50 protein-coding genes (2 of these 50 running past the window's edge) are annotated in these 57,671 nt (G+C 56.4%); 18 read left to right on the forward strand and 32 right to left on the reverse strand.

Going from position 1 to position 57,671, the window contains the following annotated elements; translation table 11 throughout:
- A protein-coding gene (gene mprF, locus D9K61_RS21270; protein WP_120635642.1) for a bifunctional lysylphosphatidylglycerol flippase/synthetase MprF crosses the window boundary here: on the forward strand, nucleotides 1-1,508 show its 3' portion. The gene continues 1,102 nt to the left of window position 1, outside the view; the window shows 1,508 of its 2,610 coding nt (coding positions 1,103-2,610); its start codon lies off the left edge, out of view; it ends in the stop codon at nucleotides 1,506-1,508.
- Nucleotides 1,509-1,511: 3 nt separating this feature from the next.
- Here the strand turns inward: mprF and D9K61_RS21275 are convergent, their stop codons facing one another.
- The 6 genes from D9K61_RS21275 to D9K61_RS21295 form a co-directional block, all read right to left on the reverse strand.
- Entirely contained in the window at nucleotides 1,512-3,074 is a 1,563-nt protein-coding gene (locus D9K61_RS21275) for an efflux transporter outer membrane subunit (protein WP_120635207.1), read from the reverse strand.
- A gap of 11 nt (nucleotides 3,075-3,085) precedes the next feature.
- Complete coding sequence (locus D9K61_RS21280; RefSeq protein WP_120635208.1) at nucleotides 3,086-4,231, reverse strand: HlyD family secretion protein; 1,146 nt, start codon at nucleotides 4,229-4,231, stop codon at nucleotides 3,086-3,088.
- A 21-nt stretch (nucleotides 4,232-4,252) separates the two neighbouring features.
- On the reverse strand, nucleotides 4,253-4,609 hold the full coding sequence (locus D9K61_RS21285; RefSeq protein ID WP_120635209.1) for a DUF3302 domain-containing protein: 357 nt from the start codon (nucleotides 4,607-4,609) through the stop codon (nucleotides 4,253-4,255).
- Between the two features lie 34 nt (nucleotides 4,610-4,643).
- On the reverse strand, nucleotides 4,644-5,213 hold the full coding sequence (locus D9K61_RS21290) for a disulfide bond formation protein B (RefSeq protein WP_120635210.1): 570 nt from the start codon (nucleotides 5,211-5,213) through the stop codon (nucleotides 4,644-4,646).
- A gap of 9 nt (nucleotides 5,214-5,222) precedes the next feature.
- On the reverse strand, nucleotides 5,223-5,378 hold the full coding sequence (locus D9K61_RS27055; RefSeq protein ID WP_162946987.1) for a DUF5993 family protein: 156 nt from the start codon (nucleotides 5,376-5,378) through the stop codon (nucleotides 5,223-5,225).
- A 115-nt stretch (nucleotides 5,379-5,493) separates the two neighbouring features.
- Complete coding sequence (locus tag D9K61_RS21295; RefSeq protein ID WP_120635211.1) at nucleotides 5,494-6,252, reverse strand: DeoR/GlpR family DNA-binding transcription regulator; 759 nt, start codon at nucleotides 6,250-6,252, stop codon at nucleotides 5,494-5,496.
- A gap of 260 nt (nucleotides 6,253-6,512) precedes the next feature.
- On the opposite strand from D9K61_RS21295, the gene glpD reads away from it, so the two are divergent.
- Together glpD and D9K61_RS21305 are read left to right on the forward strand one after the other, a co-directional pair.
- Nucleotides 6,513-8,102: a glycerol-3-phosphate dehydrogenase gene (glpD, locus tag D9K61_RS21300; protein WP_120635643.1), complete on the forward strand. Its 1,590-nt coding sequence runs from the start codon at nucleotides 6,513-6,515 to the stop codon at nucleotides 8,100-8,102.
- A gap of 213 nt (nucleotides 8,103-8,315) precedes the next feature.
- On the forward strand, nucleotides 8,316-8,876 hold the full coding sequence (locus D9K61_RS21305) for a DUF2087 domain-containing protein (protein ID WP_120635212.1): 561 nt from the start codon (nucleotides 8,316-8,318) through the stop codon (nucleotides 8,874-8,876).
- A gap of 97 nt (nucleotides 8,877-8,973) precedes the next feature.
- Here D9K61_RS21305 and D9K61_RS21310 read toward each other — a convergent pair whose 3' ends face one another.
- From D9K61_RS21310 to metG, 3 genes are all read right to left on the reverse strand, one after another.
- A complete protein-coding gene (locus D9K61_RS21310) occupies nucleotides 8,974-12,111 on the reverse strand; it encodes an efflux RND transporter permease subunit (protein ID WP_120635213.1) in 3,138 nt (1,045 codons plus the stop codon).
- A 3-nt stretch (nucleotides 12,112-12,114) separates the two neighbouring features.
- Complete coding sequence (locus D9K61_RS21315) at nucleotides 12,115-13,242, reverse strand: efflux RND transporter periplasmic adaptor subunit (protein ID WP_254055849.1); 1,128 nt, start codon at nucleotides 13,240-13,242, stop codon at nucleotides 12,115-12,117.
- 322 nt (nucleotides 13,243-13,564) lie between these two features.
- Nucleotides 13,565-15,283, reverse strand: coding sequence for a methionine--tRNA ligase (metG, locus tag D9K61_RS21320; protein ID WP_120635215.1), 1,719 nt, complete (start codon nucleotides 15,281-15,283; stop codon nucleotides 13,565-13,567).
- A gap of 256 nt (nucleotides 15,284-15,539) precedes the next feature.
- On the opposite strand from metG, the gene D9K61_RS21325 reads away from it, so the two are divergent.
- From D9K61_RS21325 to D9K61_RS27930, 3 genes are all read left to right on the forward strand, one after another.
- The gene (locus D9K61_RS21325; protein ID WP_120635216.1) at nucleotides 15,540-16,256 is read left to right on the forward strand and encodes an OB-fold-containig protein; all 717 of its coding nucleotides are present in this window, start codon (nucleotides 15,540-15,542) and stop codon (nucleotides 16,254-16,256) included.
- Nucleotides 16,257-16,290: 34 nt separating this feature from the next.
- Nucleotides 16,291-17,961: a flotillin family protein gene (locus D9K61_RS21330; protein ID WP_120635217.1), complete on the forward strand. Its 1,671-nt coding sequence runs from the start codon at nucleotides 16,291-16,293 to the stop codon at nucleotides 17,959-17,961.
- Nucleotides 17,962-18,124: 163 nt separating this feature from the next.
- A complete protein-coding gene (locus D9K61_RS27930; RefSeq protein WP_371688492.1) occupies nucleotides 18,125-18,265 on the forward strand; it encodes a MarR family transcriptional regulator in 141 nt (46 codons plus the stop codon).
- 117 nt (nucleotides 18,266-18,382) lie between these two features.
- On the opposite strand, the gene D9K61_RS21340 is transcribed toward D9K61_RS27930, so the two are convergent.
- The 6 genes from D9K61_RS21340 to D9K61_RS21365 form a co-directional block, all read right to left on the reverse strand.
- Nucleotides 18,383-19,609 carry an MFS transporter gene (locus D9K61_RS21340; RefSeq protein WP_120635219.1) on the reverse strand — a complete coding sequence of 409 codons (1,227 nt, stop codon included), beginning with the start codon at nucleotides 19,607-19,609 and terminating at the stop codon, nucleotides 18,383-18,385.
- Between the two features lie 80 nt (nucleotides 19,610-19,689).
- Nucleotides 19,690-20,286, reverse strand: coding sequence for a YceI family protein (locus D9K61_RS21345; RefSeq protein WP_120635220.1), 597 nt, complete (start codon nucleotides 20,284-20,286; stop codon nucleotides 19,690-19,692).
- Entirely contained in the window at nucleotides 20,283-21,497 is a 1,215-nt protein-coding gene (locus D9K61_RS21350) for a CynX/NimT family MFS transporter (RefSeq protein ID WP_120635221.1), read from the reverse strand. Before D9K61_RS21350 ends, D9K61_RS21345 begins: the two co-directional genes overlap by 4 nt.
- Before the next feature lie 154 nt (nucleotides 21,498-21,651).
- Entirely contained in the window at nucleotides 21,652-22,233 is a 582-nt protein-coding gene (locus tag D9K61_RS21355; protein ID WP_120635222.1) for a TIGR02281 family clan AA aspartic protease, read from the reverse strand.
- A 42-nt stretch (nucleotides 22,234-22,275) separates the two neighbouring features.
- Complete coding sequence (locus D9K61_RS21360; protein WP_120635223.1) at nucleotides 22,276-22,896, reverse strand: MarC family protein; 621 nt, start codon at nucleotides 22,894-22,896, stop codon at nucleotides 22,276-22,278.
- Entirely contained in the window at nucleotides 22,893-24,746 is a 1,854-nt protein-coding gene (locus tag D9K61_RS21365) for an ABC-F family ATP-binding cassette domain-containing protein (protein ID WP_120635224.1), read from the reverse strand. The genes D9K61_RS21360 and D9K61_RS21365 overlap by 4 nt, the downstream gene beginning before the upstream one ends.
- 106 nt (nucleotides 24,747-24,852) lie before the next feature.
- Between D9K61_RS21365 and D9K61_RS21370 the strand changes: the two genes are divergently transcribed.
- Together D9K61_RS21370 and ndk are read left to right on the forward strand one after the other, a co-directional pair.
- A complete protein-coding gene (locus D9K61_RS21370) occupies nucleotides 24,853-26,055 on the forward strand; it encodes a multidrug effflux MFS transporter (protein ID WP_174235122.1) in 1,203 nt (400 codons plus the stop codon).
- Nucleotides 26,056-26,170: 115 nt separating this feature from the next.
- Nucleotides 26,171-26,593, forward strand: a complete 423-nt coding sequence (gene ndk, locus D9K61_RS21375) for a nucleoside-diphosphate kinase (protein ID WP_120635225.1) — start codon at nucleotides 26,171-26,173, stop codon at nucleotides 26,591-26,593.
- Between the two features lie 65 nt (nucleotides 26,594-26,658).
- Here ndk and D9K61_RS21380 read toward each other — a convergent pair whose 3' ends face one another.
- On the reverse strand, nucleotides 26,659-27,006 hold the full coding sequence (locus D9K61_RS21380; RefSeq protein ID WP_120635226.1) for a TfoX/Sxy family protein: 348 nt from the start codon (nucleotides 27,004-27,006) through the stop codon (nucleotides 26,659-26,661).
- A 146-nt stretch (nucleotides 27,007-27,152) separates the two neighbouring features.
- On the opposite strand from D9K61_RS21380, the gene D9K61_RS21385 reads away from it, so the two are divergent.
- From D9K61_RS21385 to D9K61_RS21395, 3 genes are read left to right on the forward strand one after another with little or no spacing between them, the layout of a single operon-like run.
- Nucleotides 27,153-28,673 carry a CHAD domain-containing protein gene (locus D9K61_RS21385; RefSeq protein WP_120635227.1) on the forward strand — a complete coding sequence of 507 codons (1,521 nt, stop codon included), beginning with the start codon at nucleotides 27,153-27,155 and terminating at the stop codon, nucleotides 28,671-28,673.
- A 3-nt stretch (nucleotides 28,674-28,676) separates the two neighbouring features.
- A complete protein-coding gene (locus tag D9K61_RS21390) occupies nucleotides 28,677-29,432 on the forward strand; it encodes a ParA family protein (RefSeq protein WP_120635228.1) in 756 nt (251 codons plus the stop codon).
- A complete protein-coding gene (locus D9K61_RS21395) occupies nucleotides 29,429-29,896 on the forward strand; it encodes a CYTH domain-containing protein (RefSeq protein WP_120635229.1) in 468 nt (155 codons plus the stop codon). Before D9K61_RS21390 ends, D9K61_RS21395 begins: the two co-directional genes overlap by 4 nt.
- Here D9K61_RS21395 and D9K61_RS21400 read toward each other — a convergent pair.
- The 9 genes from D9K61_RS21400 to D9K61_RS27060 all read right to left on the reverse strand — a co-directional run bounded on the left by D9K61_RS21400 (nucleotide 29,893) and on the right by D9K61_RS27060 (nucleotide 41,481).
- Nucleotides 29,893-31,263, reverse strand: coding sequence for an ATP-binding protein (locus D9K61_RS21400; protein WP_120635230.1), 1,371 nt, complete (start codon nucleotides 31,261-31,263; stop codon nucleotides 29,893-29,895). The genes D9K61_RS21395 and D9K61_RS21400 overlap by 4 nt on opposite strands.
- Nucleotides 31,256-31,936 (reverse strand): response regulator transcription factor, encoded by a 681-nt coding sequence (locus D9K61_RS21405; RefSeq protein WP_120635231.1) that lies wholly within the window; start codon nucleotides 31,934-31,936, stop codon nucleotides 31,256-31,258. Before D9K61_RS21405 ends, D9K61_RS21400 begins: the two co-directional genes overlap by 8 nt.
- A gap of 178 nt (nucleotides 31,937-32,114) precedes the next feature.
- Nucleotides 32,115-33,548, reverse strand: coding sequence for a Do family serine endopeptidase (locus tag D9K61_RS21410; RefSeq protein WP_120635645.1), 1,434 nt, complete (start codon nucleotides 33,546-33,548; stop codon nucleotides 32,115-32,117).
- A 748-nt stretch (nucleotides 33,549-34,296) separates the two neighbouring features.
- Nucleotides 34,297-34,896: an NTP transferase domain-containing protein gene (locus tag D9K61_RS21415; RefSeq protein ID WP_120635232.1), complete on the reverse strand. Its 600-nt coding sequence runs from the start codon at nucleotides 34,894-34,896 to the stop codon at nucleotides 34,297-34,299.
- 31 nt (nucleotides 34,897-34,927) lie between these two features.
- Complete coding sequence (locus tag D9K61_RS21420) at nucleotides 34,928-37,345, reverse strand: FAD-dependent oxidoreductase (RefSeq protein WP_120635646.1); 2,418 nt, start codon at nucleotides 37,343-37,345, stop codon at nucleotides 34,928-34,930.
- Nucleotides 37,346-37,491: 146 nt separating this feature from the next.
- Complete coding sequence (locus D9K61_RS21425) at nucleotides 37,492-38,799, reverse strand: HlyC/CorC family transporter (protein ID WP_120635233.1); 1,308 nt, start codon at nucleotides 38,797-38,799, stop codon at nucleotides 37,492-37,494.
- A 63-nt stretch (nucleotides 38,800-38,862) separates the two neighbouring features.
- On the reverse strand, nucleotides 38,863-39,819 hold the full coding sequence (locus D9K61_RS21430) for a site-specific tyrosine recombinase XerD (RefSeq protein ID WP_120635647.1): 957 nt from the start codon (nucleotides 39,817-39,819) through the stop codon (nucleotides 38,863-38,865).
- 2 nt (nucleotides 39,820-39,821) lie between these two features.
- On the reverse strand, nucleotides 39,822-41,342 hold the full coding sequence (locus tag D9K61_RS21435; protein ID WP_120635234.1) for a hypothetical protein: 1,521 nt from the start codon (nucleotides 41,340-41,342) through the stop codon (nucleotides 39,822-39,824).
- Nucleotides 41,332-41,481 (reverse strand): hypothetical protein, encoded by a 150-nt coding sequence (locus D9K61_RS27060; RefSeq protein ID WP_162946988.1) that lies wholly within the window; start codon nucleotides 41,479-41,481, stop codon nucleotides 41,332-41,334. The genes D9K61_RS21435 and D9K61_RS27060 overlap by 11 nt, the downstream gene beginning before the upstream one ends.
- Before the next feature lie 79 nt (nucleotides 41,482-41,560).
- Between D9K61_RS27060 and D9K61_RS21440 the strand changes: the two genes are divergently transcribed.
- Nucleotides 41,561-42,148 carry a shikimate kinase gene (locus D9K61_RS21440; protein WP_120635235.1) on the forward strand — a complete coding sequence of 196 codons (588 nt, stop codon included), beginning with the start codon at nucleotides 41,561-41,563 and terminating at the stop codon, nucleotides 42,146-42,148.
- Nucleotides 42,149-43,261: a 3-dehydroquinate synthase gene (gene aroB, locus D9K61_RS21445; protein WP_120635236.1), complete on the forward strand. Its 1,113-nt coding sequence runs from the start codon at nucleotides 42,149-42,151 to the stop codon at nucleotides 43,259-43,261.
- Nucleotides 43,262-43,273: 12 nt separating this feature from the next.
- On the opposite strand, the gene D9K61_RS21450 is transcribed toward aroB, so the two are convergent.
- Both D9K61_RS21450 and ssb read right to left on the reverse strand, forming a co-directional pair.
- Nucleotides 43,274-44,344 (reverse strand): site-2 protease family protein, encoded by a 1,071-nt coding sequence (locus tag D9K61_RS21450; protein WP_120635237.1) that lies wholly within the window; start codon nucleotides 44,342-44,344, stop codon nucleotides 43,274-43,276.
- Between the two features lie 18 nt (nucleotides 44,345-44,362).
- Nucleotides 44,363-44,860 (reverse strand): single-stranded DNA-binding protein, encoded by a 498-nt coding sequence (gene ssb / locus D9K61_RS21455; RefSeq protein ID WP_120635238.1) that lies wholly within the window; start codon nucleotides 44,858-44,860, stop codon nucleotides 44,363-44,365.
- A gap of 205 nt (nucleotides 44,861-45,065) precedes the next feature.
- Between ssb and D9K61_RS21460 the strand changes: the two genes are divergently transcribed.
- The 3 genes from D9K61_RS21460 (at nucleotide 45,066) to D9K61_RS21470 (ending at nucleotide 47,820) form a co-directional block, all read left to right on the forward strand.
- Nucleotides 45,066-45,644, forward strand: coding sequence for a lytic transglycosylase domain-containing protein (locus D9K61_RS21460; RefSeq protein ID WP_120635239.1), 579 nt, complete (start codon nucleotides 45,066-45,068; stop codon nucleotides 45,642-45,644).
- Nucleotides 45,645-45,741: 97 nt separating this feature from the next.
- Complete coding sequence (locus D9K61_RS21465; protein WP_120635240.1) at nucleotides 45,742-46,704, forward strand: LuxR C-terminal-related transcriptional regulator; 963 nt, start codon at nucleotides 45,742-45,744, stop codon at nucleotides 46,702-46,704.
- 129 nt (nucleotides 46,705-46,833) lie between these two features.
- Nucleotides 46,834-47,820, forward strand: a complete 987-nt coding sequence (locus D9K61_RS21470; RefSeq protein WP_120635241.1) for an MBL fold metallo-hydrolase — start codon at nucleotides 46,834-46,836, stop codon at nucleotides 47,818-47,820.
- Nucleotides 47,821-47,942: 122 nt separating this feature from the next.
- Here the strand turns inward: D9K61_RS21470 and D9K61_RS21475 are convergent, their stop codons facing one another.
- From D9K61_RS21475 to miaA, 5 genes are all read right to left on the reverse strand, one after another.
- Complete coding sequence (locus D9K61_RS21475; protein ID WP_120635242.1) at nucleotides 47,943-50,030, reverse strand: ABC transporter ATP-binding protein; 2,088 nt, start codon at nucleotides 50,028-50,030, stop codon at nucleotides 47,943-47,945.
- Between the two features lie 92 nt (nucleotides 50,031-50,122).
- Complete coding sequence (locus D9K61_RS21480) at nucleotides 50,123-51,586, reverse strand: ABC transporter permease (RefSeq protein ID WP_120635243.1); 1,464 nt, start codon at nucleotides 51,584-51,586, stop codon at nucleotides 50,123-50,125.
- A gap of 12 nt (nucleotides 51,587-51,598) precedes the next feature.
- Entirely contained in the window at nucleotides 51,599-52,645 is a 1,047-nt protein-coding gene (locus D9K61_RS21485; RefSeq protein WP_120635244.1) for an ABC transporter permease, read from the reverse strand.
- A gap of 137 nt (nucleotides 52,646-52,782) precedes the next feature.
- The gene (locus tag D9K61_RS21490; RefSeq protein ID WP_120635245.1) at nucleotides 52,783-54,453 is read right to left on the reverse strand and encodes an ABC transporter substrate-binding protein; all 1,671 of its coding nucleotides are present in this window, start codon (nucleotides 54,451-54,453) and stop codon (nucleotides 52,783-52,785) included.
- Nucleotides 54,454-54,800: 347 nt separating this feature from the next.
- Complete coding sequence (gene miaA, locus D9K61_RS21500) at nucleotides 54,801-55,694, reverse strand: tRNA (adenosine(37)-N6)-dimethylallyltransferase MiaA (RefSeq protein WP_120635247.1); 894 nt, start codon at nucleotides 55,692-55,694, stop codon at nucleotides 54,801-54,803.
- 97 nt (nucleotides 55,695-55,791) lie between these two features.
- On the opposite strand from miaA, the gene pyrH reads away from it, so the two are divergent.
- Both pyrH and D9K61_RS21510 read left to right on the forward strand, forming a co-directional pair.
- The gene (gene pyrH / locus D9K61_RS21505; RefSeq protein WP_120635248.1) at nucleotides 55,792-56,544 is read left to right on the forward strand and encodes a UMP kinase; all 753 of its coding nucleotides are present in this window, start codon (nucleotides 55,792-55,794) and stop codon (nucleotides 56,542-56,544) included.
- 260 nt (nucleotides 56,545-56,804) lie between these two features.
- A protein-coding gene (locus D9K61_RS21510; protein WP_120635249.1) for an aminotransferase class V-fold PLP-dependent enzyme crosses the window boundary here: on the forward strand, nucleotides 56,805-57,671 show its 5' portion. It continues 360 nt past the right edge of the window; 867 of the gene's 1,227 nt are visible here — the first part of the coding sequence; it begins with the start codon at nucleotides 56,805-56,807; the stop codon falls past the right edge of the window.

The following is a 57,671-nucleotide window of genomic DNA, read 5'->3' on the forward strand; positions in this document are numbered from 1 at the left end:
CCGATAGCCAGAATCTGGGTGTCTTGCGCGAATTTCTGCCCCTGTCTTTTGTCGAAGCATCACATCTGGCCGGCAGCGCCGTGGGTGTTTTGCTTATCCTGGTGTCGCGCGGTTTGTTCCGCAAACTCTACCGCGCATGGGTTGTTGCCATGCTGCTGATGGTGGCGGGATTTGCCGCCTCGCTGGCCAAGGGTTTGGACACCCACGAAGCGATCAGCATGGTGGGCACCATTGCGTTGCTTGCCACCTTCAGAGGCGCGTTCTATCGCGTCAGTGGTGCGTCGATCTTCAGGCTGAACATCCCATGGCTGGCCAGCGTCATTGCCTTGTTGGCAGTTGTCTTCTGGGTCGGCCTTTTTGCCTATTCCCATGTTCAGTATCAGAACGCTTTATGGTGGGAGTTTGCGTGGAACGGGGATGCGTCGCGTTTCTTAAGGTCGAGCCTAGTGGTTGCCGTCATCCTTGGCGTCGTCGCAGTGAACTCATTGTTTGGTCGCGAAATCCCAGCGCCAGCGCGCGTCGGTATCCCCAAGGCGGTTGAAAAGCTTGTTATGGAAAGTGAGGATACGGAGTCTCAGATTTCCCTGACGGGTGACAAGCAATTTCTGATTTCACCGGATGAGACTGCCTTTATCGCCTACGCCGATACTGGAAACGCCATAGTCTCTAAAGGCGAACCTGTTGGGGATGAAACGGCCGGACAACAACTGATCTGGCAGTTGCGCGAGATGGCAGATCGCGAAGGGAAGCTCTGTGCGTTTTACAGTGTTTCGACCAAGTACCTGCCCACGTTTCTGGATCTTGGCCTGTCGATCCTGAAAATCGGCGAGGTCGCGCGCGTGCCGTTGGAAGATTTCTCGTTGGATGGAAAGCCTCGCAAGCGGTTTAGGCAAGCCAAGAACCGGGCCGAGCGAGAAGGCTATGTGTTCGAGATTATTGCCAAGGAAGATCTTGCGCCTGTACTGCCGGAACTGCGTCAGATTTCCGATCACTGGCTGGAAAAGAAGGCCGGGGCCGAGAAGGGGTTCGCCTTAGGCGGGTTCGACGATGATTACCTGTCTTACTTCGACCATGCCGTGCTGAGAGACGGTGATACCGGCAAAATCATGGCCTTTGCCAATCTGTTTCAGGGCGGCAATAAATCCGAGCTTTCGCTGGACCTGATGCGGTATGAGCCTGACAGCCCCAGCTTTGTTATGGATGCGCTGTTTGCAGAAATGATGGCATGGGGGTCCGAGCAGGGCTTTCACTGGTTTTCGTTGGGCGCGGCACCGTTCTCGGGGATCGAAAACCGTCAGCTGGCGTCGATTTGGAACAAGATCGGTGGGTTCGTCTATGAACATGGTGAGCAGTTCTATCACTTTGAGGGGCTGCGATCGTTCAAGCAAAAATTCGACCCAGAATGGAGCCCAAATTACCTGGCTAGCCCTGGCGGCCTTGCGGCACCGCGGATTCTGTATGAGGTAAATATTCTGATCTCGGGCGGGTTGCGCGGATTGACGAAATAGCTGTCAGTTCAGGCTGGCGCGTGTTGGGGCCTGTTCCAGCAGGTCCCCCCAATCGGTCCGATATGCCATTTCAGCCAACACCGTTTCGGGCAGGAATTCCTGATTTTGACGGATCTGCCAGCCGCCGCCCAAGCCTTTGTAGACCGCTACCAGATTGCTCGAGACCTGTTGGCGTGCCTGGATCAGGTTGGCCTGCGACCGCAAAAGCGCGGTTTGTGTGTTCAGGATACGTGAATAGCTGGCGATCCCATCCCTGTACTGACTGATGGCGATGTCCGCGGCCTTACGCGACGCGTCCACGCTCTGTTGATAGAACCCGACCTGTTTGCGCGCCTGCACGTAGGCAACCATGGCGCTTTCGACCTCGGAATAAGCCGTCAGAACGGTGTTCTGATAGTTGGCGATCAGCGCCTGATAGGCGGCGTCCTGCGCGCGCACATTGTTCTTGATCCGCCCGTAATTCAACACGTTCCAAACAACGCCCGCGCTTGCCAGCCCGGTGGTGCTGTTTGAGCTGAACAGATCCCGCCCGCCCGAGGCCTGCAAGCCGATAGATCCAGACAGGACAAACTGCGGATACAGGTCCGCCATGGCAATCCCGACCTGTGCTGATTGCGTGGCGGCGGCCAGTTCGGCGGCGCGCACATCTGGACGCCGGCGCAGCAACTCGGCCGGAATACCAACCGAGACATTGGACCGTGCCGATGGAATCCGTCCCGAGTTGCCCAGCAGGCTGGTCATGCGTGACGGGGTGGTGCCCAACAGAACCGCCAACGCGTTCTTGGTTTGCTGCAAATCGCTTTCCAACTCGGGCACCAGCGCTTTGGTGTTGTTCAAAAGCGCCTTGGATTCCTGCACGTCCAGCTCGGTCGTGACACCGTTATCAAACCGAAGCTGGGTCAGGTCTGCGGATTCCTGTTGCAGCTTAATATTATCGCGGGCCACAAACAGCGACTCCTGCAAGGCCCGGATATTGACATACAGGGCCGCTACATCGCCGGTCAGTGTGACCAGCGCGTCATCATAGTTTGCCACCTGCAAGGCCAGGTTCGACCGAGCCGCCTGAACACCGCGCCGCTGCGCGCCCCAGACATCCAGTTCCCACTGCGCATCAAATCCAACCTGCGACGTGGAAAACTCGGTATCCAATGGGATGATCCGGTTGATGTCCGCGACAGGGGCAAGGTTATCACTGATCTGTCGCCGTTCCAGCGATCCGCCGATCGCCTGTGATTGTGGATAGAGCTCGCCGAAGGCGATGCCCAGTTGCGCGCGGGCCTGCAGCACGCGGGCACCGGCCACCTGCAAAGTCAGGTTTTGCGCATATGCTTCGGCGATCAACTTGTTCAGGGTCGGATCGTTGAACGTCTCCCACCATTTGACCACCGGCGCACTGCGCGAAGTTAGCCCGCTTTGGCCGACACTGGGGCTGTTCACCTCGATCCACTGTTTGACGACGGGTGAATTCGGCCGGACGAAATCGGGGCCGACAGGGGTGCACGCGACAAGCACTGCAGTGCAAAGGGCAGTTCCCATCAGTCTGCGAAAGGATGTGGCCCGTGTCATGATGCGTGTCCTTAAATATCCAGCGGTCGAATGAAGTTGGCGAATGAATAGAGGCGGATGTTGATGCGCCGCAGAAACTCAAAGGTTTGGCCTTGGCCAGTGTAAATCGCGACGGCCGCGTGGCCACCCGCCGGAAACGTATGTTTCTCGGGGACATCTACGGTGATCTGTACCGCGATCCGCCCGGGAATCTTCGGCAGCTCAAAACCGGGCAGGCGGCCTGATGGCAGATACTGCCCTTGGCGCGTGGCCCACCAGATCGCCTCGACTTTGCCGGGTAGAATTTCGCCGGGGTAAAGGTCCAGAGCCACCTCAACCTCTTGCCCCGGTTCGACAAATTTCAGGTTTTGCTGCCGAAACGTCGCCAGAATATAGGGGCTGTCTTCGGTCACAAAACTGGCAATGGCCCCAAGTCGGATATCTCCGACCACCAATCCGGGGCGTGCCTGTTGCGAAACGATCATGCCGTTTTCAGGGGCGTAGATTGTCGTGTTTTCAAGGAAGTATTCGGCCTCGGCCAACTGGGCTTGCGCCTGAAGGATACCGGTGTTGACCCCGTCGATCTGCGACTCCAATGCCAGCTGTGCCTTTTGAAGGTTTGCTTCGGCCTGTTTGACGGATGCCTGATCTTCGGTAACCTGCTCGTTCCAGCGATCCAGTTCGTCCTGCCGGGCACCGCCGGCAGGGACAAGATTTTCATAGCGTGCCTTTTGCGTCAGGGCGTAAGCCAGCTGCGCGTTGGCCCGTTCGACCGCTTCGGTCGAGGCGATCACGTCCTGTTCAAGAATCTTGGCATTTTGTTCCGCCGCAACCAATTGGGCATTGGCGTTGTCGACCGCAAGCGAGAAAATCGTGTCGTCAAAGCGATACAGGGGATCGCCCTTGGTGATCTGAGTGTTTGGTTCCACCAACACTTCGGTCAGAATCGTTGGCTGGGTCAGTTTTGGCACGATCTGGATTGTTGAGCGTACCACGTGACTGTCGACAGAGAAGGGCTGAAAAAACCGCAGCGCGACAAGAAAGATCAGCAACAGATGCGCCCCGACCCAGAACGAGACAATCCCCCAGGTGATGCTGAACTTCAGCCATTGCGCCTTGAAGAAAATGAACCAGACGAAAATGATGTAGAAAAGCGTGATGCCAAGAGCGACGAACATAATATTTTGATTCCTTAAGCCTTAGCTTTTCCGCGTCTCGTCAGAAGCGGGCAGATATTCTTCTTTGACCGTGCCGCCCAGACGTTCGATCTCTTTCCGGATGGCGTCGCGTTCGTCTTCGGGCAAGCGGCGAATATCAACGGTCATGCCGTCGTGGAACGCCCACATAAAGGCATGTACCCAGGGAACGACGGCCAAGAACCCCATCCACCCCATGATCTTCACGGCCTCGGCATGGGGATGATTGCGCTTGATCGCGATCCGTCCAGGCAGACCCATTATGAACAGAAACAGCCCCATCACAGCCGCCAAAATCAGGATCAATGCAACGAATGTCAGATAGTCATAATAGCCCAGCGGCTGGCCCAAAAGTCCCATGCGCGTTCCTCGTTTCAGGAAGGTTGTCCCATCCTCAGTTGTTGGTGCCCAATTCGTCAATCAATTTGTAGCTGGTCGGTGGGTCGGCACAAATGCCTGGACCGCATTCAATCAATGTCGAAACAGCATTCAAGGCGGCCAATCCCAGCATGATGAAGAAGGCGGATTTAGCGAGGGTACTGCCTCCGAAGCGGGGCTCGGTTTTGGAATCTTCGACATATTGGCGATCGAACAGCAGCATGATGGCTGTACCCAATAGGATCAGAAAAAAGCAAATCGCGGCCCAAGTGTAATAGTGCAAGCCCAAAACAGGCGACCCGTAGTGACCTGTTCCCGGAACGATATGAAGGAGAATTTGACGCACGGATACGCTGCCGCCGAACAGCGCGGCAATCAGCACAATAGCATAGTGTTGCGGACGTGACCCATACAGCAGGTTGAGGCCAAGTCCAACGCCGACAGCAACAAATCCGACGCGTTGCAACAAGCAAAGAGGGCACGGTAGTTCATCCAGTTTGAACTGATAGAGATAGGCCAGTATCAGCACCAGGCTGACAGCCAACATTCCAAAGGCGTTTAAGGTTCTGGACAATTCCGGTGTCATCACGACCTCCTATAGTTGAATGGTCAGTTGGCTGGTTGCGTGGAATTTCAACCAGTAGACACTCAACGCCAGTGTGATGAAGAACAGCGTATTGGCGGCCATTGTCATCTTGAAATAACTTAACCCCATGACGACTGTAAGTAACGCAAATAAAAGCGCTATCATGGCCTGGTTCTCCCAATCCGTTTGCGATGGCAATGTTTGAGAATACTGTCAGGACCAACCTTGTCTTGCAAGGATAGTGAGAGGTATTGGTGTTCAAAACAGAATGGCGATGGGGCTACGTCACGCGGAGTGATGTGTCCCAATCGGCCAGTTTTCGGGTTAGATCGTCAGGCAGCGGGCAATCTGTGTAAAACGAGTCGATGTCGGTCAGGGACGCGATGCGCGCCGGGGCAGAGCGTTGGAACTTTGAGTGATCGGCAACCAGAAACGTACGCCGTGCCTGTTCGATGATGGTCTGGCTGACAAGCACCTCCTGAAAATCGAAATCCATAAGATCGCCGTCGGCATCCAGTGCGGAACATCCGACAATGGCATAGTCGAACTTGAATTGCCTGATGGTCGAGACGGTCAGGTTGCCGATCAACCCACCATCCGAACGGCGCAGAATTCCACCTGCGACAACGATCTCACACTCTGGGTTCTCGACCAGAATATTTGCGACATTCATATTGTTGGTCACCACCATCAGGTTCTTGTGACTCAGCAATTGGCGCGCAACAGCCTCGGTCGACGTTCCGATGTTCATGAACACCGATACCCCGGCCGGAATGTCCGCAGCACAAAGTTGCGCAATCTGTGTCTTGGCGTCTTCGTTCAGGCTGCGTCGGTCCTCGTACCCGATATTGGAGACGCCTGATCGCAAAACCGCACCGCCATGCACCCGGTCCAGCTTGCCCAGGTCCGACAGTTCAGACAGATCCCTGCGGATGGTCTGGACCGTCACGCCGAACTTCGCGGCCAAATCGTCGACCGCCACACGGCCGTTTTGTTTGGCCATATTCAGAATGTCGGATTGGCGAAAAGAAAGCGACATATGCGGCTCCGGTGATCTTCGATTTGTTCGTTTTTGTTCTTTTTGGGGAGATTTGCAAGGGCTTGAGTTTTTCAAAGCGTGTGGGCGTGCTCAATGCTTGCGCTTCAAACACCTGACTTTCAAAGCAATGACAGCCCGGCGGGACTCTAAAGCGGAGGTTTGTGCTTTAGTATTGTTTTCATCTAAAAACGAATATAAACGAAAGATAAAATAGATGAAGCGAACGCATTCGAGCGTTCAGCATGAAGGATCATCCTGCCATGGACCAGCGAGATAACCAGATCACCGACCTGTTCATTATCGGCGGTGGGATCAACGGGTGCGGAATCGCGCGGGATGCGGCCGGACGAGGTTTGTCGGTGGTGCTGGCGGAAATGAACGATCTGGCGTCGGCCACATCGTCTGCATCGACCAAACTGTTCCACGGCGGGTTGCGGTACCTTGAGTATTTCGAAATCCGTCTTGTACGAGAGGCGCTGATCGAGCGTGAAACCCTGCTGCGCGCGATGCCGCATATCAGTTGGCCAATGCGCTTCGTGCTACCCTATCACGAAGACATGCGGTTTGATGCTGAAACACCAACGTCCAAGCTGCTCAGTACGGTTATGCCGTGGATGCGCGGGCGTCGTCCGGCCTGGTTGATCCGGTTGGGATTGTTTCTTTATGACCATCTGGGTGGCCGCAAGATCCTGCCGGGCACGACGTCATTGAACCTGCACACGGCACCCGAAGGTGCGCCGCTTCAGGACAAGTTTGAAACGGCATATGAGTATTCCGACTGTTGGATCGAGGATTCGCGACTGGTTGTGCTGAACGCGCGCGACGCGGACTCCCGGGGGGCACAGATCATGGTGCGGACCGAGGTTACTTCGGCCGAGCGGGTAGACAACTTATGGCACGTCACGATCCGGGACAGAGACAGCGACGAAACCCGGATGATCCAGGCGAAGATGTTGATCAACGCGGGCGGACCATGGGTGGGTGATATCATTCAGACAAAGATCCATGTGAACTCTCGGGAAGGGGTACGTTTGGTACGGGGTAGCCATATCGTCACGCCCAAGCTTTATGATCACGACAAATGCTATTTCTTTCAGGGCGAGGACGGGCGCATCATTTTTGCCATTCCGTACGAGCGGGATTTCACCCTGATTGGCACAACCGATCAAGATCATTCCGACCCGTCCGTTCCCCCCGAGTGCACCGAGGTCGAACAGGACTATCTGTGTGACTTCGCCACGAAATATTTCAAGAAGCCGGTGACCCGCGACGATATCGTGTGGACCTATTCGGGTGTGCGTCCGCTGTATGACGACGGGGCCAGCAGTGCAACAGCAGCAACCCGGGACTATACGTTGAAAGTCGACGCCAATGGTGGGGCACCCGTTCTGAACGTGTTTGGTGGCAAGATCACCACTTATCGTCGTTTGGCCGAAAGTGCGCTGGAGAAGGTTGCCGAGCATTTCCCGAATTTGCCTGGACCCTGGACCGCAGGTGTCGCGCTGCCGGGCGGTGATTTCCCCGTGACCGGCGTGCAAGACCAGATAGCTCGGCTGATGATTGATTACCCGTTTCTCGGCCAACCGTGGGCCGCGCGCCTTATCCGGGCCTATGGTACCGAGGCGAGGGCGGTACTTGGTGAAGCAAACGAGGCCACGGATCTGGGAGAGGATTTTGGTGCAACCCTGACCACCCGCGAAGTGACTTGGCTGATGGACAAGGAATATGCGCACAAGGCGGATGATGTGGTCTGGCGTCGTAACAAGCTGGGGCTTCGCTTGTCCGCGGGTCAGATCGCGCGGTTGGATGAGTGGATGGTTGAACGGCGAAACGCCCAAAGCGCGGCCTAACGCGTCGCCTTTCAAATACCGGTTTGAATGGTGCTTTGAAACCATCACTGATCGTGCTACCCAACGGGCACGGTCGGCAGACACCGAGGCGTCGCTGCTCTTATCAGAGTGCTAAACCTGCTATTCATTCCCAAACGGCATCGCATAAACTAGGGCGTTGTTTCGTTAAGTCAGTGACCGACGATCGAGCAAAGCGCCCGCTATGGATGCACGATGACCAAAACCCCTTTACCCTTGCACGCAGATGATCTGACGCTGTTTGCAAAATCTTTGTCCAGGCAACTTGGCGTAGCGAGCCCCTCGCACCTGGTACTGCTGAATATGATCGCCCGGGCGGCCGGGTTTCAAAACGTTCAGCACATGCGGTCCGTTACTGCCGCTCAACGGCGGTTGGAGGTACAATCGCATAAACCTCCGGTCGATATGCGTTCGGTCGAGCGCGCACTGTTTCAGTTCGATAACACTGGTCGCTTGCGTCAGTGGCCTTCGAAACGGTCCGTGCAAACCCTCGCCCTTTGGGCTCTGTGGGCTGCTTTGCCTGCTGGTGACACGCTTCACGAGCGCGATGTGAATGAGCGTCTGAACCGCGAACACCTGTTCAGCGATCCGGCGACCTTGCGGCGCTGCATGATTTCTTGTGGCCTGTTGACACGGCAAAACGACGGAACCGATTACAAACGGGTCGAACAAGCCCCGCCTGCCGAAGCAGAAGCGTTGATCCGTGCGGTAACGACCCTGCGACGGGTTCGAAGGGAAAATGAAGTTCTCAATTAGACGCTCCGTTGGAGATCCAAGGTTGACCGATCAGATCCCGTGAATTGAAAAAGCCCCGCAGTATCTGCGGGGCTTTTGTGTTCAACGACCACTATGGTCAGGCTGTTTCTTCAGGCGAGTCCGGACCATTCTTACTGCCCTTCAACCATTCTCTCAGCCCCTGCATCAGGGCGTAGAGGACGGGCACCAAGATGACACCAACCAATGTTGCTGCGAGCATGCCGCCAAATACCGCCACCCCGATGGCTTTCTGACTGGCCGCACCAGCGCCGTTTGCCGCAAGAAGCGGGACAACACCCAGCAGGAAGGACAGCGCTGTCATCATCACGGCCCGGAATCGTTGAAACGCGGCTTCGGCAGCAGCTTCTTTGATGGACAGTCCCTTGGCGCGTTGTTCCATCGCAAATTCGACAATCAGAATGCCGTTCTTTGATGCCAAGCCCACAAGCATGATCATGCCAATTTGCGTGTAAAGGTTGATATCGCTGCCCACAATTGCCACCGCGGCAACCGCGCCGAACAAGGCAACGACGACCGATAGCAGGATCGACACAGGGAGTGACCAGCTTTCATATTGGCCGACAAGGAACAGATATCCGAACAGGATGGCGAGCCCCAGGATCACGATGACAATGCTGCCCGATGCCAATTGCTGTTGCGCTGTTCCGGTCCACTCAAAGGCGTAGCCCGGGGGCAGGGCGGTCACAGACTCCTCGGTCATCACATTGATCGCATCCCCGCTGGACAGGCCCGGCGCTGGAACCGCTGTAACTGTAGCGGATCGGAACAGGTTGTGGCGTTTTAGCAAAACCGGCCCCAATACGTTTTCGACATCAATCAGCGTGCCCAAAGGCACCATTTCCCCTTGGGTGGATCGAACATAGAGGTTCGAGATATCCTCGACATTGTCACGATATGTCCCGTCTGCCTGAATCATCACGCGATAGACCCGACCAAACAGGTTGAAATCGTTCACATAATACGAGCCCAGTTGAGCCTGCATCGTCTGGAAAATCTCGGACACGGACACTTGCAGCGTCTTGGCCTTCTCCCGGTCCAGATCAACGAAAAGCTGAGGAACATTTGCGCGGAACGTCGTATAAGACTGTGCGATTTCAGGTCGTTGATTGGCCGCATACACAAAGGACCCGACTGCAGATGCCAGATCTTGTGGCGTGCCGCCACCGGTTTGCTGAACCTCCATTTCGACGCCGGCCGACATGCCCAATCCCTGAATGGGTGGTGGGTTAAAGGCCAGGATAGAAGCTGCTGACTCGCCGTTGGCAATCGCGAGGATCTTGGCAAGGATGGCATCGGCACTCAGGTCATCTTCTTGTCGTTCGCTCCAGTTGTCGAGATTGACGAAAATCGCTGCCCCGTTGGTAATGGTGCCATTGAGCATCGAAAAGCCATTGACCAGAACGGTACTGGCAACCCCGGGGATTTCGCGAATTTTCTCATCCACGCGTTTGGTAACGGTCTCCGTCCGTTCCAAGGTCGCTGCGTCAGGCAGCTGCACATCCACGAACAGGTAGCCGTTGTCCTCAAGCGGAATGAAGCCCGCTGATGTGTTGGACATGATCGTCCCGGTGCCCATACCCAGCGCCACAATCAGGCCCAGTGCGATCACTGGCATAATCAGGAGCTTGCGCACCAGTGAAACATAGCCATTCCGAACAGTGCCGATGAACCCCTCGAACAAGGCCAGAATCCCTTTGGGTGGGCCGGATCGAGCGCGCAGTACCAAGCCACACAGTGCCGGCGAAAGGGTGAGCGCGTTGATGGATGAGATCACGACAGCAGTCGAGATTGTGACGGCAAACTGTGAATATAGCCGCCCGGTGATGCCAGGCATGAAGGTGACTGGCACAAACACCGCCAGCAGAACCAGCGTGGTTGCAATGACCGGGCCCGTGATCTGGCCCATTGCCTTTCGCGTCGCCTCGGCCGGGGGCAGGCCTTCATCCGCGATGATGCGTTCGACGTTTTCGACAACAACGATGGCATCATCCACCACGATCCCGATGGCGAGCACCAACGCGAACAGAGAAATGGTGTTCAACGACATGCCGAACATTAACAAGAACGCGAATGTCCCGATCAGAGAGACCGGGATTGCGACTGCTGGAATGATTGTAGCTCTCCAACTGCCCAGGAACACAAACACGACCGAGATCACCAGAACGAATGTCAGGATCAGAGTTGAGACCACATCGTTCAACGAGGCTTCGACGAAGTCCGTGGTGTTGAAGGGCACGTCGTATTCCACATCAGAGGGGAAGGAGCGCGACAGTCGCTCCAACTCGGTCTGAACTCGCTCGGACACGGCCAGCGCATTGGCACCAGGGGCCTGATAGATACCGATCACGGTGGCTGGAACTGCTTGAAAATAACCAGAGGCCGAATAGAACTGGGCGCCCAGCTCGGTTCTGGCAATGTCTTTGACGCGAACGATAGCACCGGCCTCGCCGGTGCGGATCACAATATTGGAGAACTCCTCGGCCGAGGTGAGGCGGCCTTTGGATTTGATAGTGTACTGAAACGTCTGCCCTTCAGGCACAGGGGGGGAACCAATGGAGCCAGCAGAAACCTCGATATTCTGCTCGCGAATGGCGTTGATCACGTCGCCGGGCGTGATGGACAAGGCCGCCATCTTGTCGGGATCCATCCAGATCCGCATGGCGTATTCCAGGTTGGTCAGGACGTCGGCCTTACCAACGCCTTGAACACGGGCCAGTGCATCGCGCAGATTGATCGAGGCGTAGTTTGACAGAAAAACGCTGTCATAAGTGCCTTCAGGCGAAGTCAGCGTGACCAGCATCAGCATATTCGTCGAAGATTTCTGTGTGACGACACCCGAAGATGTCACTTCGGCTGGTAAAGAGGACGTTGCCTGCGCCACCCGGTTTTGCACGTTTACCGACGCGATGTCAGGATCTGTGCCGACCTCAAAGGTGACGTTCAGCGAGTAGGACCCGTTATCTGATGAGGTGGACGTCATGTAAATCATGTCGTCCACGCCGTTGACCTGCGCCTCAATCGGGGCAGCTACGGTGTTTTCAACGGTTTCGGCGTTGGCACCGGTATAGGTGGCCGTAACGCTGACTACCGGTGGGGTAATGTCCGGGAATTGGGCGACTGGCAGGACCATATATCCGATGCCGCCCAAGATGGTCAGGACAAGCGAGATGACAAGCGCCAGCTTTGGCCGGCTGATGAACAGGGCTGAGAACATCAGTTATTCTCCCGGCTGTTCAGAGGCGACAACCGCGTCCACGGCAACGCCCGGGCGCACCCGCTGCAGACCCTCGACAATGACGCTTTCACCTTCGCGCAACCCATCTACAACAATAATAGCTGTGTCGACCGTATCGCCGGTGGTGATGTAGCGCTGTTCGACCATCTGCTTGTCATTGACAACCAGAACAAATTCGCCCCGTTGGTCGCGCTGTAAAGCCGCCTGTGGGATGAGAACCTGCAGCGTTGGCTCCAGCGCTTCGATATGAACATTCAAAAATGCGCCGTCCAGGATCAGGCGTTTAGCATTGTCAAACTCAGCCCTCATCGTGATCGCTCCGGTCAGAGGATCGATGCGGTTGTCCACAAAAACGATCTTTCCGGTTTCATCCAAATCGGTTCCGTTAGGCAGCGTGACGTGCACATTGGGGCTTTGTTCGCTTTCAGCTAGCGATGCGGCATTCTCGTCATAAGTTTCGAGGATCGTGGTGAACTGTTTTTCATTCAACGAAAAGTTCACGTAGATCGGTGCTTCGCTGACCAGATTGACCAATGCTGGATTATTAGGCCCGACAACATCGCCAACGCTGGTGGTCACGCGCCCAAGGCGTCCGGCGAATGGTGCTTGAATTTGGGTGTAACTCAGATCCAACTCTGCTTGTTGAATGGCAGCCTTGGCCGCTTTGACTTCGGCTTCAGCGACAAGTTCATTGGCACGGGCGATATCACGTTCTGATTCCGGGGTGGCGTCGCGTTTGTACAGTTCTTCTTTTCGCGCCAGATCGACCTTGGCCAGTTCAAGATTGGCCTCGGCGCGGTCCAGATCGGCTTTGCGAGCCTCTAACGTGGCTTCGTAGAGATCGGGTTCGATAGTGAACAGCAGATCATCTTTTTTGACCAAAGCGCCGTCTTCGACATTCTGGCTGTCCAAAAACCCGTTGACCCGCGCAACAATGTCAACTTTGTCGAAAGCTTCTGCACGGCCAATGAAAACTGCCTCATCCGTGATTTCCTGCGTATAGGCTGCCGCGATCGAAACCTTGGGGGGCGGTGCATCGCCTTGCGCCTCTTGTGCCAAAGACGGTTGCGCCATGCCCAGGAAGAAAAGCACGGCAAAATGCTTTCCCATCGCCCGGACGGGTCCGCAATGGCGAGGGTCAAAGGTTTTCAATGCAAGGGCCATGGCAAATGCCTCGTTCAAACTAAGGATTAAGTGACCAGGCACATCAAACGCCGCGCCGAGTCGATTGAATTCCGGATCAGGATGGCGGTTTTGTTGCCATATCTCAAGCTTCTTGAATACGAGTTCTTCTGGGACGCAGTCTGAATTATCTCGTCAGTTCGCTAACTTAGATCGATGCCTTTTGAGTGCAGGTCGTGAATACTGCAGATCACACCAAAAAACGGGGGCCCGTATGGCCCCCGGTTTCATCACTCAATTTCACGTGGCCTTAAGCGCGCGTGCCTGCAAACCGGGTCTGCCAGTCTTCGCGTTGCTCATCCGTGATTTTGGCGAACAGCACCTCCGGAACTGTGAATGCGTGATCCGCAGGCAGCGCATTCAGTGCAGCATCAACGTCATCCGGCCAATCGGTTGCGAGGGTATTCATAGCACTCAACATTCGCGCAGACGCGTTTGGAATAAACGGCGCGCTCAGCACTGCATACAGCCGGATCAGGTTCAGACCGAGACGGACCTGTGCAGCTGCTTGTTCCGGGTCTTCCTTGAACGTCGACCACGGGGCCGCAGCCTGCAGGTATTCGTTTCCGGCCACCCAAATTGCGCGCAGCTCTTGCGCCGACTTGCGAACTTCCATCGCCTCCATAAAGCCTTCATAGGCGCGGATGCGGCGGGTCAATTCTGAGATCAATGCGTTTTCTCGCTCGCCGTATGCGCCACCCTCGGGCACGACTTCACCAAACTTGGACCGGCAGAATTTGGTGATGCGGCTGACAAAGTTGCCAAGAACATCCGCCAGGTCTTTGTTCACCGATTGCTGGAAGTTTTCCCAGGTGAATTCACTATCGCTGCTTTCGGGTGCATGGCTCAGCAACCACCAGCGCCAATAATCAGCCGGCAGGAGGTCCAGTGCCTGATCCATGAACACACCGCGCCCCTGGCTGGTCGAGAACTGACCTCCATCATAGTTCAGGTAGTTGAACGATTTCAGGTGGTCGACCATCTTCCACGTCTCGCCAGACCCCAGAATAGTCGCTGGGAAGCTAAGCGTGTGGAACGGTACGTTGTCCTTGCCCATGAATTGGACATAGCGCACGTCATCGGCGCCCTTATCTGTGCGCCACCAGCGTTCCCATTCGGCGTCGGCTTTGCCGTTGGCATCGGCCCATTCTTTGGTGCAGGCGATGTATTCGATGGGGGCATCGAACCAGACATAAAAGACCTTGCCCTCCATGCCAGGCCAATCTTGATCGCCCTTCTTGACTGGAACGCCCCAGTCCAGATCACGGGTGATGCCGCGGTCTCGCAACCCGTCACCGTCATGCAGCCACTTTTTGGCGATCGATGTGGTCAGGATCGGCCAATCGGTTTTGCTATCGATCCACGCATCCAGCTGATCCTTCATCGCAGATTGACGCAGATACAGATGTTTGGTTTCGCGCACCTCAAGATCGGTGGACCCGGAAATGGCCGAGCGGGGCTCGATCAAGTCGGTTGGGTCCAGCTGTTTGGTACAGTTTTCGCACTGATCGCCGCGGGCGCGCTCATAACCGCAATTGGGGCAGGTGCCTTCGATATAACGGTCGGGCAGAAAGCGGCCATCCGTGTTGGAATAGACCTGCTTCTCGCTCACTTCGCGGATCAAACCAGCCTCATCCAGTTTTCCCGCGAAATGTTGCGTCAGCTTTTTGTTCTGATCACTGGACGAGCGGCCGAAGTGATCAAAGCTCAGCCCAAAGCGGTTGGCGATGTCCAACTGTACGCCGTGCATCTCGGCGCAGAATTCCGCAACCGGCTTTTCAGCCTTGGCCGCAGCCAGCTCGGCAGGGGTGCCGTGTTCATCTGTGGCACACAGGAACATCACTTCATTCCCCCGGCCACGCTGATAACGTGCGTAAAGATCCGCTGGCAATTGCGAGCCGATCAAGTTGCCGAGGTGTTTGATCCCGTTGATGTAGGGGATCGCCGAAGTGATAAGAATCCGAGCCATTTTCTGTATCCGCGTATCTGTCTGCGCGCCCGTCTACCTTATGTAACGGGTCAGCAAAAGCCCGCCCGTCGCATGGATGTCACTTTCGCGCCTTACCAGCAGAAAAAAGACGAAGAGGCGGGAATTCGGATTGTGTCAGATATGTTCGTGGCAATAACCACAGGTTGAACGCCCGACTCACAACCTCTTGAATTCTTGTTAAGGCTTCCCATATTGACTGTATACCAATGTATACAAAAACGAGGGATACTAATTGATGTTCGATTTCCTACTCGAGGGTGCATTTGCGCCTTTTACCTTGGCGCTTGCGCTTCTGTTCGGCCTTTTGGCAGTTGAACTGATTGCTTTGGTCCTGGGTGGCAGCTTGCTAGCTGGCGAAGGGGAAATCGATCTGGATATGGTGGATGCCCCCGATCTGGACATTGGTGATCTCGGTCTGGATATCGACGCGGATGTCGATCTGGGCGATTTCGAACTGGCAGAGGTCGAAAGCGATGTGCCCGATACCTCTGCGGCGGGTCCAATGGCGTGGCTGGGTGTTGGAAAGATACCCATCATGATCTGGCTTGTGGTTCTGCTGGCGGGCTTCGGTCTGTCGGGTATCGGCCTGCAACTGGCGCTGCGCGATGTGCTGGGCTTTGATCTGCCGCCTTGGGCGGCTGTGATCCCTGCCGGTGCCTTTGGTCTGTGGTTTGCCCGTGGCTTTGGCGGTGTCTTTGCCCGCCTTCTGCCCAAGACCGAGACCGAGGCGATGTCCGAACGGATGCTGGCCCGTCGCCGGGGTGTCATCACCCAAGGCACTGCGTCACGCGGTCGCCCGGCCGAGGTTCGAGTCATGGATCGCTTTGGTAATACCCATTACCTGCGCGCCGAGCCGCTGCAGGACAAGGATGCGCTGGATCAGGGCACAGATGTGCTGGTTCTACGCGACCGACGGCGCGACCGGTTCGTTCTGGTCGGCTTATCAGACTAACCAAATTTCAAACCCCTAATCTGGAGGATATTGCATGGAACTTACATTCCTAGCTGTCACAGTTGTGACTATTTTAGCGGTGATCTTGTTCATTGGCCTTGTTCTTGGCCGTCTCTATCGACGTGCGACCCGCGAGGTCAGCCTGGTGAAAACCGGCGCTGGCGGCAAGAAAGTCATCATGGATGGCGGTGTCATCATCGTGCCACTGCTGCACGAGGTCAGCCCGGTCAACATGAAGACCTTGCGCCTAGAGGTACAGCGCAGCGACGAGGCCGCGCTGATTACCAAAGATCGGATGCGTGTGGACGTTGGCGTGGAATTCTATGTTTCGGTCATGGCCACCGAAGAGGGTATCGCCCGCGCTGCCCAGACATTGGGTGATCGCACATTCGATGTCGAGCAACTGCGCGAGATGATCGAAGGCAAACTGATCGATGGTCTGCGCGCTGTGGCCGCTCAGATGACCATGGACGGGTTGCATGAGAACCGCGCCGACTTTGTGCAAGAGGTGCAAAATGCAGTGTCCGAGGACCTGTTGAAAAACGGCCTGTCGCTGGAATCCGTCTCGCTGACCGCGCTGGACCAGACGCCGTTCGAGGCTCTGGACGAGAACAACGCCTTTAACGCAGTTGGTATGCGTAAGCTGGCCGAGGTAATTGCAACCTCAAAGAAAGAGCGCGCGCAGATTGATGCGGATGCCGAGGTTGAAGTGCGCCGCGCTTCGATGGAAGCACAGCGCCAGAAGCTGTTGATCGAAAAGGATGAAGAGCAGGCACGCATCGAACAAACGCAAGTGGTCGAAACGCTGCGCGTTGCGCAGGAGGCCGAGATTGCTGCCCGGACCGAAGATTCGGTGCGTGAGACCGAACGCGCCCGCATCGCCCGTGAAGAGGCCATCCGTGCGGCTGAGATTGAGCGTGAACGTAAGATCCGCGATGCCGAAATCTCGAAAGAGCGTGAGCTGGAAGTGGCGGAGCAGGAGCGTCAGATCATCATCGCGCAGAAATCCGAAGAAGAAAGCCGCGCGCGTGCCTCTGCCGATCTGGCCCGTGCTGAAGCAACCAAAGCGACCGAAGCAGTGGTCACCGCCCGTCAGGTCGCCGAAGCCGAACGCGAAAAGCAGATCGTTCTGATTGAGGCCATGCGTGAGGCTGAGCGTCAGGCAACCGCAATCCGCCTGGCCGCGCAGGCCGACAAAGAGGCCGCCGTTGACCGTGCCGAGGCCCGCCGAGAAGAGGCGCAGGCCGAAGCCGATGCGCTGAATATCCGCGCCGAGGCCAAGAAGAACGACATGTTGGCTGAGGCGGAAGGTAAGCGTGCGATCGTCGAGTCCGAAAATGCTCTGTCAGTGGATCAGATTCGCATGAAGGTTGATCTGGCACGGATTGAAACCATGCCGTCGATCATTTCGGAAATGGTCAAACCTGCCGAGAAAATCGACTCGATCAAGATTCATCAGGTCGGGGGCATCGGCGCTGCCAATGGGGGCGGCACGTCAGCAGGCGACAAGCCGGTGGTCAATCAAGCGCTTGACTCGATCATGGGCATGGCCGTTCAGATGCCCGCGCTTAAGAAGCTTGGCGAGGAACTGGGTCTGTCGATGGAGAATGGAGTCAGCGGTGTTGTGAATGGCGCTCTTGAGCCGTCGGTAGACCAAGTGGACGATGTCGACGTGATCGAAGAAGAACCACAGACCGAACACTAAAACGAAGTAAGGGCCGGGATATCCCGGCCCTTACCGTTTTGCTTCGGGGTATATATCGCGTCGCACGCGTTACGCACCGCATTTGAAGCGGCCGGGCGTGATCTATCCTCAGTATGTTACGCTCACCCTTCTGCGAGAGCGGGACGGGTAAAACACAAATGATCTGGCGCAACAGTTGGGTATGGAAACAAGTACGATGACCCCTTTGGTCAAACGGTTGGAAATCGTGGGATGCGTCACCAGAACCTGCAGCCAGACGGACCGGCGCGCCGTTGACGTTACATTGAAAAAGCCGGGGTGTTGATTGGGAATGAAGGACCTAAAATAACCGCCTGCATGATCGAAGACACTGGGTTGGACCGGGCAGAGCTAATGAACTGCAAGGCGCGCTACTTCGGATGAGCGACGGGCTCCAAAGGGTCTAATCGTTTCCTTCGCGCGACCGTTTCAGCAGGCGACCAATGGTGAAGGACGTGCGGGGTGCATAGACATAGTTGGTGCGTTCATCCGGTGTCGGACGCGACCGCATTCGTGCCAGACCGAATATGATCAGACCCAGGTGACCAATCGCGACAAAGGCGAACAGGGCGCCGGGGCCAAATTGCTGAATCAGGTTCGATGTAACGTAGGGCGATGCGATTGCGCCCAGAGCAAACCAGAACATTAATGCAGCAGCAAGCTCGACACGTTCTTCGGTGGTGGCAAAGTCGTTGGCATGCGCGGATGAAACCGAGAATATCGGAAACGTAGTTAACCCGAAGAACCCAGCGGCCAACATGACGCCCAATGTGCCTGTATTGCTGGCGGCCATGGTGATGCCGCTGCTCAGAACTGCAGCCGCGGACAACCAGATCAGAACCCAGCGCCGGTCGTATTTATCCGCCAGCCAGCCGACAGGGTATTGAGCCAAAGCGCCCCCCAGAACGAACGAGGCGAGGAAGAATGCAATCTGGTCCACGCCCAACCCGACCGCTTGGCCGTAGACTGGACCAACCATGCGAAAAGATGCGGAACTGAGCGCGGCCACGATAACACCCGCGACAGCCAATGGTGAGCTGCGCCAGGCCAATCTGGGCCGCAGACGCGGTGCATCTGGGGTTTTGGGCTGACTGGCACGGGTAAGGGTCAGCGGCAGCAGCGAGGCACAACACAGGATCGCTAGCAGGTTATATGAGACATAAGAGGCCGGCGGCAAAACGGCGATGATCAGCTGCGCGCTCAGCGACGCCCCCAGATCCGCAATGCGATAGGTGCCCATCGCTCGGCCGCGGGTTTCGTTGGTGACCTTGGCATTCAGCCAGGCTTCAATCACTGTGTAGCACCCGGCGACACAGGTGCCCGAGGCGATCCGCAGAACGGCCCAGATATACGGATTCTCGGTTAGGGTATGGCCCAGTAACCCCATTGCACCAAGGGCGGTACAGACGGCAAACGCTCGCGAATGCCCGACACTGCCCATCAGGCGAGGCGCCCACCAGCAGCCGACGAAGAACCCGATGAAGTGGGCGGACCCCAGCAGACCGATTTGCTCGGTAGTGAAGTCCAGCGTCAGACCAGAGATGGCGTCCAATGGGCCAACGCCGCCTGTCGAGAGCTGCAGCAGAATGACGGAAAGAAAAAGGGCGGCAAAAGAAATGATCGTGCGCATAGTGGCCCCAGATTGGCGGCACCATCATAAGATGCGCGCATCTATTCGACTCAATGACGTCGTTTTTTACCCATTTGGCATCACGTTACACGCATGATTTCAGCGTGAATGTCCAGACCTACGGTTTCCTGAACCAGGTCAGGGTATCCCGACGCGCCAAAGTCGTGGCGATTCAGCCCCCCTGTCAGGCGGATAGACAAACGATCAAGGTCATCCTCGGAACTACCCGCCTGTCGGTACAGATTGGCGTTCAACGTGATCGGCCGAGTTACGCCGCGCACGGTCAGGTTTCCTGTGATGCGGGCGCCATCCGATATCCGTCCGGCCGTACCCAGTTGCACATTTGTCGAGGAAAATCTGATAGTTGGGTGTTCCTTTGCATTCAGCACACCGGGACTGAGCATGGGTGTTCTTGCAAAAGGCAATCGGGTTTTTGCCTTGGCCACATCCAGGACCACGTCGACCTCGCTGTTTTGCAAGCGGCTTGTGTCGATCTGAACGTCAGCAGAGCGGATTGGCATGGATCCTGTTTGCGCGATCCCTGAGAGATCAAACATGAAGCTGACTTGGGTGCCGTCCGGAGAAAGGGCGTACGGTTTTCGCGCGGCAAGTGCGGGGTTGCTGAAGGGCAGGGCAAAAAGCCCTGCGAGAACGCCGCGACGCGAAAGGGTTGTCATGCGATTGCCTCTTGTCTGCGGGGCCGAGACCTTTTGAGAAGCATCACGATGATGGCAATGTTAAGGCCGTTCCATAAAATCCCGTTCACGAATGCCAATTGATAGTTACCGGTGACGTCGTAGATCCACCCCGACATCCATCCGCCTAGTGCCATGCCCAGAATGGTCATCATCATGACAAAACCCACGCGTGCTCCGGCTTCTTGCGGTGGCATGTATTCACGGACCACCAGCGCATAGCTTGGCACGATTCCGCCCTGTGCCAGCCCAAACAGCATGCTGACGACATAAAGTGAGACCATCCCATCGTAAGGCAGGAACAGGAACAGGGCGATGCATTGCAAGATCGACCCGATCAGAAGTGTATGGACGCCGCCCAGCTGGTCGGCCACGAGACCGGAAATGATGCGGCTCACCACGCCGCCCAGCAACATCAGAGACAGCATCTCAGCTCCGACAGCGGGGCCATAGCCAAGACCGACGCAGTAGGACACGATGTGAACCTGCGGCATCGACATCGCCACGCAGCACCCGATGCCTGCCAGTCCAAGAATGTATTGCAGCGCCCGCGGTGAGACCCCGACACTGCGCGCATTGATCTTTGCGGTGGCTGCGGCAGTGCTGTGCGCCTCGATCGGGACCTGACGGTGCAGCAGCAGGGACAAGGGAATGACGACAACCAGCGTCAGCGCTGCCAGTGTCAGATAGACCTGTTGCCAGCCGTCCCGCGCCAGAATACCTGACATCATCGTGGGCCAGATCGCCCCGGACAGATAATTGCCGCTGGCCACCAGCGCCACGGCGATCCCACGCCTGCGCATGAACCAGTGTGAGATATCGGCAATCAGGGGGCCAAAGCCGACCGAAGTGCCCAATCCCAACAGCAAATGCGCGACGGAAAGCAGGGCTATGTTAGGTGCCAGAGTTGCCAGCAGGTAGCTGATCGCGCTCAGTATCGATGCGCCTATCAATGCTTTCGTCACGCCCAGCCGGTCCACCAACTGCCCCAACCACATATTGCCCAGGGCAAAGCCGATCATGGCGAGCGTATAGGGCATTGACGCCTCGGCCCGTCCGGCACCAAATTGTGTTTCGACAGCGGGCATGACCACGATCACCGCCCACATGCCGACATTCGCCACGGCTGCGATGGCGAGCGTGATCAGAAGGCGAAGCCAGGAATAACGGCTGTCATGGATCGGATGGCTCATGCCGCGACGCTAGGGTGCGGGCCGGGCTTTGACCAGTCACAAGTTGCGTGATCTTCGTGCTTTCACGCAGGGGTTTCTTATGATCCAATTCGCTGCCACGTGCCAGCGCATCGGCACCAGACTGGCCAGCCACATGGCATAGCTGCAAGAGCGTTCAGCGTGACAGGATTAACTTACCATCGGCGAACTGAATGTTGGAAAAACGGTGCAGGTAATCCATGCCGAGCAACGACTTGTCTAAGTCACCTTCGTTGATCCAGGCTGAGACACCGTTGTCCCGGATCGGTCCCAGCGCGAGACTATCCAATCGTACGGGGGCTGTCCGCACCACACCGTTCGCGGTCGACGCGCGGCCCAGATAGTTCAACTGGTTCAGATCAATACCAACGCGCTTGGCGTCCTGCGCGTTCAGAACAATCTGACTCGCGCCGGTGTCGACCAGAAAGGTGATGGGCTCTCCATTCACCAACATCTGCAGATAATAATGCCCGTCAAAGGCGCGCGGAACTTCGATGGTGTTGCCGGACACCGCCATCTGAGGCGTTGCGCCAACGGTAGAGCGAATATCGTCCCAAAGACCTACCAGGGCGATGACGCCAACGAAAATGAACACCCAGGCCATAACCTGCTGCAGGGTCTTGCCCAACGGCTGCCGATTGTGGGTGAAGAACCACATCAGCAAGGCCGCACCCAGCAAGACCAGATAGGTCAAACGCCCGATTTCATAACCATCCATACCGTCACCCGGAAAAAGTCATCTTCATATTGATATGGGGCCTCAGGACGCAAAGCCAAAGGCCTTGAGACCATCCAGGATGAACTGAACCGAAAGGGCGGCCAGCAGCATTCCAAGCAGACGCGTCAGGACGTTCAGACCGGTTTTGCCCAACAGCCGTGCGACTGCGCCCGAGGTAAGATAGGTCACAAACACCATCGCGACCACGATGAGCATCATGCCGATGACCACGGCCAGCCCTTCGATGCCCGGTTGCTGGCCGGCAAGAAGGATCATCGTCGCAATTGCCCCGGGCCCGGCAATCAATGGGATGCCAAGCGGAAATACCGATGGGTCGGGGTGCTCTTCTTCTTCGGCGCTGTTTTCGCGACGTTTGGTGCGACGTTCAAACAACATGTCCAATGCCGTGAGGAACAGCAGAACACCACCTGCCACGCGAAACGCTTCCATCGAGATGCCGACAAAGCCCAACACAGCCTCGCCGAAGGCAGCGAACATGGCCAGAATGCCCGCTGCAGTCAGGCACGCCCGGACAGCGATTGCGCGCCGCATGCTCTTGTCCATGCCCTGCGTCAACGCCACAAAGATCGGCGTCTGCGCCGGAGGGTCGATCACCACCACGAGTGTGGTGAATGACGTAATCAGAAATGCCGCGTCGATCATGCTGCCGCCTCGGCCCGTTCCAAACGTTCTGCGGCCTTCACCCACAATGCCTCGGCCTTTTTCATGGCTTCAACCACTTCGGCAAACTTCCGATTCCATACTTCCAGATCGTTGACACGATCATCTTCATAAAGCGTCGGCTCTGCCAGCTTGGCCGACAATTTATCATGCATGTTGGTCAGCTTCTCGATCCGGTCTTCGCATTTCCGCAAATCTGCGCGCAATGCCAGCACGGTATCACGCGAGGACCGCTTGGGTTTGGTCGTCAGCGGCTTGTCTTTGACAGGTTTGTCACGGCCCAGCAGCAGCGCGCGATAGGCTTCAAGATCACCCTCAAACGACTTCACTGTGCCATCTGACACCAGCCACAGATGATCGGCGACCAATCCAAGCAAATGCATGTCGTGGCTGACCAGGATAACTGCGCCAGAATAGGCAGTCAGGGCTTCGACCAGCGCTTCGCGGCTTTCGATGTCCAGGTGGTTGGTTGGTTCGTCAAGGATCAACATATGCGGAGCGTCGATCGTCGCGATCAGCAGCGACAAACGTGCCTTTTGGCCACCCGACAGGCGGCCAACTTTGGTCACGGCCTGATCGGCCCCAAGGCCAAACCCGGCCAGACGCGACCGCCACCTACCGGGCGCTTCGTCCGGTCGCAGGCGGCGCAGGTGGTCTAGCGGTGTTTCGTCCACATGCAGCTCATCCACCTGATGCTGCGCGAAATAGCCGATACGCAGTTTATTGCTGCGGGTCATCTTGCCCGCCATCAGGGGCAGGCGATCCGACAGCAGTTTCGACAGGGTCGATTTGCCTTGCCCGTTTTTGCCCAACAGCGCGATGCGGTCATCCTGATCGATACGCAGGTTCAATTGGCGCAGCACCTCGGTGTCGCCATACCCCGTTACACCGCCCTCCAATTGGATGATCGGCGGAGACAACTCCTCAGGCTCGGGGAAGGAAAACGCCCGCAAGGCAGCCTCTTGCGGGGTCGCGACCAGTTGAATGCGTTCGATCATCTTCAGCCGCGATTGGGCCTGCACCGCTTTGGAAGCTTTGTACCGAAATCGATCCACAAAGCTTTGCAAATGGGCGATACGCGCCTTGGATTTTACATTCTCGGATTCCGCCTGCGCCAGTCGTTCGGCGCGGCGTTCGGCGAATTTATCATAGGGTACCGCGTAGTAGGTCAGCTTGCGGTCTTCCAGATGCAGGATCGACCCGACGGCACGGTTCAGCAAGCCGCGGTCGTGGCTGATGATGATCACCGTATGGGGATATTTCGCCAAATAGCTTTCCAGCCACAGGGCGCCTTCCAGATCCAGATAGTTGGTCGGTTCGTCCAGCAGCAACAGATCGGGTTGCGAGAAAAGTACCGCCGCTAATGCAACACGCATCCGCCAGCCGCCCGAAAAATCCGAGCAGGGTTTCAGTTGGTCTTGGTCATCGAAACCAAGACCTTTGAGGATCGATGCTGCGCGCGCCTCAGCCGACCAGGCGTCGATATCGACCAGACGGGTTTGGATTTCGGCGATGCGGTCGGGATCGGTCGCGCTGTCCGCTTCTGCCATTAGGGCGCTGCGCTCGGTATCCGCGGCCAGAACCGTGTTGATCAGTGAAACGTCGGATGAGGGCACCTCTTGCGCCACGCCACCAATTCGCGCGCGACGAGGCAGTGAGATATTGCCTGATTCCAGCGCCAATTCACCTCTGATCAGGCGAAACAGTGTGGTTTTTCCGGTGCCATTCCGCCCCACAAGCCCAACCTTATGGCCATCGGGAATAGTTGCGTTAGCCCCATCAATCAGGGGGCGGCCTTCGACGGCATAAGTGATGTTTTCGATCCGTAACATGCGCCGCTCTTAGCAGAGCGTTGATGGCACCGCCAGAGCCTGCCATGTTCAAGGCGCAGGGGATGTGTTAGCGCTGTGTCGGTTGGCATTTTACAACGGTTTTATCATGCGTCCGGCTCAATCACCCCCATCCTTGATCACGCTGGTCTTTGCAACAGCCCTGTCCGTGCTGTCGCTAAACATGTTCCTGCCGTCCTTGGCACGGATGGGAGAGGATTTTCAGGTCGACTATGCCTTGGTGAACCTGTCAGTCGCAGGATATCTGGCGGTGTCCGCGGCACTGCAACTGATCATGGGGCCCTTGTCAGACCGATATGGGCGGCGGCCCGTGTTGTTGATCTGCATGGCGATCTTTGCGTGCGCGTCCGTCGGATGTGTAATGGCCGAGTCGATCTGGGTGTTCCTGGGGTTTCGCTTGCTGCAGGCGGCAGTGGTTGCCGGGCCTGTGCTGTCCAGCGCCTCAATCCGCGACATGTATCCGCCAAACGAGGCTGCCAGCAAGCTGGGCTATGTGGCCATGGCCATGGCGCTGGCACCAATGCTTGGGCCGATGCTGGGCGGGGCATTGGATTCGCTGTTTGGGTGGCGCGCCGGGTTTGTTCTGTATTCGACACTGGGGGCAGGGATGCTGGTGCTGCTTTGGGCGGATATGGGAGAAACCAATACGGATCGATCTTCGACCTTTGTAGCGCAACTCCGCGAATATCCGCATCTGTTCCGGGCGCGCAGGTTCTGGGGTTACGCCTTATGTGCGGCGTTTTCGATCGGCGGATTTTTCAGCTTTATCACGGGTGCGCCATTGGTGGCGGCGGCATGGTTCGACCTTAGCCCGGCGATGCTGGGATTGGGGATCGGGATCATCACCGGAGGCTTCATGGTCGGCAACTTTATCACCGGGCGCATTGCCGCCAACACGCGGCTGACAACGATGATCTTGATCGGCCGAGTGGTTGCGTCTGTTGGGCCGTTCTGCGGACTGCTCCTTTTCCTGTCCGATTTGGGATCGGTCTGGGTTTTCTTCGGCTCGGCCATCTTTGTCGGTTTCGGCAATGGTCTGACGAACGCCAACGCCTCGGCCGGGTTGATGTCTGTCCGACCCAAGCTTGCGGGCAGTGCAGCAGGTCTGTCTGGCGCAATGATCGTGGCGTTGGGGGCCGTGCTGACGACCCTGACAGGTGCACTGGTCAGCGCAGAAAACGGGCCGTTTCTGGTGTTGGGAATGATGTGCGCCAGCAGCTTCTTTGGTCTGTTGGCGGTGCTTTATGTGCGCTGGGTCGACCTTCACGATCCGCTGCCGGATACAATCTGACCGCCAATCATCTAAGCGGCCTATCATTCCACTTTTCACGAAGCCAATACCATGTTACGCGGCGCGCGATGGATTTGGGCGCGAACCCCGCGCTATCACGTAAGGAGAGGCCGACATGGCACTGGAACGCACATTCTCGATCATCAAACCCGATGCAACCCGCCGCAACCTGACCGGCAAGATCAACGCCAAGTTCGAAGACGCAGGCCTGCGCGTCGTCGCGCAAAAGCGTATCCATATGACCAAAGCCCAAGCCGGCAAGTTCTATGACGTGCATGCCGAGCGTCCGTTTTATGACGAGCTGTGCGAATTCATGTCGTCCGAGCCGGTCATTGTTCAGGTTCTGGAAGGCGAAGGCGCCATAGCCAAGAATCGCGAAGTCATGGGCGCAACCAACCCTGCCGACGCAGCGCCTGGTACTATTCGTGCAGAATTTGCTGAATCTGTTGGCGAGAACTCGGTTCACGGATCGGACGCTCCGGAAACTGCCGCTGTCGAGATCGCTTACTTCTTCTCCGGCATCGAACTGGTCGGCTAATCCGTCATTCTTAGCGAATTTGAGGGCCGTATCCGTTGTTGGACGCGGCCCTTTTATGTGGCCGATCAATCCATCTTGAGATCTTTGGCCGCAACGCGCACGCCGATCGCATCCAGTTCTGAGATCATCTGGTTTTCAGGTGCGGGACGCGCACTGGCTTTGATCGCGTCAAACCTTTGACGCAGGGCTTTCTTCTCTTCGCCCTTGCAATCGTTCCAGGGGCGACCCTGCAATCCCATAACCAGAACATAATACCCAATGAAATGCGGCTTGGTGCCAGATTGCAGCAATCGGCCATAGGCCTCATCCGCGCCCAGCTCTCGTAACTCGTCTGCTGAATGAATTCCAGCTTCTGCGCAGGCCTGTTCAAAAGCCGGACCAAGGTTTCGAATGGTTGAGACGGGGTCAGTCATTTCCTTGTCTTAGCCCCGCAGCCTTTAGCTGTCACCCGCGTATTGATCGGTTCAACCCAGATTATTGTTGATAGGCAGATTGAACTGAGTTCTCATGCTTTCATGGAGGTCATCGCGCATAAAGGCAGACCTCGGAGAGGCAATTCATGACGATGAAAAATGCAGGGTTTTTCGTACTGCCACTCTTGTTTGATGACACTACATTTGAACAGATGCAGGAAGGTCTTTCGGTCAAAATCGAACCCACGTCTGCACCAAGGTCGTTCACTTTGTTAGACTGCCACGACCAGTCGCTAAGGGCCAAGGGTCGGCTGTTGATCCAGACCGATGGGATGTTGCAGCTTTTGCAAAGCGATGGGCAGTCGTTCATCCAACGCTGCCAAGGCAAAGACCAGTTTGCCCGGGATTTGCCAGCTGGTCCTGTACGCAACGCATTGAAGGGGTTTCCTGTTCTGAGGGCTTTGATCGCGGTCGGTCAGGGTGAAATCCAAACCAGATCTCTGGCCATTCTGGATGATCTGCAAAAGACACAAGTACGCGGTTCTGTATGGTCGATGTCGACGGATGTGGGGCGAGTGACCGTTGTCGGGATCGAGAAATTGCGCGGTTATGAACGGGTGTTTGCCAAGACCCATGCAGCGCTGGCTGAGAAAGCGGCACAAGACGAACGTTTTGAAGCGGTGTACCAGGGGCTTTTTCCCGAAATGCGCCCATATCAGGCCAAGCCCGAAATTCATCTTGGCAAAAACGAACCCTCAATTGAGGTCGCGGCCGATATCATCCGCACATACTTGGCAGTCGCACGACAAAACGAAGACGGCGTGATCGCTGATACCGATACAGAGTTCCTGCATGATTACCGCATTTCTTTGCGTAAAATTCGCTCGGTCATCAGCCTGTTCAAAGGGGTGTTGTCGGAAAGTCAGACCGTTGAACTAAAGCAGCTCTTTTCGGAGCTCATGGCACCGACGGGACGTATGCGCGATCTCGATGTCTATCTTTTAGAAAAAGACATGTATTTCAAATTGATCCCGCCTAACCTTCATGCAGGATTGCAGGCGATGTTTGATGAATTTCATGAAGAACGCGCGCAAGAGTTTTCTCGGCTGAAGCGCCGGTTGCGAAGCGCCGCATACGACAGGACGATGAAGGACTTAAGCGCAACATTTGATGGCGCCAATCAGTTGGAACCGGGCCAGAATGCACAGCGCGGAGCCTATGGATATGCCTGCACCTTGATCTGGAAGCGCAATCGCAAGGTTTGCAAACTGGCGCGCAGCATCAGCAAGGACACACCAGATGAACTGGTGCATGATCTGCGGATCGATTGCAAAAAATTGCGATACCTGATGGAGTTCTTTGCGCCGTTGTTTGACGCCAATGACTTTAAAGCCATCATCAAGCCTTTGAAAAAGCTACAGGATAACCTTGGCTTGTTTAACGATTTCTCGGTGCAACAAGAGGCGTTGCTGAGCTTTGTTTCACGGCAAAGCACCACACAAGGTCGCGTTGATGCGCAGATCGGACTGGCTGCGGGCGGCCTTATCGCGGTGTTGGACCAACGCCAACGGGCCGAGCGGGATCGGGTTATGTCGAGCTTTCAGCTATTCGATGGACCGGACATTCGACATCTGTTTCGCAGCTTGTTTCATCAGACAAAGGGGTAAGGAATGAAGATCATTGCCTGTTACAGCAACAAAGGGGGTGTCGGTAAAACCGCGACTTCGGTGAACTTGGCCCATGCCTATGCGCAGGCGGGCAAACAGGTCTTGCTGTGCGATCTTGATCCGCAAGGTGCCTCAAGCTTCTATTTTCGGGTCAAACCCTCGAAAAAGCTGACCGAAGCCCGTTTTTTCGAAGACGTCAAACGGTTCACGAATGCCATTCGGGCCAGCGATTTCGAAGGGTTGGATGTGTTGCCCGCCAACCTGACCTTTCGCGACTTCGATGTCTTCTTGTCTCGAATGCGAAACAAACGCTCGCGCCTGAAAAAGGCCCTGACTTCGGCTTGCAGCGACTATGACGTGATTATATTGGACTGCCCTCCGAACTTTTCGACCCTGTCCGAGAACATCTTCAAGGCGGCAGATGAGATCATTGTACCGGTCATCCCAACAACATTGTCCGAGCGGACGTTCGATCAACTGATACGCTTTTTCGACGAACACAAACTGAGAAAGAAAAAGCTGCGCGCGTTCTTTTCCATGGTGCAACTGCGCAAGACCCTGCACCAAGACACAATGCAGAATATGCGCATGGCGTATCGTAAGCGGTTCCTGCAGACCTCTGTACCTTTCGCGGCAGACATCGAAAAAATGGGGCAGCATCGCGCACCGGTCAGTATCTATGCCGGGCGCAGCCCGGCCAGTGATGCGTATCAAGCGTTGTATGACGAGTTGGAAAACGGAGTGGTGTCATCCAAATGAGTATGGAAATCGAACGCAAGTTTCTTGTCGCCGAGCTGCCAGACCTGAGCGGTACGCAAAAAGCAGTGGTGCGTCAGGGGTATTTGACGGTACCAGACGATTCCACCGAGCTGCGATTGCGCCAGAAGAACGACAGCTATTTCCTGACGCTCAAAGGCAGGGGCAGCCTGGTGCGGGTTGAACGCGAGGCTGAAATCTCTGCGGAGCAATTCGAGACATTCTGGCCTGAAACGGAAGGGCGACGGGTCGAAAAAGAGCGCTATACCGGAAGCTTGCCCGACGGGCGTGTTTTTGAGCTGGATGTGTTTTCCGGCGATCTGGCACCTTTGCGGTTGGTGGAAGTTGAGTTTGCCACCGAAGCCGAGGCGTTGTCATACATCCCACCAGCTTGGTTCGGTGCGGATGTGACAGAAGATAAGCGCTATAAAAACAAGGTGATGGCAATCAATGGCGTGCCGACCTAAGGCCGATGCGCCAGGTTGAGCGTTGTCTCAAGACCGGGATCGCAGTTGCGTGCCACGAACGCGCCGCCATGCATGTGCGAAATGGCTGCCACCAGCGCCAGCCCCAAACCTGCGTTGCGTTCGGTGCGCGCCGGATCAAGCGTGACAAAAGGCAATTGCAACCGGGGCAGATCTTCTGACGGAACGCCGGGTCCCCGGTCGCGCACGCTCAGACGGGTGAATCCGCCATCCTCGGCAATCGAGATCGTGACGACCGTATCTTCCGGGGCATAGCGCATAGCGTTTTCAAGCAGGTTGGACAAAGCCTGTGACAATAGGGGGCGGTGTCCCTGAATAGGGGCGGCCTGACCAGTGATTTCAAGTCGAATGCCCTGATCTGCTGCGACGGGCTCATAAAGCTCGACTACGTCACCAACAAGTTGCTGCAGATCCACCTCTTCGAACTGTTCGCGCCCCAGACCAGCTTCGGCGCGTGAAATCTCGGTCAGCTGTCCCAACACCCTCAGAACATGGTCAATTTCACCGGTTGCGCGAGCGATATCGATCTCTCGTTCCTGATCGCTTTTGCTTGGGTCCGCCAAGGCTTCGACCCTTTGCCGCAGGCGTGACAAAGGGGACCGAAGATCATGGGCAATCGAGTTGGAGGTTGTACGCAGGTTGCTGACCAACTCTTCGATCCGGTCGAGCATGTTGTTCAGCGTCCCGGCGACCTGATCGAATTCATCCCCGGTTCCGCGCAGGGGCATGCGTCGGGATAGATCGCCAGAAACGATATTGTCTGCCGTATTGGCGATGTCCGACAGCCGCGAAAACACCAGACGGGTAAAAAGCCAGCCCGTCAGAACACTCAGAACCAGCGCAATTCCCAGGGCCAAAACAACTGAACGCAACAAAACCCGGTCGAATTGCTGGCGCGCGACGGCGTCCCGCCCGACAAGCAAACGCTCGCGACCGGGCAACCGAATGGAGGCTGCCGAGACGGGTACCAGTTGGTCGTTGTCAGCGCGGCGCAATTCCAGATCAACCCAGCCGCTGCCAGCTGTGATGTCAGCCGGCCAGTATTTCAGGTTTCCGACAAGTTTGACGCCGTTTCGATCCGTCAAAAGATACAAAGCGTCCCGTTCGGACGCACTCGGCAAGCGCCGCTCGATGGCTGAAATCAGCCCGATCAACCCGCGTCTTTCGTATTCATCCGCCAACCCCGTGAGCTCTGCGGACACGACCGAGCGTGTTTCGGATTCAATGCTGCGATTGGCCGTGACATAGACCAAAGCCAATACCGTTGCCGTCAGAATGGTGCTGAGGATCATACTGGCGGCAACAAGGCGCGTCCGCGAATTGTTAAGGGAAAGCCTAAGGTTATCCATCCGACATCATGTAACCCGCTCCGCGGACGGTTTCAATCAGTGGTACGTCTCCGCCTTCGTCAAGCTGACGCCTAAGCTTGGAGATATGAACGTCGACGACATTGGTGTTCGGGTCAAAATGATAATCCCAAACCCCCTCCAGAAGCATGGTGCGTGACACCACACGGTTTTTGCGGCGCAGGAAAAACTCCAGAATCTGAAACTCGCGCGGGGTCAGAGTGATTTCATGCCCGTCACGGGCGACCTTGCGGGTCAGCAGGTCCATCTCAAGGTCTTTACAGGTCAGGGTAGGCGTCTCCTCAGACTCTTGCGGGCGCCGCAACAAAGCTTCGATCCTGGCGTGCAGTTCCTGAAAGGAGAAGGGTTTGACAAGATAGTCATCCGCGCCCGACCGCAGTCCTTTGACCCGTTCGTCTACAGCGCTCATGGCGGTCAGCATCAGAACTGGCGTCTTCAGGCCAGCGGCACGCATGGACTTGATCAGGGACAGCCCATCCAGGCCCGGCAACATTCGGTCCAGAACGACGGCATCAAAGCCACCATCCGTAGCGTGGTACAATCCTTCGCGGCCATCAGCGGCAGCTTCAACCACATACCCTTCTTCGCCAAACCCTTTGGCGATGAACTCACGGGTATCTTCATCGTCTTCGACAATTAGCAGGCGACGGCTCATGATCGGGGATCCTTTCTATCAGGATTTAAACACAATTTTTGAACAAAGCACATGGTTTGGTCTTGCCGGGTGCGCCCTGTGCACACCCGGCAAGCCCGACGGATCGCGGACAAATCAAATCCGCCGGGGTGAGGCGCGCGCCAGATTTCCCCATCATGTGGCGCGCGCGGCTCTCGGGTCAGGCGATTTCGACGGCGACAAAGATTTGGCTGCCGCCACGATTGATCAGTACCAGCGCCGGGTCGGTCTTTTCGCTGTCTAACGCAGCCTTCAACGCGTCCGGTGTCGCGGTGTCCTGAGACCCGAGTTTTACGATCACGTCGCCACGTTGCAGACCGGCTTTGGCCGCCGGGCTATCAGGCTCCAGGTCGGTGACAACCACACCATCCACGGTATCGCCAACGCCCATCTCAGCCCGTGCTGCTTCGGTCAGTGGTGCAACGGATACACCTAACGCTGTGCCCGACACAGTGGTGTCAACAGTGCTGTCCACGTCTGCCTCGGCAGTTTGGTGTTGGCCGATCGTCAGCTCCACCTGTTCCTGTTTGCCGTCGCGCAGGACGGTTAGAACGCTGTTGGTGCCGACTTTGGTGGTTCCAACCAGAATGGGCAGATCGCGGCTTGAATCGACGGCATCGTCATTGAAGGACAAAATCACGTCACCTTGCTGCAATACACCATCCGCCGGGCTGCCAGAGACAACATCGGAAACCAGGGCACCGCTTGACGCCTCAATACCAAGTGCGGCAGCAAGTTCTGGGCTGACATTTTGGATCGACACGCCCAGCCAGCCACGGCTGATCTCACCATCATCGCGCAGATCGGCTGAGATATGTTCGACGATGTTCGACGTGACAGCAAAACCAAGACCGACGGAGCCGCCGCTGGGTGAATAAATGGCCGAATTCACGCCAACCACTTCACCTTCCATGTTGAATAGGGGGCCGCCCGAGTTGCCTTTGTTGATGGCCGCGTCTGTTTGGATGAACTCGGCATAAGGCCCTTGCGAGATGCTGCGGCCTTTGGCCGAAACAATGCCTGTTGTGACGGTCGAACTCAGCCCAAACGGGTTGCCAATTGCCACAACATCTTCACCGACGCGAATGACATCGCTGTCGCCCAGATCCACGGCCTGAAGGGTTTCGCCCGCATCAATCTTAAGTACGGCAAGATCGGTCAGCGGGTCTGTCCCGACGACTTCGGCTTCAAACTCACGGTCGTCGCTCAGTCGTACTGTGACGGTGGAGGCATTGTCGACAACATGATGATTGGTGACGATGTAACCTTCCTCATCCAGTACAAAGCCCGATCCCAACCCCTGCGACGGTCCGCGATCGGGCGTGTTGAACCCTTCGGGCCCGCCGAAGCGTTTAAAAAACTCTCCGAAAGGATGACCTTCGAAATCAAAGTCCTGACCCTGCGTTGGTGTTATAGCGTCTTGTGCGGCGATGATCGTCACGACAGACGGCGATACAGTCTCGACCAGATCGGCCAAGGCTTCGTCCGCCAGCGAGGGCAGAGCCGTCGTTGCAAGCAATGCGGCGCCGAGGGCGCTGATGCCCATCCAGTTGGATGTATGCGGTAAAAGAAGCGAGGATTTGCGGGTGCTCATTTTGGTCTCCTGTTTGAAGCGCACGATATCGGCCGCGCGTTGAAACAAGACATGGAGGGCTAACCTTTGCGGTTCCTGACCGGTCAATTAAGAAAACTTAATTTTGCCATAAAGGCGGTGTCTACTTCCGGCGGAGATCGCAGAGGATTCGGATAATTCGTCTGTTTACGGCTTCACGAATCAGAGGATTGTTGCCGAAACGGCTGTCAAACTTTCAAACAAGTTGAATTGGTTATGTTTCGGTTACAGTCGAAACGTCGCTTTTGTCCGATCAGGGGTCGTCGACTTAAAGTTGTGGGCGTTGTTCGAAGCCCGTCGAAATTTCCGCTTAATAACCATAAGAGTTAGCATAATTGGCATTACGTTAGTGCTTATTCGCATTTGCTCCGGGCCGAGAGATATAGCAACAATCTATGGTTGATTCACGTCAAGCGAGATGTTGCGCAAAAGCCAACTGCATTCGGCCAAAATTAACCGTTTCTTCCAATTTTACGTTGTTTCGAGGCATCGGATCGGCAAATATGAACTTGCCCAATTATGGAGGGCCTGAGGCGCTAGGGGGTGCCGATGGCTAGCTCGATCATTTAGAAGCGCTAGCAGCATGTTAACGAGGGGGTCTTGTTTAGGTTTTGCGGCTCCATACCAATGTGTCTTCAAAGGCAAGTTGGTCGCGCTTATTTGATTGGTGAAAAGTGGTAGTCCTAATTTGGGTAGCCGGCCCGGTCTTAAATGACCGGGCCGCGCTCATTTAAAGGGTCCGGTTTGCGTGCCAATCGTCCCAATCTTCCCGAGTGTCCAAATCCCGCAGCGCGTGCTGCCTGGGTAAGCTTTCCAAGTGGACTTTGTCTTTGTTTGCTCGCACGACCGATTGTGCGCCATCGTCGCCTGTCAATTCGGAGAGTTGGCTGAACAAGCTGCGGTCGAACAGGACGGGATGGCCGGGTTTACCGCTGTCAGTCGCACCGCGCCAGATCAGATGATCTGGGTGCTCAGTACGCGCACTTAGCACTGCGCCCAAATCCGCAGAGCTCAATTCAGGCAGATCCGCCAACATGACCATCGCAGCCGGAGCATCGGGGGCCACATGCGTCAATGCCCCACGCAAGCTGGCGTTCATGCCTTCCGTAGCCTCGGGGATCGGAACGCGCAGTACATCAAGATCTGCTAACGCATCATACCGACGATGGGGGCGCGGGGGCAGGGCGACAATGACGGGCCCGGCGGTCATAGCGATCTCGGTCGATCGTCGCACCAACGGGATGCCATCAACCTCTTTGATCAGCTTGTCGGCACCGCCCATGCGGCGGGATTGTCCTGCGGCCAGCAATATGACGGGAATCTTGTCCATCCCGTCACCATGCCTTTGGCCGATCAACAAGTCATCCCCTCATGTGGCTGCCATCCGGGTCGAACAACGGGGTCGAGATGACGTGTGCCTTTCGCATCTCGCCCAGGACTTCGATCTCGACCTCCAACCCATCGGCGGCGCGATCCGTCGGTAAAAAGCCCAGCGCGACCGATTTTTGCGCAAAATGGGAATACCCGCCCGATGTGCAGAACCCGACAACTGTTCCGTCCAGCCAGATCGGCTCATACGCATTTACATCGGCATCATCTGCGTCCACTTCAAACGCCACCAACTTGCGTGCAGCCCCTGTCGATTTCTCTGCCTCTGCCGCCGCGCGACCGATGAAGTCTGTGTTCTTGGAGAATGAGATGAACCGGTCCAATCCGGTTTCTGCGGCCGTGTAATCGGGCGAGAACTCTCGCATCCATGACCCAAAGAACTTATCCAAACGCAGGGACATCATCGCGCGCATACCAAACGGCACCATGCCATGAGGCTCGCCAGCCTGCCACAACGTCCACCACAGCTGCCGCTGAGCCAGCGGATCACAGTAGATTTCATAGCCCAGATCACCGGTGTAGCTAACCCTTTGCACGATGCAGTCGGTCATGCCGATGGTCATCGGGCGCACATCCAGGAAGTTTAGGTCTGAAACGTCGTCACGCGTGCAGCTTGCCAAAACCTGAGTGGCTTTTGGCCCGGCAATCTGGAAGCCGTTCAACCGATCGCTAATGTTTTCGATCGTGACGCCGTCCTCTTGGTGCTGCTGAAGCCAGCGCATGTGAAAGGCCTGACTGCCGTAAGAGGCAGTCACTTGGAATGTGACCTCATCCAGACAAGAGATAGTGAAATCGCCAATCAACCTGCCCTTGGGCGACAGCATTGGTGTCAGGGACAGGCGGCCCGGTTGCGGGATGCGTCCGGCCATGACCCGATCCAGCCAAGCCCGCGAGCCAGATCCGGTGATGCGGTATTTGCCGAAATTGTGGACCTCGTTGATCCCAACGCCTGTGCGGACCGCACGCACTTCGCGGCCTGTTGCCTTGAACGCATCGGATCGACGGAAGGATGGGGTTTCGTACCCGGGTTCATCGTCTTGGGCAAAGTAGTTTGGTACTTCCAGTCCGTATTGCTGTCCCCAGACTGCGCCCATGTCACTGAAGATATCGTACATTGGGGTTGTGCGGTTTGGGCGGGCGGCGGGCAGTTCTTCGTTCGGATAGGAGACGCTGAACCGTTTCTGGTAATTCTCGATCACCTTGGGTCGCGTGTAGCCCGGGCTGATCCAGCCACCGAAACGGGCCACATCCATGGCAAAGACATCACGCTCGGGCTCACCCTCGATCATCCATTGCGCCAAAGTCAGTCCAACGCCACCGCCCTGACTGAACCCGGCCATGACTCCGCAGGCCGACCAATAGTTCCGCAGTCCCGGAACTGGGCCGACCAGAGGGTTGCCGTCAGGGGCAAAGGTGAACGGCCCGTGGATCACTGATTTGACACCCGCCTCGGCCAGCACCGGAAAGCGTTTGTAGGCAAATTCGATGCTGTCGGTGATCTTGTCATAGTCATCGGGCAGGAGTTCATGGCCGAAGTCCCAAGGTGTGCCATCGACCGCCCACGGCTTGCAGGGTTGTTCGTAAAACCCGATGCACAACCCACGTCCTTCCTGACGCAAATAGCTCTCGCCTGCAGGATCCATCACATGCGGGTGCTCACCTCCGGCGTCGATGATAGCTTCGATTTGAGGGATCGAGTCCGTAACCAGATATTGATGCTCCATCGGGTGCAGCGGGAAGTAGACTCCGGCCATCGCACCGACCTCGCGCGCCCACAACCCGCCAGCATTGACGATGTGTTCGGCATGGATCGTGCCCTTGTCGGTGACAACATCCCACGTCCCATCAGAACGCTGGTTGGTTTCTCGCACCATACAATGGGTTTCAATCGTGGCCCCGCCCATACGCGCGGCCTTGGCATAGGCGTGGGTCGTGCCAGAGGGGTCAAGATGGCCGTCCAGCGGATCATAAAGCGCGCCGATGATCCCGTTGGTATTGGTGATTGGGGCAATCTTCTTGATCTCATCCGGGCCGACGATTTCCGTCTCAAGTCCCATGAACCTGTGCTTTGCCCGTTCCGCCAGAAGCATGTCGAACCGGTCCTGATTGTCTGCCAACGTCACACCACCGACATGGTGAAGGCCGCAAGACATGCCGGTGATCTCTTCCAGTTCCTTATACAGCCGGATCGTATAGCCCTGCAGGGCCGCCATGTTGGTGTCGCCGTTCAGAGTGTGAAACCCACCCGCCGCATGCCAGGTTGAGCCTGAGGTCAACTCGGACCGTTCCAACAGCATCACGTCGGACCAACCCAGTTTGGTCAGGTGATAGAGGACAGAACAGCCAACGACACCGCCGCCTATGACCGCCACACGGGTTTCGAGCTTCATGGAAATCTCCGCTTTCTTTTTTACCAGTCTGATCGGAGAGGCCACGGGCGCAATATCAAATACGACAAAACCTGTCGTTTAGGGATGTCACTCCAAACCAGGGCCGACACTAAACTAAGTGCCGATCCTGATTGATTGCGGGAAACTCACAAAGGGCGGATCTTGAGGCCGGTCAAGCGATTTCCTTCGCGCGCGGTCACTTCGAACCGGAAGCCATGGAATGAGAAGACCTGACCCACGACCGGGATCATCTGCGCCTCGTGTATGACCAGACCAGCCAGTGTATTGGCTTCTTCATCCGGCAGCGACCAATCCAGTGCCCGGTTGACGTCGCGGATCGTCATGGCACCTTCAACAAGGAATTGGCCATCATCTGTCCGTGTCACCGGCACGTCTTCATCGATGTCAAATTCGTCGGCGATTTCGCCAACAATCTCTTCGAGGATATCTTCCAGAGTGATCAGACCGCGAAGCGAACCGTACTCATCGACGACCAACGCAAAATGGCTGTGCATGCGCAGGAATTCCCGCATCTGATCGTCCAGCGTAGTTGTTTCGGGAACGAAATAGGGATTATTCGCCACTTTGGAGATGTCGAATGACTTAAGCCGACTGGGATCTCCGTCGGTGCCCCCGGCTTGCGCATACATAGCGCGAAACAGATCTTTCGCATGGACGACACCCACGATGTTCTCGGGCTCGTCTCGGAACACGGGCAGGCGCGTATGCGAGCTTTCCAGGCATTGCCTCAGGATCGCCTCGGGTGCGGCATCCACGTCAATCATCTCAATGTTCGAGCGGTGCAACATGATCTCTTCAACCGTCCGGTCACCCAGATCCAGCGCACCCAAAATACGGTCCCGATCTTCTTTTTCCACCACACCTTCGGAATGGCCCAACTGCAGGGCGCCTGCGATTTCTTCGCGTACGGCAAGGATGTTGCTGTCCGGATCAATCTGCACGCCAAACAGACGCAATACGCCGCGCACCAGAAGACGCACCGCCGCCACAATGGGTGAGAAGACGGTCACAACGACACTGATAATAGGTGCCACAGCCGATGCCGCTTTTTCCGAGTTCGTGATGGCATAGGTTTTCGGCAGAACTTCGGCGAAGATCAAAACCAGCAAGGTCATGACCAGCGTTGCCAGCGCCACCCCGCTTTCACCAAAAAGCCGGGTGAACAGGGCAGTGGCCAACGACGCCGCCAGAATGTTAACCAAGTTGTTGCCCAGCAGAACCGACCCGATCAGGCGTTCGTTGTCGTCGGTAAGAGCAAGCGCCTTTTGCGCGCCGCGCGAGCCTTTGTCGGCCTGCGCACGCAGCTTCCCACGTGAGGACGCCGTCAATGCGGTTTCAGATCCCGAGAAAAAGCCCGACAGGAAAAGCAAAAGCACAATAGCGCCTGAGGTTACCCAGAAGGCGCTGTCGATCAGGGAAGAATCAGGTTCCATCGGTCCTTGTTTGTTCGTGTTGCTGCATTCGTTATGGGGATGCTGCCCCGTCCGATCAAGGGGTTAGCCCTTTTCAACGTCTGGGTCTTTCGTCAGCGGGTGATGCTGCAACACCAGTTCGGTCAGACGTTCGTCCAGAACATGGGTGTAAATCTCGGTCGTGGCAACGTCGGCATGGCCAAGAAGCGTTTGGATCGACCGCAAATCCGCGCCGTTGGCCAACAGGTGTGTCGCAAAGGCGTGTCGCAGGGTGTGAGGGGTAACTTTTTCTGGCGAAACACCGCCTTGAACCGCCAGTTCTTTGACCAGCAGGAAAAACCGATGCCGTGTCAGGTGCCCGGATTTGCCACGTGACGGAAACAGGAATCGAGATCGCTGACCACCCTCCGCCACGGTCTGATCTTCTGCCTGATCGCGCACGCCCAGCCATGCCGCAAGTGCATCGCGGGCAGGTGGCGACAGGGGAACCATGCGTTCTTTCCCCCCTTTGCCCAGAACCAAAAGCATCCGGGGGTCACCGCGCGCAGACGAGACGGGTAGCGACACCAACTCGGTCACGCGCATGCCGGTGGCATAGAGCAATTCCATCAGGCAGCTGTTGCGTACCCGGTCCGCCTTGCTGCGCCCGGTTTGTCTGGCGGCGTCAAGCAGGCGATCGACTTCGGGCACATCCAGTGTTTTAGGCAGGCGTTTCTGTCGTCCGGGCCCCTTTATCTGGATGGCGGGGTTCGCCTCGCGCCAGCCTTCCTCAAAGGCAAAGCGAAACAGCTGTTTGATAGCTGACAACCGCCGGGCGCGAGTGGATCGTGACAGACCCTGCGCGTCACAATCGATCAGATAAGCCTCGATCTGGTCGCGGTCCGTTTGATCAAACCCGACTTTCCGGTGGTCTAGCCAAGCTGCAAAGTCTTTCAGGTCTCGGCCATAGGCCAGCAGTGTATTCGTTGCGGCACCCAATTCAGCAGCCTGAGCCTGAAGAAAGGTGGAAATCCACAGATCCTGTGAAGCTGGTGCGCCCATCATCAGCGATCTTGCAGGATCAGTAGGCTAAGCGCCGCGCGCCGGGCTGTGTCTTCCAGACCTACACGTCGAAAGGCGGCAATCGCGGCGGTCAGATCCACCAAGTTACCGCGCGCGCCATGGGCAAACAGATGCATCGATTCCAATATAGCCTCACCCAGCTGACCGTTGGCTAATAAGGCATCAATGTCAGACGGAACAGGCGCGGCCCATTCGAATCCCTGTGACACCGCATCGGCAAGCGGAGATGGCGAAGCAGCACGTCCAGGATCGCCCTGAGCCAGAGCAACCAGAAACTGGGTATCAGTTGAACGATCAGATGCTGCCAAGGCAGCCTCTTCATAGCGTTCGGACAACATCAGAATGCGCCAACGCAAGTTCTCTGTTGCGGGCACGGGCAAAGCGACATTTGCCAGACGTTCGGCAAAAAGCTCGGCAAAAGGAACTTCGAGCCCAACGCTGCGCATCTGTTTCCAGACTAGGGGAAGCGTTTTGCCGATTGCTTCGGCGTTTCCGGTTTCCAGCGCGCTTTCAAAGCGTTGAATCGCGGCGACCCGATCCCAGACCGCACCTGACGCCGCCGGATCACGCTCGGTATATAGGCCGAGCAGCTGATTGGGCGTCAAAGCCCCAATTCGGGTCAGACGTTCGGCGGCTTCGATCTGAGCTTTCCACCCGGCGACATCGCGCAGGTCCGCGTTGGCAAACGCCCGAGGCAGCGGCGCCGATGGCAAACGCTCGCCAATCGCTTCGAACAGCCGGAAGCTTAGCGGATCCGGGTCGTCCGGTTGCGGCAGATAGGCTGCACCTTCAAACAATTCAGGGCTTAGGAACCGATCAAGAACCGCCAGCTCTTCGGGCGGCAGGATATCCAATGCATGGGCTGCCTCAAGCGTCAAAGCCGCCGATGCCCAATCACCCCTTCGTGCCTTGCAAAACACTTGCGCTGCATAGTTCTGCGACAGGTGCGGTTGCGCAATCAAGGCCGTGCAGCTGCGGTCTTCATCTCCGGTCAATAGTGTCGCGTCAAACCAGCGCTGAAACCGCATTTGCGTGTTCGTTGGGCCAGCCAGTTGAACCAATGATTGCGCAGGATCAGCCGCACCAAGCTGCATCAGCCTGTCCAAGCGGGCCAATAGCAGTATTTCCTCTGCGTCGGGTCCAGCAGGTGCCCGCGCCTCGGACAGCAGCAGTGTGAACAACAGACGCTGCATAGATGGGTTATATTTTACGGGGACGCGCAAAATCAGATCGGCCAAGCGCTGGGGGTCGCTGCCTTGCCACAGATCGACCGGCAGGCCCGTAACGGACGAGGAGACAAGCCCCAAAGGCTGGGACAATGCCTCAAGTGGTGTGACCACGACGTCCGGTTGAACCCCGTTCTGCGCCACGGGTGGCTCAAGCAAAACAGTGCCGGGCAAGTTTTCTGGTGGTTCGGTCAGCCATTCGATGACCGACAGCGGCTCTTGCGCCTGCGCAGAACCTGCCAGAACCAAAGCCAGAAGCGTTTGCTTAGTCGACATCCAGGACGACCGGCTCTCGGATTTCACTTTGTGGGGCCGAAAAATCCGCACCAAAGAACGGACCCACATAGGCATAGGCCACCAGCCCGATGAACCCCAGGCAAATTAGATATATCAGGAACTTGATCACACGCCTCATGACGTCACGCTGCCTCAATTTTTGATTTTGGCCAAGTTATAACTGGCATTCTTTCTAAGATCACGTCATTCACGGTGGAATGAGCGAAATAAAGCATAACACTCACTCGGCGGACACAGGGCAGCGATTTCATCTGCACAAAACTGTGGTTCTTGTTGGGATGATGGGTGCTGGGAAGACGGCCGTTGGCCGCGCTCTGGCTGCTAAGCTGGCGGTTCCGTTCCTCGACAGCGATGCCGAGATCGAATCGGCCGCCAACATGACAATTCCAGAAATCTTCGACCGAGACGGAGAGCCGTTCTTTCGCACCAAGGAAAGTCAGGTCATCGGTCGCCTGCTGGACGAAAGAAAGGGCATCCTGTCGACAGGGGGCGGTGCCTTTCTGTCCCAGGAAAACCGTGAAATGATCACGCGGCGGGGGGCATCTGTCTGGTTGCGGGCGGATTTGAATGTGTTGTGGAACCGGGTTCGTCATAAAGACACGCGGCCACTGCTGCGCACCAAGAACCCGCATGCGACCTTGAAAGCCTTGTATGAGGCGCGCGTACCGGTTTATGCCGAGGCCGATCTGACGGTGACGTCGGATGGCGAGGTCTCAATCGACAAAATGGTTGATCGGGTTGTCAGCGCTTTGATGACGCGCCCCGATGTTTTGGAACAGAAGTAAATGCATCAGACTGTAAATGTAGAGCTGGGCGAGCGTTCGTATGATGTTGAGATCGGGCCTGACCTCTTGGCTCAGTCTGGCGCGCGTATCGCGCCATTGCTGCACCGGCCCAAAGTTGCGGTTGTCACGGACGAAAACGTGGCAGCGCTGCATCTGGATGCGTTGCGCGACGGGTTGAACGCTGCGGGTATCGAGATGTCTGCACTGACCTTGCCTGCTGGGGAGGCCACCAAAAGCTGGCCGCATTTTGAACGCACGGTCGAATGGCTGCTGGCCGAAAAAGTTGAGCGTCGGGATGTGGTTGTGGCCTTGGGCGGCGGTGTGATCGGCGATCTTGTGGGCTTTGCTGCCGCTGTGTTGCGACGGGGCGTCCGCTTTGTGCAGATCCCCACCTCGCTGCTGGCGCAGGTGGACAGTTCCGTCGGCGGGAAAACGGGGATCAATGCGCCGCAGGGCAAAAACCTGATCGGGGCATTCCATCAGCCTTCACTGGTGCTGGCTGATACGTCGGTGCTGGGTACAATGTCGCAACGGGATTTCCTGTCCGGGTACGGAGAAGTTGTGAAATATGGCCTGTTGGGTGATTTAGACTTCTTCGAATGGCTTGAAATCAACGGATCCGCCGTTTCGTCGGGCGATATGGCAGCTCGTGTCCGCGCGGTGACCCGTTCAGTTCAGATGAAAGCGGACATTGTGGCCCGGGATGAAACGGAACAAGGCGACCGTGCGCTGCTAAATCTTGGCCACACCTTCTGCCATGCGTTAGAGGCCGCGACCGGCTATTCTGACAGGCTGCTTCACGGGGAAGGGGTCGCCATCGGGTGCGCGCTGGCTTTCGAGCTGTCGTCGCGTCTGGGCCTGTGTTCACAGGAGGATCCAAGCCGGGTGAGGGCACATTTGCGGGAGATGGGGATGAAGACCGATCTGGCCGATATTCCGGGTGAACTGCCCGGTGCCGAGCCTTTGGTAGACCTGATGTCGCAGGACAAAAAAGTCGTGGACGGGCAGTTGCGGTTTATTCTAGCCCGGGGCATCGGGCAGGCTTTTGTCACCGCGGACGTACCGCGCGATGCGGTTCTATCCGTTCTTGAAGATGCGCTTGAAACGGCTTGATTAAAATGGGTTTTAGCGCCCTCTGATCACCATCAATTCACCTATGTTTTCGCGTGTGATGTAGCCAATCATACGTCCAGTCCGACCGAGCACGGCGATGGCCGGCGCGCCTTTGTGCAATTCTTCCAGTACGGTCTCAAGACCCACCGTCAAACCCAACTGGGGAATGTCGCTTTCCATGATTGAAGTTGCCAGGTCCGAGCGGGGATGATCCCCTGCAAGCGCCGCAAACAACCGATCCCGGGTCACAAACCCCAGCAACGCGCCGTCTGCATCTAATACCGGGAACTCATGCTGAGTGGTGTGAATAACTGCCTGCGCTGCTGTGCTAAGCGTGTCGGCGGGGGACAGGGCGTGAAACTCGGTAATCATGGCATCACGTGCCAAAACGCGGCGTGCAACGGACCTTAGGGCCACATCCTGGCTTTCGGCGTTGGCCGCGACGAAGACAAACACGGCGATCAGGATCAAGATTGGGTTGCCAGAGCTTAACCCCAGGAAGCCAAACCCGACCGCAACAACCTGACCACCGAGGGCCGCCAATCGCGTTGCCTTGACGCGATCCATCCGAAGGCAAAGCAGCGCGCGGAACACGCGGCCTCCGTCCATGGGAAATGCCGGGATCATGTTGAAAGCGGCCAAAAGCAGATTGACGTAGGCGAGCCTGTCCAGAAGCCCGACATTGGCGGACTCGATCTGAGTGATAGCCTCGTAAGGCATCCCGGCGCCCAGTATGACAAGTATGACCCAGATCGCGACGTTGACGGCGGGACCGGCAAGCGCCACCCAGACCTCTTGCATTGGTTTCTCTGGGATCCGTTCCAACCGCGCAAGGCCGCCAATGGGTAAAAGCGTGATGTCAGGGGTCTTTATCCCATAGCGCCGCGCCATAAGGGCATGACCAAATTCGTGCGCGACCACACAGGCAAACAAAGCCAGCACAAAAACCAGATTTTCGATTGCTGCGGGCCACCCGCCGCTGGAATAGGCGGCAAATCCGATCCAGGCCAACAACAGGAAAAAGGTGACATGGACCCTCAGTTCGGAGCCGAGCAATCGTCCGAGAGAGAAGGACCATGTCATTTGATGTCTCCGTTTCGCTTAGAACGGAATCTCGTCGTCATCGATTCCGCCGGATGCCGGGGCAGGGGCACTGGATGGGGCGCCGTATGGGTCTCCGCCACCATAGCCACCACCGGCCTGGCCGCCGCCGTAGCCGCCAGATTGTCCGCCGCCGCCTTCACCACCCCGACTGTCCAACAAGGTCAGTTCGCCGCGATAAGGACGCAGAACAACCTCGGTTGAATACCGATCCTGACCAGATTGATCCTGCCATTTGCGCGTTTCCAACTGGCCTTCAATATAGACCTTGCTGCCTTTACGCAGATATTGCTCGGCAATACGGGCCAGAGGTTCCGAGAAAATGGCGACCGAGTGCCACTCCGTACGCTCGCGCCGTTCGCCGGTATTGCGGTCTTTCCAGTTCTCCGACGTGGCAATGCGCAGATTGCATACTTTTCCGCCGTTCTGGAATGACCGGACCTCGGGATCGCGGCCAAGATTGCCGACCAAAATGACCTTGTTGACTGAACCCGCCATGAAACTCCCCGTTCTGTGCTAACTTAGATGCGCCGAATCTGGCGCTGCGTGTCTGTGCGACCCTATACGGCCTGCATCATGGTTAAAACACAGTTGATCGGAACAACAGTCGGCAAGAATTCTTTCGACACCATTTACCAAGCTTTCATTTTTGACTGGAATACATATACTCCGTCTGATTTTGGAACGAGCGGGATAGGCTTTCATGCGTTCTCTGGTTTTTGGTTTGTGTGCCCTGTGCCTTGCATCGGTTTCAGGTCCGGTGGAAGCGCAGACGCTGTCCTCTAAAAGCCGTAAGGACATTTTTCTGAAGCAGGCCAAAGTGTTGGATTCCCGTGCGGCGACACAGTACCGCGGGTCCGAACGGCTGAAGCCTAAGGCAGCGCAAGGGAAATTCAACAAACGCTATACCGGCAACTATCGCGGCCAATACCTTTCGATGGCCCGCGAAGCGGCCCGATTGCACAGTATTCCGGAGGAGCTGTTTCTGCGCCTTGTGCAGCAGGAAAGTGGCTGGAACCCGCATGCCAAATCCCACAAAGGCGCGCTGGGGTTGGCTCAACTTATGCCGCAGACAGCAGACCTGTTGGGCGTGAACCCGCATGACCCCAAGCAAAACCTTGAGGGCGGCGCGCGGTATCTGTCGTGGCAGTATCGCAAGTTCAAATCCTGGCGTCTTGCACTGGCCGCCTATAATGCCGGCCCGAAGGCGGTTGAAAAACATGGTGGAATCCCACCCTACAAAGAAACCCAGAACTACGTGAAAGTGATCTGGGGCGGCTGACAATCGCGATGCCGCAGTGCAGAGTGTCCGTTTCTTGATAGATGACCGTCCGGCAATCTAGTCTGAAAGAGAACTGCCCAGCAAAAGGGGCCTCTGGATGCCAAGTGATCGCCCAAACATTCCCAAGGATACTTTGGCCAACTGGCAGCAACTGGTTGATCTGGTTGCGCAGCTTGCAGATGTGCCTGCCAGTTTGATCATGAAAACTGATGCGCCAGAACACGCGGTGCTCATAACCTCCGATCATCCGGACAATCCCTATCCGGTTGGGCTGAGCTTTCAATTGAACCCAAAGCTATATTGTCAGGGGGTCTTTGAGCGCGATGGAGAGCTTTTGGTCGAAGATGCGACCTGTGATCCGGCTTGGGCCGACAATGACGATTTGGAACATGGAATGTCATTTTATATCGGTCTGCCGTTGAAGTGGCCCGATGGAACGGTATTCGGCACCATTTGTGTCCTGGATCGGAAACGCAATCGTCAGGCGCTTTTGTTTAGGGAAGGTCTGGGTCAGTTCGCGCGCATCGTCGAATCGGATTTAGCTTTGTTGCAAGAGGTTTACCTGCGCCGCGCGCTTGAAGAAAAGCTGAACGAAACACTGGCGCAGCTTGAAAACCGCGTTGCAGAACGTACACGCGAATTGCGGGAAACCAACACTGCGCTGCGCGTTCTGTTGTCCAGTTTGGACGATGATCGCAAAAGCCGTGACCATGAGATTGTCGAGCAGGTTCGAAACAGGGTCTTGCCCTATCTCGACAAGGTTCGCAGCCACCTAGGGCGCGATGAAGCCCAGCACGTGTATCTCGAATTGGCGGAAAACAATCTGAATGAAATCACGTCGTCGATGTCGGACAAGCTGACGGACGCTTTTGCCGTGATGACACCGACCGAGATTGAAGTTGCGCAAATGGTCATGTTTGGAAAAACGACAAAAGACATTGCCAAGACGTTATCGCGCGAAACATCGACCATTGATTTTCATCGCAACAACATCCGCCGCAAACTTGGCCTTGATGGGCGTGCTCAAAACCTGCGGAGCCATCTGCTCGCGATTTCGTGACTAGGGAATATGGGGATTGCCCCCATATTTCCCCCTGATTTTTCCGACCTGAGCCAAAGGTTGATGACTTGTTACCCTCTCTGACATGTCGCGGGACGTACCGTGCCAATCCAACAGAGAGGACTAACAATGGATCGCAAAGATCTGAAGCCCACCATTGTGAAAGGCAACAAGGATGCGCTGGCCCCCGGGCTTTCGCGGAGATCCTTTTTCATAGCAGCCGGTGCGGCCGGCGTAGGTGCGGGGGCTTCGCTGGTCGGGGTGAAACCAGCGCAGGCCCAGTCACAAGCCTGGCTGCAACCGGGCAACAACAACCACGTGATTGATCTGCAAGGATCAACGGGTCAAGCGAGTACCGGGACCGTCGGGATCGAGTATTACGGTCATTGCGCCATCAAGATCACATCACCCGGCGGGGCCACAGTTCTGTTTGACCCTTGGCGGGATGATCCATCCGGTGCCTGGGGATTGTGGTTCCGGAACGAATTCCCGCAGATCCCGGTGGATATCACAATGTCGACCCATGCGCATTTCGACCACGATGCGATTGAACGCCCAAGTTCCACAATGGTGTTGGATCGAATGGCGGGCAATTTCGAATTTGCGGATCTGAAGATCACCGGATTTGCCGACAAACACGCCTGCGTCGCTCCGGGCTGGTATGATTGGACAAATGCTCTGGCCGAGTTCGGTGCCGAGGCCTGCCCGCCGAACAATGTCGGTCACATGGATATGGTTGTCTATCTGGTTGAAACCGGTGGCATTCGCACGTTGATTTGGGGGGATAATCGCCACAATCCACCCCAGGAATTCTGGGACTCGATTGGGGAGGTTGATGTTTTGACCCTGCCAGTCGACGGGTCCGAGCATATCCTTAGCTTTGATCAGGGTAATGACATCGTGGCCAAGCTAAAGCCCAAAATCATTATTCCAACGCACTACCTGAACGACGTCACATCGTACACGCTGACGACGCTGCAATCTGCTGACGAGTGGGTCAAAGCCCAGCAGAGTTACAAGATGCTGGACAGCGCCAGTTTACAGTTGGAAGCGGGCGAAGTGAAAGGAATGACTCAGGAGTTCATGTACTTCGGAAACAACGTGCAGACAGGGTAAAGGACCCAGCCATCGGGACTACCACTCACGACGTGCTTCATATTCGTCGCGCCAAGATGACAATGGAGTGCAAATGGAAAGGGCCGGTCACTGACCGGCCCTTTTCCGTCAATTTGGTTCGTTCACTCTGCGGCGATTTTTATGACCGGCTGCATCCGCGCCAGCACGTCGTCGGCCAGGTGGCATTTGACCTGATGACCGTCTGCCAGTGTTTTCACCGGAGGCACATCCGACTCGCAGCGTCCATCCGGCACCTCGGATTTCCAACGGCAACGTGTCTGAAACGGACATCCCGGCGGAGGGTCCATCGCGGATGGAATATCACCTTCCAGAACGATGTGCTCCTTCTCGATAGACGTATCCGCAATTGGAACCGCGCTCAGCAGGGCCTCGGTGTATGGGTGATAGGGCGGCGAGAAGACCTGATCCGTTGTTCCCAATTCGACCACATGACCCAGATACATCACCATGACCCGGTCGCTGAGATAGCGCACAATCGACAGATCGTGGCTGATGAACAGCAGAGTTGTTTTATGCTCGCGCTGAATTTCCATCAACAGATCAGTCACCGCGGCCTGAACAGACACGTCAAGCGCCGAGACAGGTTCATCCGCCACAACGATCCGCGCGTCCCCAGCAAAGGCACGCGCGATGCCCACACGTTGCTTTTGGCCACCGGACAATTGCCTTGGCATCCTCTCGGCGAAGGCGCGGGGCAGTTTCACCAGATCCAACAACTCGAGCATTCGCTTTTTGCGCTCAGCCTCGGTATTGCCCACGCCAAAGATTTCCAGCGCCCGGATGATCTGGCGGCCCACGCTCATAGACGGGTTCAGGGTGTCGAACGGGTTCTGGAACACCATCTGAACCTCGCCCACTGTCTTGGCGTCCCGATCTTCGATTGGCACGTCTTCGATGTTGCGATTGTCCAGAAGGATTTGACCATCTGTCGCGGTTTCAAGCCCCATCAGAACCTTGGCAAACGTGGATTTTCCGCAACCGGATTCACCCACAATGGCCAGCGTCTCGGACTCATGGGCTTCGAAACTCAGCGTTTCGTTGGCTTTCACAACTTTCTTTGTACCGCCCCCAAACAAGGCGTTTGCGGCCACCTCATAGTATTTCTTGAGGTTGTCCATTTTCAGAACAACGCGGCCGATTTCGCCCTTTTCCTTTTGATCAGCCAATGTGATCGGCGCGTTCCAGTCTATTTCCTGGAACTTCAGACAACGTGTGTGATGCCGATCATTGCCCGGAACAGCATCCATCAGAATGTTCTGAGAGTCGCAGCGCCCTTCTTCAAAATAGTCACATCGTGGGCCAAAGTTACACCCCGACGGGCGTTCGTGAGGCAGGGGAAAGTTGCCCGGAATGGCCACCAATGGTCGGGAATTCTTGTCCGCGCCCGGCAGAGGGATCGAGCGGAACAACGCCTGCGTATAGGGGTGCTGCATCTCATCAAACACGTCTTTGATCGAGCCGCGTTCAACTGCTTCACCGGAATACATCACGCATAGCCTGTCGCAGGTCTCCAAAACCAGACCAAGGTTGTGCGAAATAAACAGCATCGAGGTGCCGTATTTCTTGCCCAGATCCCTAACCAATTCGACCACAGCGGCCTCGACTGTCACGTCCAGCGCGGTTGTTGGTTCGTCCAATATCAGCAATGCAGGTTTTGACATCAGCGCCATCGCGATAACGATACGCTGCTGCTGACCACCTGACAGCTGATGCGGGAAAGAATTCAACATCCGCTCGGGGTCGGGCAGACGCACATCGGTAACCACTTCCAAAGCACGGGCATAAGCCTCATCTTGGCCCACGCCCTCGTGGATCATCGGCACTTCCATCAGCTGTCTGCCGATTTTCATCGCCGGGTTCAGCGATGCCATCGGCTCTTGATAGATCATGGCGATCTCGTTGCCGCGGATGTCGCGCAGTTCTTCCGAACTCATCTCGGCCAGATCACGCCCCTTGAACTTGATCGTGCCGCCGACGACCCGGCCGTTTTTGCCAAGGTCTTGCATTACGCCAAGCGCCACGGTGGACTTGCCGCAGCCGGATTCCCCGACCAAACCAACAGCCTCGCCGGGTTGCACGCTGACCGAGAAATCCATCACGGCGGGAATTTCCCGAAGACGTGTGAAGAATGAGATCGACAGCTTGTCGATCTCGAGGATCGGGCCGTCATATTCCGCCATTTTACTCATCTAGTATCTCCTCGCGAGAGTCTGGGGGAACCCCTTCATCTGGCTAAAAATATCCTGGGGGTCCGGGGGCAAAGCCCCCGGCCGATATCGCATCAATCCTTCAGACTTTCTTCGCGCAGACCGTCCGCCAGCAGGTTCAATCCAAGAACCAGAGACAGCAGCGCAAAGGCGGGCGGCAGGGCGGGGTGCAGATAGATCGACAGCAACTTACGCCCTTCGTTGATCGTAGAACCCCAGTCCGGGCTTTCCGGTGGCAGACCCAACCCGAAGAAACCCAAGGTGCCCAGCAGGATGGTGGTATAGCCAATGCGCAGACAGAAATCGACGATCAGTGGGCCGCGCGCGTTTGGCAGGATCTCCCAAAGCATGATGTACCAAGGACCTTCGCCTCGGGTCTGTGCCGCAGCAACATAGTCGCGGGTTTTGATATCCAGTGCCAAACCTCGGACAATGCGAAACACGGTGGGTGAGTTCACGAAGACCACCGAAACGAACACCACCAGAATGCCGCCTGGAACGTCGAAAAGATCCAGATAGGTGGGCAGGCCCCAGATGCTGTAATCATCCGTGTTGATCACGTACCCGTTTGTTGAAATTAGCGATAAGTACAGCCAGACCGTTACCCCCAGCACTCCGATCAACAGAGGCGTGCGGAAACTTGGTCTCGTGTAATAGCGCGAGTTTAGCAGAACGGTCAGAAACAGGATCGGGAACACGAACAACACGGCCGCCATATAGTTCGGCACGCCGGTCGCCACGATTTCTGGTGTGACCAGAAGATAGAACAGCAGGATGACCGGGAAAGCCAGGATCAGGTTGGCCAGGAACGACAGGAACGTGTCCAGACGACCACCATAATATCCCGCCGGAAGGCCGAGGGTAATGCCGACCATGAAGGCAAACATGGTTGCCAGCGGTGCGATCTGCACCACAATCCAGGCCCCTTTGACCATTCGGCTAAAGACGTCGCGGGCAAGGTTATCGCCGCCCAGAAGATACCAGGCGTATTGTCCGTCTTCGGGGCTCGGCAAGGGCGTCCCGGGGACCTTGTTCTTCATGCCCGAGACCTGCGCCAAGGGGTCCTGTGTCACGATCAGGTCGAGTGCACCGAAAATCCCGGTGAACACCCAGAACATCACAAGGCCGAACCCGATCATGCCGATTGGGCTGTCATACAGTTTGCCATAAAGACCCAGCCGCCGTTTATAGGCGATAGACATGGCAAACATGATGACCAGCGCCATCCAGACAGGCAGGAATTGTTGGGAAATTGCCCCGACAATGCCGGCGCTGGTGCCCATGACGATGCCCAGTACTAAGTAACCGACTGCCAATGCCACGCATGCAACAAAGCTGTAGCGCAAGGCCAGGTTGGTCAGGTTTCGAACACCGCTGCTGGACGTTATTGTTCCATCCGGGTTTACGGTGACCTGATCTTCCGGCAGGAAGATGCTTCCGACAATCCAGATCACAATCGACAGGATCAATGCAGCAAGGGCGACCATCAATAGCGGGTTCAGAAAGGCGATAGAGCCGGTCCAGGTAAGAGGTTCCATGTTCTATCTCCCTTACGAAATACGGATGCGTGGGTTGAGGTAGACATAGCCGATATCGGATATCAGCTGCGTCACCAGAACCACAAAGACCGACACGACCGAAATCGCCAGCAGCAGCTGGATGTCATTGTTCCCCGCAGCCTGAACCAGCGCCCAGCCAAAGCCCTTGTAGTTGAACAAGGTCTCGACGATCACAACGCCATTCAGCAGCCATGGGAACTGCAACATGATGACGGTGAAAGGTGCGATCAACGCGTTGCGCAATGCGTGTTTCACCACGATGTTGGGAAAGGATACGCCTTTCAGACGAGCAGTCCGGATATACTGCGCCGTCATCACCTCGGTCATCGACGCGCGGGTCATTCGGGCGATATAGCCCATCCCATAAAGCGCAATGGTCAGAACCGGCAGAAAGAAGTTCTCGAAGGTCGGATTGTCCATCGCCTGCGTCGCTGTCCCCTTGAACCATTTCAGGCCCACAGTGGATGAGGTGAATATCGCAATGAAAATCACGCCGGACACATATTCCGGCGTCGCCGTTGTGATGATCGAGAAGGTGGACAAGGACCGGTCAAGGGCTGATCCCTCTCGCATCCCCGCCAGAACGCCGACGATCAGCGCGGATGGAACCATCAGCACCAGAACACAGAGCATCAAAAAGCCTGTGTTGCCCAGACGTTTGCCGACTATGCTGCCAACTTCGTCTTTGAACACACTGGAGTATCCCCAGTCCCCTTGCAGAACTCCGCAAAACCTCGGGGTGTTATCGGCCGTGGATCCGGGGCGGGTGCAGGTGCCCAAAACCTGGCCATCCTCCTGAACCTTCTGGTAGCCCGGCATAACGCCCAACCACTGGCCATATTTGATGAGTGTCGGTTGCAGATATCCCCTGTTCTCAAGCCATGTCTCGACCTGTTCGTCGGACATACGCTGGTTACCCTGCGTCTTGGCGAGTTTTTCAAGGTTTGGGTAGAGGTTGGTCAGAAAGAAAACCACGAACGTCAAGCACAATGCCGTTAACAGCATGACGCCGAACCGTCGGAGGATGAATAGTCCCATGTTGGCCCCTGTTATTCGGGTGTTCCGCAGATCAATGGACCATTTTCTGGCCTCGGACGTCCGACCCCGCGTCGGAATGTCTGCGGCTGGAAAGGGGCGCCCAAATCAGGCGCCCCTTGGGGGTGAGTAGGCGGGTTTTACGCAGCCCAGCCCCATTTGTAGTGGTGGTGTTCGAACGACACATGCATGTCAGTGCCCACCAGACCGTCCTTCATGTGACGATAGAGCGACCGCCAGTATGGCTGAACGGTGACGCCTTCTTCCTGGATCATCGCTTCGCCCTTGGCGACGACTTCGCGACGCTTGTCTGCGTCAGCAATGGCCAGTGCCTCGGTCAGCAAGTTGTCGAAATCAGGGTTGGCCCAGCCGAATTCGTTCCAGGCTTCGCCCGAACGATAGGCCAGCGCCCAAATCTGAACACCCAGAGGACGGTGGTTCCAGTTGGTCGAGCTGTACGGATACTTGGCCCAGTCGTTCCAGAACGTGTTGCCCGGCAGAACCGTCCGCTTGACCTTGATGCCCGCGTCACGCAGCTGCGCGGCAACGGCATCGGTAGTGTTGCGGCGCCAGTCGTCGTCGATTGACATCAGCTCGTGCTCGAAATCGGCCATTCCGGCTTCTTCCATCAGAGCGCGAGCGCCTTCCGGGTCGACTTTCTGCGGAGGCAGTTCAAAGTAGTCCGGATGGATCGGGCCAACATGGTGGTTTTCCGCAGGCGACCCACGGCCCCCATAACCAAGTTCCAGACAAACCGCATTGTCCACAGCCATCTGCAGGGCCTGACGCACACGCTTGTCCGCGTAAGGTTTTTTGCCGTCGATCTCGGCCAGCTGGTTCGGTCGAACAACGATGGTGTTCATCGTGACAACTTCCGACTTCACATAGCCAAGGCTGTCCATCACATCGATGAATTCACCGACCGACTCGTACAGCATGTCAACTTCGTCGGATTCCAAAGCGGCCAACCAGGCCGAAGGATCAGTGCCGTAGTCGATGTATTCGATGCGGTCCAGCGCCGGGCGACCAAAGACTTCTTCGCCCCACCAGGCGTGGTTTTCGTTGCGTACCAGCGATGCTTTCACACCAACTTCCAGCTCTTCGATCAGGTATGCACCGGTGCCCACATTGTTGAGCAGATCGGTTTCGCTGAACGTGCTGTGCACGATAGCGGCCGGATAGTCGGCCATGCCCGCGATCAACGAGATGTCAGAGTTGGGCAAGTTAAGGTTAACGGTATTTGCATCCACAACTTCGATAGCGCCATCAATTGCCTGACCAGAGTCAGCGTCAATCAAGGTCGCAAAACGACCCGCCATCGAGTTGGTTTCCGAACTCTTGTCACACCAGCGCGCGATGTTGCGGGCAACGTCGTCGGCTGTGAAATCGTCTCCGTTGTTCCACTTGATGCCAGGACGGATTTTCAACGTGTAAACGGTCGCGTCTTCGTTGACTTCCCAACCTTCCAGCAGCATGCCGCGGAACGTACCATCCGAGTTATACTCGACCAGATATTCCATGGTGCCACGGGTGACGTTGGCGATCTGAGACCAGTCATAGGTACGCGGGTCTTTCAAAGCGCGCACTTCCTGCTGAACGCGGATTGTACCGCCTTCTTGCTTGGCGTCTTCGCCTTCCGCGCGGGCAGGCGCGGCGAGACCGATCATGCCATAGGCTGCGGCGGCCGTCAGGCCCAGCCCTGTGGTGCGGGTCAGAAACTCGCGCCGATTTAACTTACCGTCCCGATACTCCTGAGCATGCATCTCAGCCGCCCAGTGTACCGGTGCTCCGGTGGTTGTTTGATTTGTCATAAATGCATCTCCCTGTGACACAGTTTTTTTGTTGTGAAGATCAAAGCTACCCGGCGCAGCGGGCGCCGAACGGTAGGTCGATGGGTTTTCTTTTTTGGATTCTCAGCATCCCCATGGCGGCATTCGGCACCAGAATTTGCATGAGGTCAATGTTCGAAATCGTCATAGATGGCAAAAAAACGACATCTTTGAGGGGAGTTCAACTGATGATGCCAGCACAATCCGCTGAAGATTCGCGCACTTATCAAAGTGAGACATTTAACGACCAGGCTTGGGTTACCCATCCCACGGTAAAATAGCGTCGGTCATTGGGCAGCTCGCAAGGTCAAAAATGCCCTGATCAAGTATCACTTTGAGAAATCAACATGATACCAATCCTTCATTCGAGCCCGAAACCACGTCCGCTGTCGTTTCGCAAATTGCCGGGTCGAGATCGTTGCCCGTCCGCGGGCCTGATCCAGCGTCATTTTTCCGTCGAGATACGCGACCAATTCGGGGACACCGATTGCCTTGTAAGCCGGAAGGGACAGATCATATCGATCACGCATAACCTCGACTTCGTCCAACGCGCCCATTTCCAGCATTTGATCAAAGCGTCGCGTGATCCGGCCCAGCAGCCAGGTCTTGTCGACATCAAAGACGATGGGAACGGCATGTGACAAAGCCAAATCCGGGGCGGGCGTTTCGGCTTGCCAGGACAACAGGCTGCGCCCGGTAGCTTGCTGAACCTCCCACGCGCGCTGCACACGGGCGCGATTATTGGTGTCCAGCCGGTCAAGCGTCAGATCATCCACGCCTGCCGTCAGCTCTGACAGTGACATCTGGTCGGCTGTGGATCGCACATGTGACGGAGTCGTTGGAATTTCGGCCATGCCTTCGGTCAGCGCAGTAAAATACAAACCTGTGCCGCCCACGATGATTGGACGTTGATCGCCGGTCAGCAAGGGAACAACTTCGCGCAGCCAGTGCCCGGTCGAATACTCCTGATCATAGGAGATATGGCCATAGAGTTTGTGTGGGGCGCGGGCCTCTTCCTCGGTTGAGGGGCGGGCAGAGATGACCCGCCAGCAGTCATAAACCTGACTGGCGTCGGCGTTTACAATAACGCCGCCGAAGGTCTCGGCGATTTGCAAGGCCAGCGCGGATTTTCCCGACGCCGTGGGGCCAGCGATCAGCACCGGTTTGCGCTCGGGGATCGGGGGCAGGCGGTCCCATAGTTGCGCTGCTGAAGGGTCGGTCATTCCCGGTTGCCTCATTCCTTACCAACCGCATTGAACCTGCGGAGCTTTTGCTTCATTTTGCGCCGGAAAATAAACCCGTGCCAGCCCGGAGCGCAACATGAGCCTTTCCCCGTCCATCGACACCGAAGAAACCCCTAAAACAGCATATAAACGCGTGATGTTGAAGATTTCGGGTGAGGCTTTGATGGGGGATCAGGGATTCGGTTTGCATCCGCCAACGGTCCAGCGCATCGCGCAAGAGGTCAAATCGGTGCATGATTTGGGTGTCGAGATCTGCATGGTCATCGGCGGGGGCAACATTTTCCGTGGCCTTAGCGGCTCGGCACAGGGGATGGAGCGGACGACAGCGGATTACATGGGGATGCTGGCCACCGTCATGAATGCACTGGGGATGCAATCCGCACTGGAAGAGGTAGGGGTGTTTACCCGTGTGATCTCGGCCATTCGCATGGATGAAGTGTGTGAACCCTACATTCGCCGCCGCGCCGTGCGTCACCTTGAAAAGAAGCGTGTCTGCATTTTTGCCGCCGGAACAGGCAATCCGTATTTCACCACGGACACCGCTGCGACGTTGCGGGCCAACGAAATGACCTGTGAGGCGATCTTTATGGGCAAGAATGGCGTCGACGGTGTTTACGACAAAGACCCTAAGGAGCATGCGGATGCCGTGCGTTATGACACGGTGACCTATGATGATGTTCTGGCCAAGCGCCTGAGGGTTATGGATGCCTCGGCCATTGCATTGGCGCGGGACAACAATCTGCCCTTGATCGTGTTCGGGTTGGATGAACCCGGCGGGTTCCGCGGCATTCTGGCCGGTGAAGGGACGTATACCAAGGTTCAAGGCTGATCATTCCGACACTGGACTTGCAATTAGCCGGACCCAAGGGGCCGGCTTTTTTGTGTGCATGCCATGCTTGACGAGCGTGGCGTCCACCGTCAACGTGTCGCCGTTCTTGGGATTTTTCAATCAATCCAAAGAACTGCCGATGCCGTGTCGCGATCAGGGCTTTGGAGAGGCTGGAAGACCTGCCATGATTTCTGAGGTGTCTGGAAACATGCGCGGGCCCCTCATTTGATGTGTGCAGCATGACTGAGGAGTGAGATGCGATGAGCTCTCTTGATATCGATTTTGTTCGGGCGCAGTTTCCCGCCTTTTCCGAACCCAGCCTGACAGGGCAAGCGTTTTTTGAAAATGCAGGCGGATCTTATACCTGTAAACCGGTTATTGACCGGCTGACGCGGTTCTACACTCAGCGCAAGGTTCAGCCTTACGCCGCTTACGAGGTCAGCCGACTTGCCGGGCAAGAGATGGATGAGGCGCGCACGCGAATGGCCGCCATCTTGGGCGTGGATACCGATGAGTTGAGTTTTGGCCCCTCAACCACCCAAAACACGTATGTACTGGCACAGGCGTTCCGGCAGTGGATGACGCCGGGCGAAGCCATTGTTGTGACTGATCAAGACCACGAGGCCAATTCCGGCCCGTGGCGGCGATTGGCTGACGCCGGGATCGAGGTTCGAGAGTGGCAGATCGATCCTGACACTGGGGCGTTGAACCCGCAGGATCTGGAAAATCTGCTGGACGACAAAGTCCGTCTTGTGTGCTTTCCTCATTGTTCGAATGTGGTGGGTGAGATCAATCCGGTGACCGAGATTACTGCAATCGCCCATGCTGCGGGTGCGTTCGTATGTGTGGATGGCGTGTCATATGCACCGCACGGGTTTCCAAATGTCGGGGATCTGGGACCGGATATCTACCTGTTTTCGGCCTACAAAACCTATGGCCCACATCAAGGCTGCATGATCATTCGCCGCACTCTTGGAGAGCTTCTGCCCAACCAGGCGCATTATTTTAACGGCGATGTTCTGCACAAACGGTTCACCCCGGCAGGCCCCGATCATGCACAGATTGCAGCAAGCGCAGGGATGGCGGACTATGTGGAACAGCTGTGCGGCCATCACGGCGGGCCAAAG

The sequence above is a fragment of the Ruegeria sp. EL01 genome, assembly GCF_900313035.1.
In the GTDB taxonomy this organism is placed as follows: Bacteria; Pseudomonadota; Alphaproteobacteria; order Rhodobacterales; family Rhodobacteraceae; genus Ruegeria.

What these genes read in the sequence shown, in the direction of transcription:
- D9K61_RS27060 (WP_162946988.1), bottom strand. Translation starts at nt 41,481, where the DNA reads ATGAGGCGTGTGATCAAGTTCCTGATATATCTAATTTGCCTGGGGTTC.
- D9K61_RS21350 (WP_120635221.1), bottom strand. Translation starts at nt 21,497, where the DNA reads ATGAGCCATCCGATCCATGACAGCCGTTATTCCTGGCTTCGCCTTCTG.
- D9K61_RS21310 (WP_120635213.1), bottom strand. Translation starts at nt 12,111, where the DNA reads ATGTTCTCAGCCCTGTTCATCAGCCGGCCAAAGCTGGCGCTTGTCATC.
- ssb (WP_120635238.1), bottom strand. Translation starts at nt 44,860, where the DNA reads ATGGCGGGTTCAGTCAACAAGGTCATTTTGGTCGGCAATCTTGGCCGC.
- D9K61_RS21460 (WP_120635239.1), top strand. Translation starts at nt 45,066, where the DNA reads ATGCGTTCTCTGGTTTTTGGTTTGTGTGCCCTGTGCCTTGCATCGGTT.
- D9K61_RS21280 (WP_120635208.1), bottom strand. Translation starts at nt 4,231, where the DNA reads ATGTTCGTCGCTCTTGGCATCACGCTTTTCTACATCATTTTCGTCTGG.
- D9K61_RS21480 (WP_120635243.1), bottom strand. Translation starts at nt 51,586, where the DNA reads ATGGAACCTCTTACCTGGACCGGCTCTATCGCCTTTCTGAACCCGCTA.
- D9K61_RS21470 (WP_120635241.1), top strand. Translation starts at nt 46,834, where the DNA reads ATGGATCGCAAAGATCTGAAGCCCACCATTGTGAAAGGCAACAAGGAT.
- D9K61_RS21400 (WP_120635230.1), bottom strand. Translation starts at nt 31,263, where the DNA reads ATGGATAACCTTAGGCTTTCCCTTAACAATTCGCGGACGCGCCTTGTT.
- D9K61_RS21385 (WP_120635227.1), top strand. Translation starts at nt 27,153, where the DNA reads ATGACGATGAAAAATGCAGGGTTTTTCGTACTGCCACTCTTGTTTGAT.
- D9K61_RS21485 (WP_120635244.1), bottom strand. Translation starts at nt 52,645, where the DNA reads ATGGGACTATTCATCCTCCGACGGTTCGGCGTCATGCTGTTAACGGCA.
- D9K61_RS21440 (WP_120635235.1), top strand. Translation starts at nt 41,561, where the DNA reads ATGAGCGAAATAAAGCATAACACTCACTCGGCGGACACAGGGCAGCGA.
- D9K61_RS21475 (WP_120635242.1), bottom strand. Translation starts at nt 50,030, where the DNA reads ATGAGTAAAATGGCGGAATATGACGGCCCGATCCTCGAGATCGACAAG.
- D9K61_RS21490 (WP_120635245.1), bottom strand. Translation starts at nt 54,453, where the DNA reads ATGACAAATCAAACAACCACCGGAGCACCGGTACACTGGGCGGCTGAG.
- D9K61_RS21295 (WP_120635211.1), bottom strand. Translation starts at nt 6,252, where the DNA reads ATGTCGCTTTCTTTTCGCCAATCCGACATTCTGAATATGGCCAAACAA.
- D9K61_RS21450 (WP_120635237.1), bottom strand. Translation starts at nt 44,344, where the DNA reads ATGACATGGTCCTTCTCTCTCGGACGATTGCTCGGCTCCGAACTGAGG.
- D9K61_RS21305 (WP_120635212.1), top strand. Translation starts at nt 8,316, where the DNA reads ATGACCAAAACCCCTTTACCCTTGCACGCAGATGATCTGACGCTGTTT.
- D9K61_RS21325 (WP_120635216.1), top strand. Translation starts at nt 15,540, where the DNA reads ATGTTCGATTTCCTACTCGAGGGTGCATTTGCGCCTTTTACCTTGGCG.
- D9K61_RS21290 (WP_120635210.1), bottom strand. Translation starts at nt 5,213, where the DNA reads ATGACACCGGAATTGTCCAGAACCTTAAACGCCTTTGGAATGTTGGCT.
- D9K61_RS21340 (WP_120635219.1), bottom strand. Translation starts at nt 19,609, where the DNA reads ATGCGCACGATCATTTCTTTTGCCGCCCTTTTTCTTTCCGTCATTCTG.
- D9K61_RS21420 (WP_120635646.1), bottom strand. Translation starts at nt 37,345, where the DNA reads ATGAAGCTCGAAACCCGTGTGGCGGTCATAGGCGGCGGTGTCGTTGGC.
- D9K61_RS21390 (WP_120635228.1), top strand. Translation starts at nt 28,677, where the DNA reads ATGAAGATCATTGCCTGTTACAGCAACAAAGGGGGTGTCGGTAAAACC.
- ndk (WP_120635225.1), top strand. Translation starts at nt 26,171, where the DNA reads ATGGCACTGGAACGCACATTCTCGATCATCAAACCCGATGCAACCCGC.
- D9K61_RS21405 (WP_120635231.1), bottom strand. Translation starts at nt 31,936, where the DNA reads ATGAGCCGTCGCCTGCTAATTGTCGAAGACGATGAAGATACCCGTGAG.
- aroB (WP_120635236.1), top strand. Translation starts at nt 42,149, where the DNA reads ATGCATCAGACTGTAAATGTAGAGCTGGGCGAGCGTTCGTATGATGTT.
- D9K61_RS21355 (WP_120635222.1), bottom strand. Translation starts at nt 22,233, where the DNA reads ATGGATGGTTATGAAATCGGGCGTTTGACCTATCTGGTCTTGCTGGGT.
- D9K61_RS21435 (WP_120635234.1), bottom strand. Translation starts at nt 41,342, where the DNA reads ATGTCGACTAAGCAAACGCTTCTGGCTTTGGTTCTGGCAGGTTCTGCG.
- D9K61_RS21285 (WP_120635209.1), bottom strand. Translation starts at nt 4,609, where the DNA reads ATGGGACTTTTGGGCCAGCCGCTGGGCTATTATGACTATCTGACATTC.
- D9K61_RS21315 (WP_254055849.1), bottom strand. Translation starts at nt 13,242, where the DNA reads ATGGGAAAGCATTTTGCCGTGCTTTTCTTCCTGGGCATGGCGCAACCG.
- D9K61_RS21360 (WP_120635223.1), bottom strand. Translation starts at nt 22,896, where the DNA reads ATGATCGACGCGGCATTTCTGATTACGTCATTCACCACACTCGTGGTG.
- glpD (WP_120635643.1), top strand. Translation starts at nt 6,513, where the DNA reads ATGGACCAGCGAGATAACCAGATCACCGACCTGTTCATTATCGGCGGT.
- D9K61_RS21395 (WP_120635229.1), top strand. Translation starts at nt 29,429, where the DNA reads ATGAGTATGGAAATCGAACGCAAGTTTCTTGTCGCCGAGCTGCCAGAC.
- D9K61_RS21365 (WP_120635224.1), bottom strand. Translation starts at nt 24,746, where the DNA reads ATGTTACGGATCGAAAACATCACTTATGCCGTCGAAGGCCGCCCCCTG.
- D9K61_RS21345 (WP_120635220.1), bottom strand. Translation starts at nt 20,286, where the DNA reads ATGACAACCCTTTCGCGTCGCGGCGTTCTCGCAGGGCTTTTTGCCCTG.
- D9K61_RS27055 (WP_162946987.1), bottom strand. Translation starts at nt 5,378, where the DNA reads ATGATAGCGCTTTTATTTGCGTTACTTACAGTCGTCATGGGGTTAAGT.
- D9K61_RS21425 (WP_120635233.1), bottom strand. Translation starts at nt 38,799, where the DNA reads ATGGAACCTGATTCTTCCCTGATCGACAGCGCCTTCTGGGTAACCTCA.
- D9K61_RS21370 (WP_174235122.1), top strand. Translation starts at nt 24,853, where the DNA reads ATGCGTCCGGCTCAATCACCCCCATCCTTGATCACGCTGGTCTTTGCA.
- D9K61_RS21275 (WP_120635207.1), bottom strand. Translation starts at nt 3,074, where the DNA reads ATGACACGGGCCACATCCTTTCGCAGACTGATGGGAACTGCCCTTTGC.
- D9K61_RS21465 (WP_120635240.1), top strand. Translation starts at nt 45,742, where the DNA reads ATGCCAAGTGATCGCCCAAACATTCCCAAGGATACTTTGGCCAACTGG.
- pyrH (WP_120635248.1), top strand. Translation starts at nt 55,792, where the DNA reads ATGAGCCTTTCCCCGTCCATCGACACCGAAGAAACCCCTAAAACAGCA.
- miaA (WP_120635247.1), bottom strand. Translation starts at nt 55,694, where the DNA reads ATGACCGACCCTTCAGCAGCGCAACTATGGGACCGCCTGCCCCCGATC.
- D9K61_RS21415 (WP_120635232.1), bottom strand. Translation starts at nt 34,896, where the DNA reads ATGGACAAGATTCCCGTCATATTGCTGGCCGCAGGACAATCCCGCCGC.
- D9K61_RS21410 (WP_120635645.1), bottom strand. Translation starts at nt 33,548, where the DNA reads ATGAGCACCCGCAAATCCTCGCTTCTTTTACCGCATACATCCAACTGG.
- D9K61_RS21330 (WP_120635217.1), top strand. Translation starts at nt 16,291, where the DNA reads ATGGAACTTACATTCCTAGCTGTCACAGTTGTGACTATTTTAGCGGTG.
- metG (WP_120635215.1), bottom strand. Translation starts at nt 15,283, where the DNA reads ATGGCTCGGATTCTTATCACTTCGGCGATCCCCTACATCAACGGGATC.
- D9K61_RS21430 (WP_120635647.1), bottom strand. Translation starts at nt 39,819, where the DNA reads ATGGGCGCACCAGCTTCACAGGATCTGTGGATTTCCACCTTTCTTCAG.
- D9K61_RS21380 (WP_120635226.1), bottom strand. Translation starts at nt 27,006, where the DNA reads ATGACTGACCCCGTCTCAACCATTCGAAACCTTGGTCCGGCTTTTGAA.